Raw genomic sequence first — 57,671 nt, forward strand, 5'->3', positions numbered from 1 at the left:
CAGACATCAGACATCAGACATCAGACATCAGACATCAGACATCAGACATCAGACATCAGACATCAGACATCAGACATCAGACATCAGACATCAGACATCAGCAATGAAAAATCAGCAATTAACAACATCCCCTTATCTTTTATACTCCGATGGTAACGGAAATATTTTTGAAGATACCAGTCTGTATGCGGTCGGTCGCAGCGGATGGGATGCCCTGCCAGTACCAGTAGAAGACTGGATCGAATTGCCGGATGGCGGCTCGCTTTATGAATTGCCCGAACGGATGGGGATCGGTATTGATGTTATTACCGGCGAACTGCGGCTTTGCGATAAAGGCTGGGCGGTAGCGGCCTTTATACCTCCGGCTCACACCGGTTTTTATATTGCGGCCTACGAAACCAAACCTGGCGCCCCCACCCTGCCACTGTTCTGTTATACGGCAGTAGCCTGGCAAAACGAAAAATTTTATGTGCCTGCGGTTCGTATTGAGCAGGATATCCGCCAGGAATGCGCCGGTTTTGATGCAAGCAAAGTCAAATCGGGCGTAGACTATCTTACAAAGGCCTATCCGCACAACCGCCTGGTAAACCATCTGGCCAATAATTGCGCCCTTACCTACCACTGCCCGGCTGCAAGAAATTATTTCATCGGCCGCTGGGAATGCCCGGTACCCGCCTCGCCCGCCTGTAATGCCAACTGCGTGGGATGCATTTCGCTGCAGCCGGATGAGGAAACGATCGTTTCTACCCAGGACCGCCTGCAATTCAAACCAACGGTGGAAGAAATTGTGGAATTTACGGTGCCGCACCTGGAAACCGCGCCCTACCCCCTCATCAGCTTTGGACAGGGCTGCGAGGGCGAGCCCCTCCTGATGTGGGAGACACTGGAAAAGGCCATCATCGAAATACGTAAGCATACCTCAAAGGGCAGCATCAATATTAATACCAACGGATCAAAACCGGATGCCGTGAAACGCCTGTGCGAAGCCGGCCTGAATTCCATCCGCGTAAGTACCAACAGCGCCCGCAGTGAGATCTATATGCCGTACTACCGCCCCAACAATTACCAGTTTGAAGATATTGTGGAAAGTTTGAAAGTAGTCAACAGTTTCGGTGGCTGGACTTCGATCAACTATTTTGTTTTTCCCGGAATGACCGACAGCATTGCCGAATACGAAGCATTGCGAAAACTGATCCGGGAAACCGATTTGAAGATGATCCAATGGCGCAACTTCAATATTGACCCGGACTGGTACCTGGGAAAGATAGGGGTGAGCGAGACCGGTGAGTTCATGGGTGTGAAACAACTGATGGACCTGATCCGTGAAGAATTCCCACATTTAAAGTATGGATACTACAATCCGCCGATGGAACGGATCCATGGAAAATACGAAGTGGATTTTGCACATTACTAAGTTTTCTGCCATGGAGCCGGTTCGCCACAAAGGCTCTAAGCCACTAAGTAACACGAAGATTTCTTAACGATCAGCCTGCAACGCCATTCTTGGTGCGTCTTCGCGCCTTCCTGTCTTCGTGGTTCTTTTCCGCCACAAAGGCACCAAGAGGCACTAAGATCATACCTTCCTTCGTGTTTCTTTGAGTCTTCCTGTCTTCGTGGTTCTTATTGGCAATTAGCACACGAAGTATTCCTACATATAAACATCCTGGTGCTTTACCAACCAGGGCACACCAATGGTTGCAAATACACCGGAGATGATCACCATTCCCAACAGCAGGTGCTGAAACTGGGTGGTTACCACCGGGTCGGGTGAGCGATGAACCTGCAGGGTGCCGTAAATGCAAAGCACCGTAAACAAGGTCGATAATACAATATAGATCCGGTCGCCCTTGGGGAAGAGCCGGTCGATGGCCGCAAAGGCAATGCCCGCCAGGGGTAATGCAAAAAGAGTTGCAAAAATAATCGTTGATACATTGATCAGCTCATGGAGCGGAAAGTCCGTCTTTTGCCGGAAAAATACATCAAATACCAGGTTAAAAACAGTTGCGATGTAGCCCGCAAATAAACCGGCCATCAGCGGTTTATAGATATGGTTATCATATTTTTTTGTTTCCATTTTACAAAAGTATGATATAAATCACATTTTTTAGAAACAAAAACAATGGTTAAGAAATAAGGAAAGATGAAAATAGCGTATACACCGGAACACAACCTTGAAACCTTTAACCTTGAAACCTTGAGACATGAAATGTGAAACGTGAAGCGCTAAAACAGCTGCTCCAGCTTTTTTTCATTTAGGAGCGCGATATTTTTACCACTGGTACTGATGAGCTTTGCCGTCTCCAGCTCACCCATCATCCGGGAAATCGTTTCATAAGTAGTTCCCACGTAGGAGGCCATATCCTGCCGGGTAAGTTTAATGTCGATAAAGCCCAGTTCGTTAACGCCAAAGGCTTTTTTAAGCATCAGGATCGCCTCTGCGATGCGCCCCCTCACTTCCATATGCGCCATATTACGTACCCGCCGCTCCGTAGCCTCCAGTTCATTGGCATAAAAATCCATCAGGGCATAAGTGAGCCGGGGGTTTACTTCCAGCGTAGCTTCAAAGAACCGGATATTAAGATACATCAGCGTTGTGTCTTCCAATGCAGTGGCCGATACAGGGTACACTTTTTCTTTCCCAAGCCCCCGGTACCCGAGCATATCGCCTTCTTTTGCAAACCGGATGATCAGTTCCTTTTCGCTGCCCCAGCGCTGGTGAATCTTCACCTTGCCTGCATCTATAAAAAAAACACCCCGCACCATTTCCTCTTCCAAAAAAACAGGCTGTCCTTTTTTGACAACCCGCAGCTCCTTGCTGGCATCAACCGCTGTTTGCCATTCGGGAATGCAGTAACGGTAAAGAATATTGCTCCCGGCTTTTTCTGCCTGTTTTCTTTTCATAACGTCCAAAAATAAAAAATACCATCAAAAAAAAGGCCGCACCGGCAGAAAGCCTTCCTTTTTTGCTTAAAATCATGATATAAATCATACTTTTGCGCCTTCTTTTGATATCAACATACTATGAGCATTCCTATTTCTACTTCACTGCAATCCACACTGGAATCCGAGCACATGGAACGCAGGCCTTCAACAAGAAAGAACCGGCTGGTATTTATTTCCCTGCTGGCCGTGGGTATTGGCATGGTGATCAGCCTGGTTGCCAAGCTATTGGTATACCTGATAAACCTGGTTACCAACCTCTCCTTCTACGGCAGTTTTTCATTGGCCCATACAGCTCCCCAGGGCAATCATTTAGGTGTTTTTGTAATCATCATACCCGTAATCGGCGGCATCATTGTGGGATTGATGGCCCTGTTTGGCTCCCGGGCCATCAGGGGGCATGGTATCCCCGAAGCGATGGAGCAGATCCTGACCAACAACAGCAAAATAAAACCGACCATTACTTATTTAAAACCCCTGTCTTCCGCCGTTGCTATTGGCACCGGCGGTCCTTTTGGGGCAGAAGGACCCATCATTGCCACGGGCGGTGCTTTGGGATCCACCCTGGGGCAGCTGTTGAAGATTTCGCACCAGGAGCGTAAGGTATTGCTGGCTGCAGGGGCAACCGCGGGCATGTCCGCCATCTTCGGAAGTCCTATCGCCGCTATCTTCCTGGCTATCGAACTCCTGCTGTTCGAATTTTCAGCTGCAGCTATCTTCCCCGTAGCGCTTGCCTGTATAACAGGTGCGGCAGGTCATCATTTCCTGTTTGGCGGCGGTCCTGTTTTTGCCATTGATCAGCTCATTGGAACGCCTTCAAACACGGCCCTGTTTCTTTACAGCATTGAGGGAGTCCTGGTCGGACTGCTTTCCGTAGCAGTAACCAAGCTGGTTTACTGGATGGAGGCGCTTTTTGAACGCCTGCCCATTCATTGGATGTGGTGGCCCGCTATTGGCGGGTTAGCGGTGGGTATTATTGGCTACTTTCACCCCAATACGCTGGGCGTTGGTTATGATAATATAACCAATGTGCTTTCCGGAAGCCTTTCTTTAAAAGTGATTGCATTGCTTTTTGTATTTAAATTCCTGTCCTGGGCCATCGCTTTATCCAGCGGCACATCCGGCGGAACCCTGGCCCCCCTGCTTACCATTGGTGGAGCAGCAGGGGCGCTTGCCGGCATGGCCATGCAGCTCCTTTTTCCCCAGCTGGATATTTCGGTTTCCCTGGCTGCACTGATCGGCATGTCCGCCATGTTCGCAGGCGCTTCCCGGGCACTGCTCACCTCTATCCTTTTTGCGCTGGAAACCACCGGTCAGGTCAATGCCCTGCTGGCCTTGCTGGCAGCCTGTTCCATCGCTTACTTCATTTCACTCTACCTGATGGAACATACCATTATGACGGAGAAGATCGCGCGCCGTGGCGTAAAAACGCCGGTGACCTACACCCCGGATGTGCTGGAACAATACCATGTAAAAGATGTTATGAACCACGATGCGCTCCTGATCAGCGATGACAACCCGGTTGCAGACGTCAAAAGCTGGCTGGATCAGCACCAGGACGATCATGCCAACTACTTTATTGTAACAGGCACTGATGATACCTTAAGGGGCGTTATCAGCTCCTCCAGCCTGCGGAGCGAACATCATGCACCGGACAAACAGATCGGCACGCTGATCAAGCGAAAATCGGCCTGGGTGCGTGTTAATGACCCACTTAAAACTGCGGTGGAGATCATGCTCCAGTTTGATATGGACCTGCTTCCGGTGGTTGATCAAAACCAGGTAGTGGTAGGAACGGTTAACTATAAAAATATTATGACGGCCTATAAGCATAACCGCAATGCCAGTGAAGACAAACAGGTGCACATTTCCTTAAAAAGACAAACCTTAAAGCTGCTGATAAAAGGAAACCGGCTTATTTACAGGAACCAGCACCGGCAAAACAGCGGAAACCAATAAACCTTGTCCCTGTGCTAAAAAGGGCATCTTTAGCATAAATGTCATAAACAAAAGTTGTCTGTGGCATAAAGTTTGACCAGGGATCTATTACATAAAACAAACAATATCATCATGCCCCGCCGTTTGCTCAGTGCCGCCCATTTGTGTTTTGTACTTGTGTTTCTTACCGGCTCCTGCGCCTCCGTCAAAAAAAAACAGTATTCCGGCGAAACCGGCTTCAGCAGCGGAAGCTTTTTGAAACAGATCAACGCCATAAGGGCAAGAGGCTGCAATTGCGGCGGCCGTAAATACCCGGCAGCACCTGGGGTAATCTGGAATAACCAGCTGGAGCATGCCGCAACAGCGCATAGCAGTTACATGCAGCGTAGCGGCCAGCTCAGCCATCGCGGGCGCAATGGAATGACGCCCGAAAAAAGAGTAGCGGCCTCCGGCTATCGCTGGGGTTTTGTTGCCGAGAATATTGCCCTGGGGCAACGCAGCATCAGTGAAGTGATTCAAAGTTGGCTGCAAAGTCCCCAACATTGCAGAAATATTATGAGCCAAAGTGCAACCGGGATTGGCGCTGCCCGCTCCGGAAATTACTGGACCCTGATACTGGCGGCACCAGCGTACAGGTAAACAAAAAGGGGCAGCAAAGAATTACCACCCCAACATAGGTAGCCCTTTAGTATTTTTATCGCGCGCTCTAATGCGCTGAAAAGATGCAAATGCATTCCAAATACACAATATCCTAAGTGATCATTATCTGGCAACAAGATACCGCACCTGCCCGGCGGCAAGATTGATTTTTATCATACAAGTTCCTGTCTGTAGTCAGTTGATGTACCTGGCGCTGTATATTTCCGGCTCCCTCATCTCAACAACAAAGCCTCATCCTGCGGCTGCAGGATGAGGCTTTACCTATTTTTTTTAACGACCCGGAAACCTTAAACCAATTCGGCCCTTCTTTTACCTTTAACACGGGCGGCGCTGTCGCGCTCTGTTTCACAGCATCTTTCAAACCGCGTAGCCGTCCACACGTGATCCAGTTCCACATTATCCATCCCGGCATAACCCTTATCGGTAAGTTGGCACCAGCTCCGGTCCCTGTTCAGATCAGTAACGATCTTAGAAGTTGATTTTGGATGCGCCACCCAAAATTTCGTATTCTCTTTAAGGGAAGGCATCACCTCGTTCAAAATACCATTCAGCTGGTTTTCATTCACAGCAAACACCAGCGCAAAATCAAGTTTTCTTGACCTCAACAGGGGCGTCATGTTTTTGGCAAACGATAATTTACTGAATTGTTTTTCTATGGATGAAGGGAGTCCTTGGATTAAGAGATTTTTTTCTTCTGCGTACTGTAATTTTTCGAACACTGTTTGAATCATAAGAACTTGAAGGGGTTTATTAAAAAATCTGACTTAAATACTCAATTAGCAAACAAGATCCATCAATTAAAATGCAAAAGTACGAAAAATTAAGGTTTCGCACAAGCTTTTATAATAAATGCTCCTGCTTAATTAAAAGCAAGAGCATTACATATTAAATATTTATTTAAATTTATTTCCCTATCGGCTTGTAGTAACTCATCGCCTGCGGCATAAATTTTTGCAGCTGCTCAATTCTCCTTTCGGGACCGGGGTGGGTGCTCAGAAATTCCGGTGGCCGGCTACCCTGTGCCTGGGCCTGCATCCGCTGCCATAGCCCGATTGCTTCCTGGGGATTATACCCTGCCATAGCAGCCCATATCATACCATAATGATCGGCTTCCAGTTCCTGCTTGCGGGAAAACGCCAGGATGCCTACCTGTGACCCCAGGCCTACGGCAGTTCCAAATACCTGCCGCATACCGGCGGATGATTTGTTAGCCATAAACGCATCCAGTATATTGGCGCCATACTGGGCGGCCACCGTCTGACTCATGCGCTCGTTGGTATGCCCAAACAAGGCGTGGCTAACCTCATGCCCCATTACATTGGCCAATGCTGCTTCGTTTTGCGTAATCGGTAGCAGGCCGGTATATACCACAATTTTACCACCCGGCATACACCAGGCATTGGCCTCATTGCTTTGTACCAGCCGGGTTTCCCATTTGTATCCATCCAGATCCTTGGTTAAATTGTTCTGTTTGTAAAACGCCGTAACGGCATTAACGATCCGCTGCCCTACCCGGTTCACCATCTCCGCATCCCGGTTATTGGAAGTAGTAACTACTTTATTGGAAGAGAGAAAGGTTTGATATTCCGTTACAGCCATTTGCTGCAGTTCTGATTCCGGCAGTAATTTCATCTGACTGCGGCCGGTGATCGCATTGGTAGAACACCCGGCCCCGGTTGCCACAGCAACGAGAAAGATGAATAAGTTTTTAATCATAGTTAAGGATTTTAATTTGCAAATAAACAATCTTTGTACCAAAATCTGACGGAGATCCCAGGCAATTAGTTTTCAGCACCATTGCATTTAGTTTTGGCACCCGGTATTGAGCCACTGGCATTTAGCCGGAGCGGACTGCTACGGCCTTTTACCGGCCGCGTTGCTTCCTCCGGTCCCGGTTCTTAAAAATCGGCACTTTGTTTTCTGCACCTTTAAAGATGCGTCCGATATTTTTTTGATGCGTCAGGATCACCAGCAGGGCCACTGCAACCGCAAAGACCCTGTAAAAGTGGTTATCAACGTTAAAAATAACCAATATAAAAATCGGGAAGGCGAGGCTGGCGAGTATCGAACTCAGCGATACAAACCGCGTCAGGTAAAGCACCAGCAGAAAAATACCCGAGCAGGCCAGGGCCGTCCAGGGGCTTATGCCAATCACCAGCCCAAAAAGGGTAGCCACCCCTTTTCCACCTCTGAAATTAGCCCAAACGGGGAAAATATGACCCAGCACAGCTGCGATCCCGAAGATCAGCTGGATATTTAAAAATGCAATATCGTTATCTGCAAACTGCGGAAGGAACAATGCAAGCTTTACAGCAAGGAATCCTTTGAGCGAATCGCAAACCATCACAAAAGAACCCCAACGCGGGCCCAATACCCTGAAGGTATTAGTGGCTCCGGCATTGCCGCTGCCATAATCCCTAATATCAATACCAAAAAAACCTTTACTTACCCAAACAGCTGTAGGAATACTTCCCAAACAATACGCCATTAAAAAGAGGAGTACATAATTCATGTATATTGGACTAAGTGAACTACAAAAATAGCGATAATAAACTAACCGGCGCTCAATAATTATTTAACATTATTACAACATTTTAAACAGAGAACCTCATACATAACCAACTGTTTTTTAGCGTCTTACCAACGAAATGGAGACCAGCAGCTACCGCCCGGCCTACAATTTCGGCCTCATCTGCAGCTAACAGGCCGCTCAACAGGAGTACTCCGCCGGGGGTAAGTTGCGCCTTTAAGAGGGGGATGGTTTCCATCAAAACATTTTTATTGATATTGGCAAGGATTACGTCATAAATGCCGTTTTGTACCGCGCTGTCGGATTGCTGCACGGTAACCCGGGAACAGCCGTTAACCGCTATGTTTTCATTCGTGTTCAGAATGCTCCATTCGTCAAGATCGGTAGCCAATACCTGACGGGCACCCAGTTTTTCGGCAAGAATAGCCAAAATGCCGGTACCGGTGCCAAAATCAAAAACCTGTTTACCGGAAAAATCAACCTGCCGCATCTGCTGCATCATCATCCAGGTGGTGGCATGATGACCGGTACCAAAGCTCATCTTGGGGTTGATGAGGATCTCATGCTCCACATTCGTAAAATGCGGATGAAAAGATGCCCGGACGGCTACAAAATCCTCTACCACCACCGGGTCAAAATTGGATTCCCATAAGGCATTCCAGTTCTGCGGTTCCAGGTCCTGTATGGTGTATCCGATGTTCCACGGCCGGCATATCGCATCCAGTTCTTCAACGGCAATCCTGTTTCCACTGAAGAAGGCTTTTAATAAATGATGGCCCTCTTCAAATCCATCGGCCCGGTCTGCCAAAAGGGCCATGATCGTTTCGGCGGCGGCTTCGTCTACATTTTCAAACACCACCTCTGTATATTTTTCGTTGATCTGCATACTGATTTATTTTTAAGCGGAATGCTCCTGTTCCTTTACCACGCGGCGAATGTACAAACTATTAAAAAATGTTTTACCACCAGAAACAGTTTAAAAATGAGCTCGCAAAATATAGTAATAATCATTATTTCCGGCAGATCCCCGCGAATTGGGCAGAAATACCAATTTTAAATCTGCACCCCTTTGTGAAGGCTGCGGGAACTGTATCCTGACAAATCTTTTTTTAAACAGGCACTAAATCTTAATATAATATTTACTTTTAAATTATATTAGCAAAAAGAAGATGTCGGGTCAACCCAATCAATTAAAACGATCGCTCAACGCCACCATGCTCTGGGGGCTTGGTGTTGGCTATGTAATATCAGGAATGTACTTTGGCTGGAACCTGGGCCTTGAAAAAGGGGGCACCCTGGGCATGGGGCTGGCCACCATTTTCATAACCCTGATGTATGTTACTTTTACCTTCAGTTATACGGAGCTGGCCTGTGCCATCCCGCGGGCCGGCGGTGCTTTTGATTATGCAGAACGTACCCTGGGAAAAGACTGGGCTTTCTTTGCCGGAATGGCGCAAAACATCGAATTTATTTTTGCCCCACCTGCCATCGCTTTTGCTATCGGCGCCTATTTCAACCTCTTCTTTCCGCAGCTTTCTATCCTGTCTATTGCCATAACCGCTTATATCTTTTTTACAGCGCTTAATATTTCGGGTGTAAAGGCGGCCGCAACCTTTGAGCTGATCATCACCATCCTGGCTGTGGGAGAGCTTTTATTATTTTCGGGCATAACGCTTCCTCATTTTCAGGTGGAACATCTTTATAAAAATAACCTGCCCAATGGATGGCAGGGTATTTTTGCGAGTATCCCCTTTGCTATCTGGTTCTTTTTGGGCATTGAAGGAGTGGCCAATGTAGCCGAGGAAACAAAGAATCCGCAAAAGACTATTTTTAAGGGTTTTGGTTCTGCCATTCTTACGCTGGTGCTGCTATGCATCCTCACCTTCATCAGTTCTGTAGGCGTTGCCGGCTGGGAAGCGGTTGTATATACAAAAGAAGGCGCCGCCTCTGATTCTCCGCTACCCCTCGCTCTTTCGCATATTGTAGCCGGCAATGATTTTTTATACCACATGCTGATCACCGTTGGCCTGTTTGGACTTGTAGCTTCGTTTCACGGAATCATTTTAGCCGCCGGCCGTTCCACTTTTGAGTTTGGCAGGGCCCGCTTTGCCCCCGGATGGCTGGGGCATGTCAACCGCAGGTTTCAAACGCCCTCCACGGCCCTCCTGGCCAATATGGTTATCGGGATTATTGCGCTGCTCACGGGCAAAACCAGCGAGATCATTATCCTTTCTGTCTTTGGTGCACTTACATTGTATATTATTTCGATGATCGCGTTGATCCGGTTGCGCCGCCGGGAGCCGGATCTGCACCGCCCGTTTAAAGCGCCGTTATTCCCGTTGTTTCCGGTGGTAGCGCTTGTGCTTGCAATGATCTCCTTTATAGCAATAACCATTTACAATTTCAACCTGGCAATGCTTTATACCGGCATCCTGCTAACAGGATATATTCTTTTCCGCATTTTCTACAAGCCATCAGCATGACAATAAAAGAAATACTGCAATACGTAAAAAACCATACATCCGGTAAAGTAAAAATTGCCTACGTGGATATCGATGGTATTTTACGCGGTAAATACATCTCCTCAAAAAAATTCCTGAATATCGCAGAAAAAGACACTTCATTCTGCGATGTGATCTTTGGCTGGGACGCCGCTGATGTGGCGTACGACAACGGCAACTATACCGGTTGGCAAACCGGCTACCCCGATGCACCCGCAAGGATTGACCTCAGCACGTTTCGGAAAATTCCCTGGGAAAACGATCTTCCCTTTTTCCTCGGCGAGATCATCAGCAGCAAGGGAGCGCCGGCAGCGGTATGTCCGCGCCAACTGTTAAAAAAAGTGTGCCATGATGCAGAGCAGATGGGATACCACCCGGTTGCGGCACAGGAATTTGAGTGGTATAATTTTTCCGAAACGCCGCAAAGCGCTGCCGATAAAGGATTCCGGAACCTTACGCCGCTTACGCCGGGAATGTTTGGGTATTCGGTTTTGAGAAGCGCTCTGAAAAACAGCTTCTTTACCGATCTTTTTGAAGATCTCCGTCGGTTTGACATTCCCCTGGAAGGCATTCATACAGAAACCGGCCCCGGCACCTACGAAGCGGCTATTGAATATGCCGGCCTGATTACGGCGGCCGACCGGGCCACGCTCTTTAAAACGGCGGTAAAAGAAATTGCGTACCGGCATGGGATCATGGCAACCTTTATGGCAAAAATCGATGAAACCCTCCCCGGTTGCGGCGGGCATGTGCACCAGAGCCTGCTGGACAAAACCCGTAAAAAGAATGTGTTCTTTGACGCAAAAGACAAACAGCAGATCAGCCCAATATTCCGGCAGTACATCGCCGGCCAGCTGCATTGCCTGCCTTTTATACTCCCGATGTTTGCACCCACTGTTAACAGCTATAAACGGCTGGTAGAGGGAGCCTGGGCGCCCACCACGCTTACCTGGGGTATTGACAACCGTACTGTAGCCCTGCGGGTGCTGCAGCAAAGCGCCACCGCCTGCAGACTGGAAACAAGGGTGATTGGGGCCGATGTAAACCCCTACCTGGCCATGGCTGCGGCCATTGCCTCGGGCCTGTACGGGATCCGGCACAAACTCAAACTGACCCAGCCCGCACAAACGGGCAATGGGTATCTCGAAACCGCTTATGGCGTGCTGCCGCGTACCCTGGAACAGGCCACGGCTGCTATGAAAAACGCGCCCCTGGCCCGCGAGCTATTTGGCGAAGCCTTTACCCGGCATTTTACCGACACCCGCGAATGGGAATGGAAACAACACTTAAAAACGGTGACTGACTGGGAAATGAGACGATATTTTGAGATAATATAAGGAGGCTGTGAAGAGTTTGAGGCCCTTGCTAAAAAAATTATTGCGAGGTGCCCGTAGTACCGGTTTTCAATACAAAAATATAACACGAATCAGATTACAATACCATGGCATTTGACAAAATTTACCAATACAATTTCCCCACCACCATCCGCTTTGGCGCGGGAGCCAGTAACGAGTTGGGCGACTATTTAAAGAAGAATGGGCTTAAAAACCCGCTGATCGTAACGGACCCGGTGATTGCGCAGCTGGATTTTTTCAGGAAGATCACAGAAGCACTCCGGGCCGGGGAAATCTCCGTGGAAGTTTTTTATGATATCCACAAAAACCCCGTAAAATCGGATGTGTACAAGGGAACGGATGCGTATGATGCCACACAACGGGACGCCATCGTCGGCATTGGAGGTGGCGCCGCACTGGATGTGGCCCGTGCCATCGTGCTGCGGGTACAGCACCGCGAAGACCTGTTTAAGTACGATGATCTTATTGGCGGAGATGTATATGTAACCAATGATGTGCCGCATTTCATTACCATTCCCACCACGGCCGGTACCGGCAGCGAAGTAGGACGCAGCGCCATCATCGCTGATGATGAAACCCATCAAAAGAAAATACTGTTTTCACCAAAGCTTTTGGCCAAAGTGGTGTTTGCCGATCCGTTACTCACGATGGACATTCCGCCCGCCATTACCGCCGCCACCGGTATGGATGCCCTTACTCATAATCTGGAAGCCTACCTGGTAAACATGGAGCATCCTATGTGCGATGGTATTGCCTTGCAGGGCATTTCGCTGATCAGCGGGTCTATAACAACGGCAGTTAAAAACCCGGATCTGGAATCAAGGAGTAAGATGCTGATTGCCTCCCTGATGGGCGCGGTGGCTTTTCAAAAAGGACTGGGTGTGGTGCACTCACTGGCACACCCCCTGTCTTCTTTGCTGGATACGCACCATGGCCTGGCCAATGCCGTAAACCTGCCCTATGGCATGCGGTTTAACATTGAGGGGCAGGAGCCGAAATTTAAAAAAATTGCAGCAGCTTTAGACCTGGCGGGAACAGATGGCAGGGATGTAGTGGACTACCTGTTTGAGCTCAATACGGCCATAAACATTCCGCATAAGTTATCAGCAATCGGTGTTAAGGAAGAACACATAGAGACGCTAACTGATCTTGCTCTTGCAGACTTTGCACATCCTAATAACCCCAAACCTGTATCCAGGGAAAACTTCAAACAATTGTACCTCGAAGCATTGTAAACAGATGAAGATTGGATTAACATATACCGGATCGGAGCTCAAACATGCCAATTATGCCAACTGGCTCAAAGGTGATGATACCATTGAGGTAGTGACCCTTTCTGCAGAGCTGGACAACCTGGATGCTGCAGCCGTCTGCGATGGCATTGTACTATCCGGTGGTGTTGATATTGCACCCGGATATTACTCCGCTAAGGCCGGTTATCCCAATGCCCCGGATCATTTTCAGGAAGAACGGGATGCATTTGAAACGGCAGTTTTCCGGCAGGCGCAGGATCAAAACATACCTGTATTGGGCATTTGCCGGGGTATGCAGCTGATCAACTGTATTTATGGCGGCACCCTGGCACAGGACCTGGGTTCAAAGAATGAAGTACATAAAGTGGCAGACAACCTGGACAAAGTGCATGGCATCCGCATTAAAGCAGGCAGCATCCTGCATGAAGCGCTCAGAGCCGAACAAAGCGCCGTAAACAGCGCTCATCACCAGGCTATCGGCAACCTGGGACAGGGTTTACAGATCACCGCCACAGCACCGGATGGTGTTGCCGAAGCCATAGAACGCATGGAAACATCCGGTCATGCTTTCCTCCTCTGTGTACAGTGGCACCCGGAACGAATGTATCATTTCGGACTGGAACAAACGCCGCCTTCAAACGGCATACGAAAAAAGTTTTTGGAAGCTATACAAAGCAAATAATACATGGACGTAATTAACCCCGCCACGGAAGAGCGGATCGCAACGCTTACAGAAGACAACGCACAAACCCTGCAGGAAAAATGGCAGCGGTTGAAAATGGCCCAGCCCGCCTGGCAGGCGCGCGCCCTGGCAGACCGGATTACGGTGGTAAAAAGATTCAGTGAACTGCTGGAAGCCCATAGTGACACGCTTGCGCAGATACTGACCAGCGAAGTAGGAAAGCCCCTCACCCAGTCGGCCAACGAGATCCGGGGCGCCATTGCACGCATCAGCTGGCTGACGGCAAATGCGGCAAAATACCTGGGTGATGAGCTCATGAACGAAACAGCCGATATGGAAGAGCGGATCGTATATGAGCCCCTGGGCGTGATCGCCAATATCTCTGCCTGGAATTATCCTTACCTGGTGGGTGTTAACGTTTTTGTACCCGCCCTGCTGGCAGGCAATGCCGTTTTATATAAACCCTCGGAATATGCTTCGCTTACAGGACTGGAAATAGAACGGCTGTGGAAAGAAGCCGGACTCAATGCCGATTTGTTTCAGACAGCCATTGGACCCGGCAGTGTGGGCGCCGCCATTTTAGACATGCCCTTCGACGGTTATTATTTTACCGGCAGTTATAAGACCGGTCACTTTATTTATAATAAAGTGGCGGCAAAGATGGTACCCTGCCAGTGCGAACTGGGCGGCAAGGATCCATTGTATGTAGCAGACGACGTGACAGATGTTGCTGCTGTAGCAGCTGCCACCGCAGACGGCGCGTTTTATAACAACGGACAGAGCTGCTGCTCCGTTGAACGCATTTATGTACATGAAAACAAATACGACGCCTATGTGGATGCGTTTGTAAAGGAACTGCGCTCCTGGAAAACCGGCGCCCCAACAGAGGAAGGCGTCTATTTTGGTCCGCTCACCCGTAAAGATCAGATCCAACTGCTGGAAGACCAGATCTCCGACGCCGTTCAGAAAGGGGCACAGGTGCGTACCGGTGGTAAAAAGGCGGATGGCCGGGGATATTATTTTCAGCCTACCGTTCTTACCCATGTCACCGGCGATATGCGCGTAATGCGGGAAGAATCCTTTGGCCCGGTTATCGGCATCATGAAGGTAAAGGATGATGCAGCCGCTATTGCACAGATGAAGGATACAGAATATGGACTTACCGCAGCGGTATACAGCAGTAATCCGGAACGCGCCACCGCCATTCTGCAACAGGTAGATGCCGGAACGGGGTATTGGAATTGTTGCGACCGTGTAAGTGCTGCATTGCCCTGGAGCGGCCGAAAACATTCGGGGTTTGGCGCCACGCTGTCCCATTCGGGATTAAGAGCTTTTACCAGGCCAAAAGCGTATCATTTAAAGAAGCCGTAACAGATACCGGTGCCTGCCGGGGGCTGACGCCAAAAGTCCATAGAAGACTGTTGTTATGTTGGCCACATCGCGAACAGTTATCGTTTATGAATTTCAGCAAGCCGTTTATGAAACCAATTTATTTTAGAGGTATAGGTCTGCTCCGATAGCCGATCCTTTTGAGCTTTAATGATGGAAAGTCCCCGGTTATAACAATCTGCTGCTTTTTTGAGATCTCCGGTGCTTTCCAGCATTTCGCCCATACTGTCATACAGGTTTGCATTATCCGGGTAAAGTAAAACGGCCCATTCCAAAAGCCGGATGGCTTCCTCTTTTTTGCCGGCTGAAAAAATATTATAAGCGATGGTATTAAGTTCTCCAATGCCCGGGAGCGGCGCTTTTGTTTTTAATTTCTGTTGCTCAAAATACGCTTTTACATACGCAACAAGATCTCCGGAGCTGTCGGCTTTAAGAAAAGGCTGATACTTTTCATACGGCAGGTTCATAAAATCATTTATAAATACCAGGCCCTTAAAAACGCCCTCCATCGGTGTCGTTGAATGACTGTTATTATTCAGTCCGTCTACTTTGTAATTAAAGTTGGGGATGCGTTGTTGCTTTAGCAGTTCACCCATTTTAATCGTACTTTTTTTAAATTTCTCTTCGGTTTCATCCCCATTGCCATATCCAATATATAAAAACCGGTCAGCAAGCCTGTCCTTTTGGGCCGCTTCTTTATATAGCGAAAAGATCGCTTCATTGTCAAAAACATAATTGGAACTGATGCAAATTCCGGCGTTAAAGATTTTGGGGTATTGAAGCATGGCATACGTAACAAAGGTGCCGCCCAGGGAATGTCCGATACCTATTGTAAATCCATTTGTACGGTATTTTTTTTCAATTAAGGGCTTAATCTCCTTTTCGATGCTGAGTGCCAGTGTATCGGCTCCACCCGCTTTTAAATAATTTTGACGGCCCGGAGTTGTATTTACATGTTTGGGTAAAAACTCGAAATGCCGGTTCTTTGTTTCAATACCCACCAAAATAACCGGATCAAAATAAAAGTTAGCATACCCCGGGAAGAACGCAAGTGTTGCCTTTGTAAAGTCATACAGGGCAGATGATTGCGCATCAATGGAATATTCAATGTCTTTGTGAATATTGAGCGCCTGGCAGGTATTGGGAAAAGCATAATACTCCGCATTAAAATCCGGTGAATCCGATTTTACGAAGTAATAATACTCAATGAATGTTTTTAAGCGTTCTTCCCGGGGATAGAAAGTTTCAATTTCCATGGCTCTAAATTACACCGGACAGCGATATTGGTATCGCCCCTTCTTATCTCTTATTATTTTTGCTGCCACCTCATTTTTCCGGGGCTATAACAACCTGCTGATTGCATAGATCAGCAAACCCACAAGTCCCCCTACCAATGTACCGTTGATGCGGATGAACTGGAGGTCCTTTCCCACTTCCAGCTCCAGTTTATTGCTCAGTTCCTTTCCTTCCCAGTTGCCCACTGTATTGCTGATCAGGACGCCGGCCTGCTTTGTGTTGCGCAGAACATAAGAGTAGGCGTTATAACGGACCCAGCGGTCGATCTTCGCACGCATTTCGGCATCCTGTTGAAGGTTGGCTGCCAGTTCTTCCACTGATTTTATAAAATACCGGCGCAATGCAGAATCCTCTGCAGAAAGATCCTGCAGCAATTGCAACCGCAGCCGCTCCCATATAGTTTCCGCATATTGCTCCAACTTTTGATGCGTAAGCAGATCCCTCTTCAATGCTTCCAGGTCGCGCTGCCACTGGGGGCTTGTTTTTAATACCCCGGTAAATACCAGCAGCTGCCTGTTAAAATCCTTCCGGATCCGGTGCTGCGGGTCCTTTTCGATCTCCTGCAAATAGGTGGCAATACCCACAGTAAGCTTTGTTGCAATATAATTGTTCACAAATCCCGGTATCAGGAAATGGCTTTGTTCCTTTACCCGTTGCTTCACCAGTGCTTCGTTTTCGACCACATAGTTGCGCACCTTCCCCAATACAAAGTTCAGTACCCGTTCATGATCGCCCCGCTCCACAATCAATTCCAGACCATTTGCCACTACCTCATTTAACCGTACTCCATCCAGGAGCTCACCGGCCTTGCGGGCAATAAACCCGGTAATCATCGGGGTATCCGAAGTTTCGATCATGCGCTTTAGTAACCGGGAAGCCTCCATTACCAGCAGCCGCACATTCTGCGGCTTTATGAGCCATGCAGCAGCAAGTGTACTCAATTCGAGCCGGTTGATATAAGGCCGCAACGTTTTCGCATTCAGAAAGTTGGTCACCACAAAACTGCCGAGGTTATCGCCGATGCTTTTCTTGCTGTTCTCGATCAGGTTGGTATGTGGGATGGGCAATCCCATGGGATGATGAAACAGGGCCGTTACGGCAAACCAATCGGCCAGGGCGCCCACCATGGCGGCCTCTGCAAAAGCTTTTACATAACCGATCCATACATCTGTCCGGGTCTTTAACAGGTATACACAACCCAGAAACACCAGCGTCATCAGTAAGAATAAACCGGTGGCCAGGGCCTTGTGTTTTCTCAGTTGTGCGGCTTTTACCGCTTCTGCCGATCGTATTTCATTATTCATTGTTGAAGCGTTGAGAATCGGGATTTGAGAAGTGAGATGAGAAATTCTGGATTCTTGATTCTGGATCCTCGATTCTCGATACCCGATTCCCGAAAGTATAAAAAATTATGCCGTTTAAATGTGATCCCTCGTTTGCGAATGCTAATTTTGCCCGTCTATGAATTACAAGAAAGAGGCCAGAAATACATTACTGCTCGCATTCCCCATTATTCTTGGCGAAATTGCGCAGATCTCTTTGCACCTGGTAGATACCGCAATGATCGGAGCGCTGGGATATAAGGAGCTGGCCGCCGCTGCGCTGGTACTCAATGTGATCAATATCCCTTTTGTATTAGGGATCGGCGTTACCATTTCTGTGGCTCAGATGGTTTCGCTGGCCCACGGGAAATACGATCGTCAGCTGATCTCACATTATCTCTACAACGGGTTTATTCTCTGTACGCTTGCTGCTATCGTAATTGCGGCGGCTATTATTGCAGGTACCGAAGTACTGTATCACCTGGACCAGGATCCGGAGGTAGTGGCCTATGCTGCCCCGCTGATGCGGGTTATGGGCCTCTCCATTATACCCATGATCCTGTTTATGACCCTGAAGCAATTTGCAGACGGGCTGCAGTATACCAAAACAGCTATGGTGTTATCCATAGCCGCCATACCGCTGAATGCGCTCCTCAACTGGGTATTCATCTACGGGCATTGGGGCGTTCCTGAATTTGGATTGATCGGCGCCGGTTATGCCACGCTTATTACGCGTACGGCTATTTTTGTTGCCCTGACCGTAGTGATCCTGAACCACCGCGTGTTCAGGCCCTATATTGCCGTTGCAAAGAACCAGTGGAAACTGAATGGCCCTACGTTCCGGCAACTGTTGAAGATTGGGATCCCCAGCAGTCTCCAGATCGGGATGGAAGCGGGTGCCTTTGCCGTTTCCGGCATTCTGATGGGTACGATCCATGCCACTACACAAGCGGCACACCAGATTGCATTGAGCTGCGCTTCGTTTACGTTTATGGTATCGATGGGCCTTTCGCAGGCTGGTTCCATCCGTGTAAGTACCGCCTTTGGGGCAAAGGATCTGAAACGCATTTCCGTGATCGGCAAAAGCACCATTATGCTGGCGCTGATCTATGGGTCTTTCTGCTGCCTGCTGTTTATGCTGCTGCGTAACCAGCTCCCGCACCTGTTTAACAGTAATACGGAAGTACTGTCCCTTGCCGCTACCTTCCTGTTGCTGGCGGCCGTTTTCCAGATCTCTGATTCCATCCAGGCCATTAGCGCCGGCTTACTGCGGGGCATCAAAGACGTAAACGTGCCCACCATTTTTATTGCAATCGCTTATTGGGTATTGGGCATTCCAATCGGATGCCTGCTGGCCTTTCATTTTAATATGGGTGGCGTAGGCATCTGGCTGGGATTGATCGTAGGCCTTACCGTTTCGGCATTGTTTTTAACACTGCGCTTTTTGAAAAAGGTGAAAGAACGGGTGGGTGCTCCGGAAAGGATATAGCCACAAAGCATCAATCATCATCATCGTCTGCTTCCTTTTTCTTTTCCGGGAATTTTAAGAACGCGGCCCGTACCGGAGAAGGCGCCGGGGTTCCTTTGATGCCCATCCAGAGGATATCATTAAACACCAGGTCCGGAACGGCATCTTCCTTAGACCAGTCGAACTGTTCGCTCCAGACGGCCAGTTTTCCCTGTGCAGGATTGCGTTCCAGCAGGTTAATATTTGCCGGCAGATGATCGAATGCAGTGAGATCGGGAGTGGCTGTAAAACAACGCCACAGGGGTGTTGCAGCCGCATCATATTGCGTCATGGGTGGCATCCCCAGGATCAGCTCAATGGTTCGCAGCATGCCGGAAGTGGAATACATGGTATGATCTACCGACCGCCGTTTTACATAGGGGCTGATCACATAGGCCGTGCTCCGGTGCGCGTCCACATGATCCGGCCCGTTTTGGGCATCGTCCTCCAGGATGAAGATGGCACACTCCTTCCAGATGGGGCTTTTACTGATATAATCCACAAACATTCCCACGGCCAGATCATTGTCTGCCACATGTGCAAAAGGTGTTTTGCGGCCGGCACGCATTCCTTCGGTATGATCATTACCAAAACGAATTGTTGTTAACCGGGGCAGCGCATTTGCCGCCACCAATGAATCAAAGTCCTGCTTCCATTGCCTGAAACGGGTGGTATCGGCCACACTCAGGTCGTAGCCCGTATATCCACGGGCAAAATGTCCCTTAAGCACATCCAGCTTTGCTTTTCCATTATCTACAAATTCTCCGTAGGTACGGAACGACACCTTGTTTCGCGCCGCATGATCCCAGATAAATCCATCCCGGTTGTTGGCAATCTTACGCTCTCCTTCCCCGCCGTAAGTACCGCCACGGCCGCCATAGCTGGAGGGCCAGGTCTTTTCAAGATAATCGGTGGCATAGGCGCCCATGCTCCAGTTATGCCCGTCCGCACTTACTTCCGCATCTACATAAAAATTATCGAGCAATACAAAGTCGTTTACGATCTTGTGTTGATTGGGTGTGATCTTTTCACCAAACAGACAGAGACTGCTGTCGCCGTTCCCCCGGGTAATATCTCCCAGTACCTGGTCATACGTGCGGTTTTCCTTGATTACGTAAAAAACATGTTTGATGGGGGAAGGCGCGCCTACCTTCATGGGTACGGGGTTTCCCGCTTCTCCCTGGGCTGTAAGTTCCTTATCTTTTGAATACGGCGTATTCTGGTAAACTGCATGTGAGTATACCGCCAGCTGTGCCGGTTCAGGCGTATTGACAAAGCTTAAAGTACCACGAAACAACCCGGCAATATATTGTACCCTGGCCGGGCGACTGCTATCGCCGGCATGCCGCAATACCACTTCTTTTTTATTCACCGGGTTGGGGCCGTATGGATTGGCCATTGACGACATTCCCTTACCATTGGTAACAAGGATCTGTTTTCCCAGTACTTTTACATTGGTGGGATACCAGCCTACCGGGATGAATCCTTTGGAAACCGATTTTGAAGGAACCGATACATCGAAAACGGCCAGGCAGTTATTATCGGCATTGGCCACATACAGGGTCTTTTCATCAGTTGAAAGCGCCACCCCGTTGCTGGTAGAGCCGCTGGGTGCATTGGGATAAAGTGCGGCATTTAATGTTTCGATCACTTTATTGGTTCCAGTATGGATCACCGACACAGAATTATCATTGGCGTTGGCCACGTATAACAATCTGCCGCTTTTGCTGATGCAAATTTCGTTGGGATGGTTGCCCGTGGCGATGGTGGCGGTGATCTTTTGTGCGACTACATCCCATACCAGTAATTTCCGGTCGCCCCAAACGCTGATATATAATTTTTTCCGGTCGGGCGATAGTTTACAGGTATAGGCTTCTGATCCAAGACCGGTTTTACTTTTCACCTTTCTTGTAGCCAGGTCAAATATGTACAGACTGCTGTCTTCCCTGGTAACCACAAAAAGCTGGTTACTGGTTTTATCATCCACATCCAGCCCCGCCGTGCCAATACGGTTGGGCCATTTTTTGCCCAGGACAAAAGAATCTTTTAAAGCCAGGCGGTTGTTTTGTATTTCATATCGCTTTACAATATTATCATGACCGCCGGATGCATACAGGTACCGGTCATTGCTACTAAAAGCCAGTCCGTACCAGGATTTTGCGATCACGATGCTATCTACTCTTTTCTTTGCCACCAGGTCGATCAGGTCAATTGTTTGTGTGCTCTGACCATTATTCGTAACTGCTGCCAAACGCCGGTTATGGCCAATCACCAGGTTCAGCGGAAGATCGCCCAGGGGTACCTGCGTGCCGGCGGGCGTCAGCGACCAGCCATTGGGGAGCAGGATCTTCTTTTCTTGCACCCCGGGTTGGCAAAAACCGGGAACCATCATAACAGCCAATGCTATTACAGCAATAAAGCGGGATACTGGATTCATATTACAAAATAATCGTTTTTATTTTTAAAGGCCGCTATCAACGATGATAAATAAGGGAAAGTTAATATAGGGGAATTTGAAGATTTGAAAATGTGGAAATGTGAAAATGTGAAAATGGATATGCCTTAACAGTTCCGGGTTCTTTCCTCCGTTGGAGATTCTACATCAAGTATCAGCCCTTCTCACAGCCATCAGTTTTCGGTTATCCGTGTATCCGGTCAACGACTGAGCGCAGGCAACCGTCAATGAGCAATAGTTAATAGTCAATAAATATACGAGTATGAAACCGGATCTGACATGGAACATTGAACCTTAACATGGAACAAAATCCCCCTCGCCCCTCCAGTCTCCCAGCTCCCCAAAAACGTCCACACTGAGGCAGGCGTCTAACTTTCAGCCTATATTATCAAGTATCAAACGGAACTTAACCTGGAACATTAAACTTTAAACCTCGAACCTGCCCTTAACCTGACAAAATGACCTTCCTCCCCGCGATGGTATTGCATTTGATGTATAAAGAAAAAATTTCAACGAACTATGATACAAGAAAAAGGTTCCATTTCCATTCATACGGAGAATATTTTTCCGATTATTAAGAAATTCCTCTACTCCGACCACGAAATTTTTCTTCGGGAATTGGTTTCCAACGCTGTAGATGCTATTCAAAAGGCCAAACGCCTGGCATCCCTGGGCCAGTTCAACGGAGAGATCGGCGAGCCGCTGGTAGCCGTTAAGCTGGACAAAGAAGCAAAAACCATCACCATTTCCGATAACGGGATCGGGATGACCGCCGAAGAGATCAAAAAATACATCAACCAGATCGCTTTCTCCGGTGCGGAGGAGTTTATGGAAAAATTCAAAGAAGCAAAGGACGCCTCGGAAATCATTGGTCGTTTCGGGCTTGGATTTTACTCAGCCTTTATGGTAGCCGACCGTGTGGAGATCCAGACCCTGAGTTTTCAGCCGGGCGCGGAGCCGGCCAAATGGACCTGCGATGGCAGCACCGAATTTGAGATCAGCGAGGGCAACCGCACCACCAGGGGTACCGATGTGATCCTTTACGTAAACGATGAAAACCTGGATTTCCTGGAAGAGCACCGCATCGAAAGTATCCTGAACAAATATGCAAAATTCCTCCCTGTTCCGGTTCAGTTTGGTACCAGAACAGAAAGCGAACCCGATGGCGAAGACGAAGAAGGCAAACCCAAATATAAAAACGTTGAGGTACCCAATATTATCAATACCGGTGTACCCATCTGGACAAAGGCCCCCAGCGAACTGAAGGACGAGGATTACCTGAATTTTTACCGGGAACTGTACCCGATGAGCGAAGATCCCCTGTTCTGGATTCACCTGAATGTGGATTACCCCTTCCACCTGACCGGGGTACTGTATTTTCCCAAGATCAAAAACGATATTGAGCTGCAGCGCAATAAGATCAAACTGTACAGCCGCCAGGTATTTATCACCGATGAAGTAAAGGATATTGTTCCGGAATTCCTGATGCTGCTGCATGGCGTAATCGACTCACCGGATATCCCGCTGAATGTATCCCGCTCCTTCCTGCAATCGGACGGTAATGTAAAAAAGATCAATACCTATATCACCAAAAAAGTGGCCGATAAACTGGCCGAGCTGTTTAAAACCGACCGCGCCGGCTACGAAACCAAATGGAGTGATATCGGCGTGTTTGTAAAATATGGCGCCATCAGCGAGCCCAAGTTCTGGGAGCGCGCCAAAGACTTTGTATTGCTGGGTAACACAAAGAAAGAATACTATACCCTGGGCGAATATAAAGACAAGGTAACCCCTGCCCAAAAAGATAAAGACGACAACCTGGTATACCTCTATACACCAAATGCAGAAAAACAGGATGGCTATATCCAGGCTGCCAATAAAAAAGGCTATGATGTATTGCTGATGGATAGCCCGCTCGACAATCATTTTATCAGCCACCTGGAGCGCGACCTGGAAAAAACCCAGATCAAACGGGTGGATGCAGACGTTCTTGAAAAACTGATCGATAAAGGAGAAACCATCTCCAGCAATTTATCGGAAGAGCAGACCAAAGAGATCAAAGAAGTTTTTGAAAAAGCCATTACGAAACCAGGTATGGAGGTAAATGTAGAAACCCTTTCTGCGGAAGCCATGCCGGTTACCGTTACCATGGATGAGTTTATGCGCCGCATGAAGGATATGGCGGCCATGGGCGGTGGTATGAGTTTTTATGGCGCTATGCCGGATAAATACAAGGTGGCCGTTAATGCCAACCATCCGCTGGCTACAAAGATTCTGGCAGAGAGCAATGCAGATGCCCGGCAGGCACTGGCAAGGCAGGCATTTGACCTGGCATTGCTGGCCCAGGGCATGCTGACCGGCGCCGATCTGACTTCTTTTGTGGAAAGAAGTGTGAAGATGATTTAAAAAATCAGGATATTGACCTATAAAGAGGTTGTATCAAAAGTCTCCATTTTGTCGTGCGAACTTGTTTCGGCATCTAAAGATCACTGTTCGTCAATAGATGCTGAAACAAGAATAGATCCCGGATCAGGCCCGGGATGACATCTTCAGAACGACATCATGCTGCAAAGCGACTTTTGAGACAGCCTTTTTTATTTTATTGCCATAACACGGGATATGGAACGGCCCAAAGATTTTTACCAAAAGCAACGACATCCTTACCACCATACAACACAATTCCTGCCGAAAATTGTTTCTTAGTCAGATCAGCCAGTACTTTGATACCCTTAAAATCATCTGCATCAACGGAAGCCGTTTTTTTTACTTCAATGGCAACAACTTCCCCATCAGGCCGCTCCAGCACAAAATCCACCTCCTTACCATCACTTGTTCTAAAATGGAGTAGCTTCACAATTTTTCCAGAAAAGCTGATCAGCTTTAATAATTCTGTAGCAACATAATTTTCCAGTACCCGACCAAATAATTCCGGTCGGTTGGTAGCCAGGTCATCTATATCCCAGTCAAGCATGTAACAAAGCATCTGGCTGTCGATCAAAAATCCCTTTGATGATTTTACAAGTCGTTTACCAACATTTCTGTGCCAGGGTTCTATATCAAAATTCAGGAACATCATCTTGAAAATATTGCGGTAAAATTTTGTTGTAACCATATTTAACCCGATCTCACGGGCAATATCAGAATCATTTATAAGACTGGCCGATCTTGTAGCCAATACCCGAAGCAGATGGGGCAACACTGATATTTTTTCAAGATCAGCAATCAGCCTTACATCTCTTTGCAGCATTGTGGATATATATCCCTCAAACCAGATATTGCGTTCTGCTGAATTTCTATTACGAAGCTCCGGGAAGGAGCCACTCCTGATTGCGTCTGTTATGGTAAGCCCCCGATCGGTTATATTAGCAAAATCCTTTTTCAAAATCCTCTCAAGTCCGTCCCCCTTGCCTTTCGTTGCTTCCGCTGTGCAATAAGGATATAAAGTAAGCACGGACATGCGCCCCACCAACGAGTCTGCCAGTTTAGGCAATGCGAGAATATTAGCCGATCCCGTAAGCAAAAAACGGCCATTTGCCTGCGACTTATTGTTGATACGCAGTTCGTCTACCGCGAATTTTAAAGCACGGAATACCTCCGGCACCATCTGTACCTCGTCAATTACCAAATGGGACTTATGGCTGGTAAGAAAATGATCAGGGTTGGCCGCCGCTGCCGCCATTTGAGTCGGGTTATCGAACGATAAATAAGTAGCCGGTGTGCCCTTTATTCCAATTTTATCCAAATTGCTACGTACAAGAGTGGATTTACCTACCTGCCTGGCCCCATTTATAAAAACAACCGGGCTTACCGTTAATGCTTTTAGCATTCCGGAAGTGGCAAAGCGGGGTATTATCCTGTTATCCATTTTGCAAATTTAAAGATTGCCTTTAAAATATCCAAAGATTACCTTTAAATTTGCAAAACTTCCGGTTCATTATTTATCAGGCAGGACGCTGGTGTGGCAGGCTTTTGATCCCGTAAAGAGCACCATTCCCCGAAGACTCAATGCTACTTTATCGTAACCTTGTCTACCAGCTTTCCGGAGGGGTCAAAAACACTAAAGCTGGCTTCAGTCGCAGTTATTTTCGCCTTGATAATATTATTATTTGAGTTTACAATAAGAGGAAATTTCATGGATGCCGATGCCTGTTCGATCCGGTGCCGGTGCTCATGTCCACTCAGCATTATCTGGATGCCAGCCTCGTTGAGAACAGGCACCCATTTCTTTTTGATCTCCTGACTGCCGTGCCAGCCATCCGCGGGAGGTACATGACAAATCGCAATTTTATACTTTGCATTCCTGAAAGCATCTGTCTTTACAACATTACGCAGCCATTCCGTTTGCTCATCCCGGTATGCATCCATATCCGTAATGCCGCTATACTCAATGTCCGAATCGGGCTTATCTTCGCCACCGTCCAACACAATAAAACAGGCATCCCCTTTTGTGAAGCTATAATAGAGTTGCCCATTGGGCCCCGGAAAATATTTGGGAAACTCCGCCGCAAAAGGGCCTCGGGTTTCATGATTTCCCCGCGCATAGTACATCGGAACCTCACTCGCAAACAACAGCGTGGCGGTATCCATAAACCCCTTAAACACCTGTTCCTCGCTCATAGAACTGCTAACCATATCCCCGTTGAAAACAACAAAGCCAACGGTCGAACGCTAAAATGATGGAATCAACAATGTACGCAAATATAACAGGATTGATGGATGTTACCCCACCAGTTGCAACAGTAGTTTTTTTACAATTCCTTCTGTTGTGCCGGCCACGCCCGGGTGTACTTTGGAGCACTGGATTACCGTACTTCGGGTAGCCGTCAGCCACCGGAATCGCGATGCTGCATCCAGCCGCGCAATACCGGACGCTGAGCTTTTATCCCCGGCCACGATTGCCTGGAACGCCTGCAGGTTTTCCGCGATTGCTTCGAGGTCTGTTTCGGGATCAAGGCAACGCAATTTTTCGCGGTTCAGGAAAACAGATGCTTCAAGAAAGCGTGTCTTCTTACAAAAAACGACCACTCCCACATTGATGAATTCTTCCCGTTCCACCCGGGGCACTACGCGGATCACCGCATACTCATATACCAGCAGCTCTTGCATCCAGTGCCATTTTTAAAAAAATTGAAGAATTGTTTAACCGCCAGGTGAGGAATTGCAGGTACACTTCACGCGCTGCCTCCGCATCTCCCAGCACTTCCTCATACATCAGCCATTCCATCGGAATCAGATTCACAATTTTGTGCAGCAACTGATCCGTCAGTATCGTTTTACAGAACACATCTGCTTCTTCCAGCATGGAAGCGTTCTTTAATAAGACGTGATCCTTTATCAACGGAAAACCGCTTTTCATTTGTACCGGCCAGCTTTCCCAGTTGTGGTGAAAGTAAAGACAAGCGCCATGATCAATCAGCCAAAGCTCCTTGTGCCAAAGCAGCATATTTGTATTTCTTACGGTACGGTCCATATTGGTAAGAAAGGCATCCAGCCATACGATCTTAGAAGCCAGGAGCGGGTCAACATCCGTAACCGCCGGGTCAAAAGTAACCGACCCGCCCAGGTAATGTAAGGCCAGGTTCCATCCCTTGCTGGCTTTCAGCAGGTCCTGTATTTCCTCGTCTCCCTCCGTACGGCCAAAGGCTTCATCGAGGTGGGCAAATACCAGCTCCGGCACTTTCAGCTGCAACAGGCGGGCTACTTCGCCGCCGATAAATTCGGCCACCAGCGCTTTTACGCCCTGCCCGGCGCCTCTGAATTTAAGGGCATATAAAAAGCCGTCATCGGCCTCCGCTATCGCAGGAAGCGAGCCCCCCTCTCTCAGGGGAGTTACATACCGGGTAACATTCACCGAACGGATCTCAGGCATATTCACATCAAATTTGGATCAAATGTAGGCAATAGTGATTGGCAACTGCATTTATTTTCAGTACTCATTTGCAATAAAATACTTACCCCGATTGTTGCACCAGCGCTTTCTCCTGCGTTATCATACTGTGTCCTTGATAAATTTGGGATAAAATATGCTCATTTGTTCCTGCAAGCCAGCACAAATATGTTTGAAACAACGTATAATCTTAAACACTTACACATTTATGAAAAAAGAAACGCTGTTTGTTATTGCTATCGCTTTCTGCGCCCTTCTATCCTGCAACAAAAAAAGCAACGCTACAAAAGAAACGCTCACCAAGGATGATGTACCTACCCAGTACCAGGGAATCATGCAGCCCGGATCCCTGCAACTTAAAAATGATTCCGTAACCATGGCGCTGTACCCGTCTGCCCCAATGTACTACCTGGATCTGCGGCTGAAAGGCAGCAGCGGGTATTACGCCTTATTAAAACAGGCTACGCAAAAAAACATCCCGGTGCGCATCTGGGTTTTTAAAGAAGATAAAAGCCCTATAGAAGTAGCTAAAGTGGAGCCTGTGTCTGATGAGGAATTACTTCAATGGAAGAAAGCTGAAAGTCCCCGGGAGCAGTAGCCATGTATAATGTAGGTGTGTGATATACGTCTGCGGATTGTTTCCTGTATTGCGATGAATGAACCTCCTTTTTAATCATTTCGAATCGGATTAAGGAATGCCTCCCTCACAAAAAGTGAAAAAGAATTTTATGCTATGTCCTTTGCCCTTGGCATCTTTGCCGCCATTGCTGTACAAAAGAATACGAGAGACAGTAGACCGGTCGCGGATGAATATAAAAACAACCACCCGGGAACAATCCCGGATACGTTAGAATAACCATCCTGCAGCACTGAGCGCTTAGTTCCGGGCAAGGCCTGTCCATCATCTGATATCCCCGTTACCGCTGTATTCCTCATTCAATCTTTTACACTTTCATCAGAATATTCCGATGTTGTCCGGGGACGTTCTCCGAAAAGAAAAAGGGCGTAACCTGGTTACGCCCTTTTTCCTGTCTGCTATAAAAACTATTTTTAGAAAAACACACCCAAACGAAGCGCCCAGCGGTTCAGGGCCACCTTGTCATCGTTCCAGTCTTTGTTTTTAGTAATATCCGTAAACCCATTCTCAAATCCAACCCCAAAATACAGGTCCGTTTTTTCTGCAAGGCGGTATTCGCCGCCTGCTCCCAAAAGCAATCCCATATTTACTTTGTTGGTTTTTTTCATAATGTTCACATTGTCTTCCGACTTGGCGCCGGAAGTATAATCTAACCGGGAACCAATAAGCGCCCCCATATAGGTACCAAACTGTCCCCACCACCGGAAACCATTCTGATCATTTGTTTTCAGCTTTACACTCAACGGAATTTGCAGGTATTGCAATTTCAGTTTATACTCCTGGTTGTCGCTTCCGGAATACAACCCTTTTGCAGCGTCTTTGATCAGGATAGAGGAAGATGCATGCGCTACCTCCAGCCCGGTGGCAAAAGCGCCGCGGGTATCGGAGAACTGTACATCGGCCATCAAACCATAGTTCACACCAAAACCAGAACTGCCTTTTTCAAGACCGTTTTCCAGGGGGCGCAATGTATTCACAAATACAGGATCAACCTTAAATCCCAAACGCACCGGCCGGCCGTAAAAACTTCTTTGTGCAAACAAAGACATTCCGGTTAGCAGGCAGACCATTGTTAGCAATAATGATTTTTTCATTTTTAAAAATTTGCGCAAAGGTAGGCATTTTGCTTTTATAATATATTCACTTCCGGGTGCAGCTCCACGCCGTATTTTTTGAAAACAGTATCAATCACCAGGTTGCAAACGCTCAGGATCTCGCTTCCCGTTGCCTTGCCATAGTTCACCAGTACCAGGGCCTGCTTTTCGTGCACGCCCGCATCCCCGCTCCGGTAGCCCTTCAGGCCGGCGTGCTCAATAAGCCAGCCGGCGGCCAGCTTCATCGTGCCATTTTCATTTTCGTAGGCTACCAGGTCCGGGAACGCTTTTTTCAGCGATTCATATTTTGCAGGATCAACAGAAGGGTTTTTAAAAAAACTGCCGGCATTGCCAATCACAGCCGGATCCGGCAATTTCGAGGACCGGATATGGATCACCGCACGGGCAATCGCCTGTATCGACAATTCGGTAACATGCTGCCGCTCCAGCTCCTGTCGTATGGCTCCATATTCAATATGAAATACCGGCTTTTTCCGAAGGCGGTAGGTAACATCGGTAATTACAAACTGGTCTTTGTACACATGCTTAAATACACTTTCCCGGTAACCAAAAGCACAATCTTCATTTGTAAAAGTTTTTGTATAGCCCTCATACCGGTGAACTGCTGTAAGTGCATGAAACACTTCCCGGATCTCTACACCATAGGCCCCGATGTTCTGCATGGGCGATGCGCCTACACAACCGGGGATCAGTGCCAGGTTTTCTACACCGGCATACTGGTGCTCCAGGCAATGCAGCACAAACCGGTGCCATATTTCTCCCGCACACACTTTCACATAAATAAAATCCTCATCTGTTTCCAGCACTTCATACCCCCGCAACTCATTTTTAATTACCAGCCCGTTGTAGTTTTCCTTTAGTAAAATATTACTGCCGCCCCCGATTACGAGGCTGGGCACTTTTGCTTTCCCGGCCCAATCAAGCGCCTCCTCCAATTCAGTAACAGAAGTAACACTGGTAAAATACCGGGCTGCGGCTTCAATACCAAAACTGTTATAAGGTTTTAACGAAATATGATCCAGAATTTCCATAGCTTTAAAGTATTGCAAAATAACATTATTCTTTTCTATGGGGAAAAAAACCGCGGCGATCATTGGCTCCGGGGGCCTTATTGGAGCGCACTTGCTTCAATCTTTACTGGAGGATCCTGAATACGGCACGGTAAGAACGCTGGTGCGGTGGCCGGCCGGATCCGTGCACGCCAGGCAGGAAGAAAAGCTGGTCGACTTCAGCGATGCAGAATCCATCCTTTTAGCGCTTGTTGATGTAGCGGTGGTATTTTGCGCTATTGGCACCACACTTAAAAAAGTTAGTGGCGACCGCAAGCGATACTGGCAGATCGACCACGACATTCCCCTGCGGGTTTGCCGGATGGCGCTCGAATCCGGCTGCCGGGAAATGGTGTTGGTTTCCGCTATTGGAGCCAACAGCAACAGCAGTAACTTTTATTTACAGCTAAAGGGAAAGACGGAGGAAGACCTGGTTGCCACAGGAATGCCCACGCTCCATATTATGCAGCCAAGCCTTTTAATAGGGCCGAGAAAAGAAAAACGGCGCATGGAAGCCATCAGCCAGCGGATTATGAAACCCGCATCCGCCCTGCTTTCAGGCTCCTGGCTAAAATACAGGGCCATAGATGCCAGCGATGTTGCCAATGCCATGATTGAGGTGGTACGCAGCAGCCGAACAGGCGTTTTCCGTTATACCTGGAAGGAAATGATGCACTTTTCGGATCAGTATACTTCGGACCCCGGGAACAACGGGGAGCAAATTTAAAAAACTGCGCTTTTTTTTGTAAATTACTGTATGAATTGGGATATACAAACCTTTTCAGCTGCCGCTCTGGGTATTGCGCTGGCCGCCTGCTGCGGCTTCAGGGTTTTTGTACCGATGCTGGTGGCCGGCTTTGCGGGACGGTTTGAGCTTTTCCACTTTTCGGAAAGCTTTGTATGGCTTTCTTCCACGCCGGCCCTGGTTGCGCTTGGTATTGCTACTGTTTTTGAAATTGCGGGGTACTATATTCCTTTTATTGATAATATCCTGGATACCATTGCTGCGCCCCTTGCTGCCATTGCCGGCACATTGCTGGCCACCTCGGTAATCCCTATCGAAAACGACTGGATGAAGTGGATCGTTGGCATTGTTGCGGGCGGCGGCGGCGCAGGATTGATTGCCTCCGGTACCGGGCTGCTGCGCTTATTGAGCAGCAAAACAACCCTTGGGGCAGGGAATAATGTGGTGGCCACCGGCGAAAACGCCGCTGCGGTCGGAGGCTCGGTACTGAGCTTCCTGGCCCCCATCATCATGGCCTTATCATTTATCCTGTTCTTTATCTGGATCATTAAAAAAATGATTCGCAAACTAAGGGGCAAGTCTTCAGCGGCCCGGGGACATTGACAGTGCTGAACCATCGTCCGAATGAATGATATCATAATCCCGGGCCTTCACTCTTTATCAACCCGGAGTATTATTATTTTTCCATCCATAGTGGTTACCGCTATTTTGCGGTCGCTGATGAACCGGAGATCATGTACCAGGCAGTTGGCCACTTTATGCACCCATTTGGTGGCGCCTGTCTTCCGGTCAAAAGCGGCAATTACGCCTTTATCGCTGAAGGCATAAACGCGGCCCTTGCGTTCGATTATTTTTGAGGGGTTCAATTCATAATTAAATACATTATCCGTTTTCCATACAATAACAGCGCTGTCGGCCTTTGTATCCACGCCTACCAGGTGCCCCTGCATGGTTTTGGCAAATACGATTTTTTTATCAGCAGAAAGCCCCATCGATTCCCTTACCGAATGTTCGGTCCAGCGATGTTTCCATATCAGTTTGCCCGAGCCCGCGTCCAGCGCCGTCATATACCGGTCTGGCGCTACTATAAAAATGCGGCCAAATGCTTCCACCGGCAAACAGGATGCGGGTGAAAGCATGCGATTGCTATAACCGTCATGAAAAACCCATTCGGCTTGCCCGGTTTTACTATTGAGGGCATACAGCTCATTGCCCCAGCTACCAAAAACCAGTTTGTTCCTTGTATAGAGCGGTGTTGCTTTTACAAAGTTTTTTACACCGTCATACTCCCATATTATTTTACCATCTGATAACCGCAACGCCCTGAATTTCCCCTCGGAAGAGCCAACAAAAACAATTCCTTTGTTGATGACCGGCGTGGCTACAATGGACCGGGTGGTGGCTGTTGACCAAAGCAGGGCGCCATTATCAGCATCCAGGCAATAAATAGTGCCATCCGTTGAAGGAATGACCAGGCGATTCTTCGCTATGGCGGGCGCCGCATAAATCTTTCCTCCCGTTGCAAACCGCCATATTACCCGGTTAGCGTCAGGGTCGAAGGCCAGGATCCTACCGCGACTATCCGGCGTAATGATCCGGTTCTTATACAATACAAAACCGTTGCCGATGTCCGAAGAGTCCTGGTAACGCCAGGTTTCCTTTACCTGCGGATAGCGCTGGTTGATGGCGTACGAAGGCCGGGGCCAGCTGCGGGTGTCTGCATCCAGGTGATGATCTTTTAAGACGACAGAAGTCCACTCTTTTTTTGTTTCCACGCCCGGTTTGCGTTCCTGGTAAACAGCGCGGCCGTTGCCGATAGTGATTATATTGTAGCCGCCCACACTGTCTCTTGCCCTTAGGTTGGAGCGCCCCATTACCCCGGGGATGCCTTCAAAATCATAGCGGTGGTTCTGGTGCCCATGACCGCACATATACAATTGAATATTGTGTTTTTTTAACCGGTCTGCAACCTCGTACCAGTTATTAAGTGATGAATCGAGCGGGTAATGATCCACAAATACTATCGGTGCCCTTGCCGGAATGGTAGCCAGTACCGAATCCAGCCATACAATATTTTCGTACGGCACCTGTCCCGGGCTCATTTTCATATTGGGTCCGCAATTGGCACCCAAAAAATGAACGCCTTCATAATTAAAAGCGAACACCTCGTTACCAAATATGCGGTTAAAGGTATTGGTTCCGCTTTCAGACCAGTTATCATCATGATTGCCGGGTATAATGTACCAGGGTTTGTTCAGGGAGTCGAGAATCTGTTTTGCCAGTTTTATTTCCGCATCCGCTCCAAACTCGGTGATATCACCCGAAACGATTACAAAGCGGATAGCCGGGTTACTATTAATATCCCTTACGGTTCTCCGCAGGTCATCATCAGCATCGTGGGAGCCAATATGCAGGTCTGATATCTGTGCAAACTGAAAGGCGGATTGGGCTACAGCCAGTTTTACAAAAAAGCAGCAAAGGGCAATACAAAAAATTCGTTTCATTGTGGAGGCGAGGGGAGTCGAACCCCTGTCCAAACATATCCTCCAAAGGCCTTCTACATGCTTATTCCTTATATTAGTTGTCGGCGCAGCACCGGAAAAGGACAAACCAATGGAACGCTTAGCTGTATGAGTCTTTTGCTACCGGCACAGCCTATTGCAGCAGCATCCTGTTTTTGTTTGATGAGTCGGCGGCGGAGCATGGTAACAGAACAACCGGCTCAACGCGGCCCTAATGACTACTTAATCACTGATTAGGCAGCCATGGCATACTGAGTATTGCCATTTAGAGTTTGAGTATTCAGATTAACGGGCTAATTACACAACGCCCGGCATGCTTCTACCTTCAAAGATCTACGCTGTCAAAACCAAACGCCCCCTTTACAGCCGTCAGCTATCAGGCTCCGGCCTTCTGCTTTCAAATCCCGGTTTCCGGGAAACAAAAATCAGCATACGAAGATACGGATTATACTTCAGAAGGGATGAATTAGTGCGCTTTTATAACTTGTAAATTCACTTTTTGCCCTTGTTCCGTATGAAACCTTCCCGCTACTATTCATCCGGAGCAGGGAACCAGGCTTACCTGAAGAGCCTGAAAATATCCAGTCCCAGTGCGTAAGCCATCAATCCCAATAACAATACCATCCCTGCCATCTGCGCGTACTCCATAAATTTATCGCCCGGCTTCCGCCCGGTAATCATTTCATAAAGTGTAAACAGGGCATGACCGCCGTCAAGCGCCGGTATGGGCAATACATTCATAAAGGCCAGGATAATGGAAAACAACCCCGTCATGGTCCAGAACCGCTCCCAGTCCCAGGTACCCCCAAATGTTTTACCTATGCTGATAACGCTGCCCAGATTGTCGCTTACTTTGTGTTCCTTTGATGTAAACAGCAGCTTTATCCCCTCCACGTACTCTATCAGTTTATTGACGCCATATTTAATACCCGCAGGTATGGCTTCAAAAAAACTATAGTGGATCATTTCAAGACCAATGATCTCTCCCGGATTCCTGGGAACAAATTTCGTTGCAGTGTTTTCATCCGTCTTTACCACTACATTTACGGTATCTTTTCCCCGGAGGGCATGCAGTGTAATATCCTGGTTCTTTAAATTCTTTTTTGCGGCAATATACTGATCAAAATACTGAAAGTACTGGTTGTTCAGGCCAATAATTGTATCTCCTTTCTCCAGTTTCCCACTCACATATTTCACTTCTTTATCCTCGGCAATAATTACGGGAAACCGGGCCGTAAACAACTGGGCCGACTTAGCCCTGGTCAGTTTGCTTAAAAACCCTGATGGCAACACGATCGTTGTATCGCTCCCCTCCCTTTTAACACCCAGTTCGATCTGCTTATCGCTGAAGAACATCCCTTTTCTCAGGTCATCCAGGTACACCACTTTTTTGCCGTTCACCGAACGGATCATGTCTCCATCTTTTAACCCCACGGATTTTGCCAGGGAATCCACTGCGATCCCGTACCGGAGATTTTGCATCGGCGTTTTCTCCTCGCCCCATACAAAAAGGATCATGGCAAAAATAAAGAGTGCCAATACAAAGTTAATGATCACCCCGGCCAGCATGATAATGAGGCGCTGCCAGGCGGGCTTTGAGCGAAACTCCCAGGGCTGGGCGGGTTGTTTCATGGCTTCCTTATCCATGCTTTCATCAATCATCCCGCTGATTTTTACGTACCCTCCCAAGGGTACCCAGCCGATACCGTATTCGGTTTCGCCTATTTTCTTCTTCCACAGGGAAAACCAGGGGTTAAAGAACAGGTAGAATTTTTCAACGCGGCAGCCAAACCATTTAGCGGTAATAAAGTGCCCAAACTCGTGTAAAGCAATCAGGATGGAAAAAGACAAAATAAACTGGCCTACATTTGCGCCAAGGGCCGACCAATTAAACGCTAATAAAATCATGTATTTTTAATATATAATTTCTAATGTTCGCAAAGATAACAGTGAATGGTGAATGGACAATAGGCCATAAAGTTCCTGTTACAATTTAATAATATCTGCGGCAAGGGTTCTCGCTTCGGCATCGCTTTCGAAATAATCGGCCAGTGAAGGCTGCTGTATAAAGGTCACCTGCTCCATTATCTTCTCAATAACATCGGTCATTTCGAGGAACCCGATGCGGTTCCTTAGAAAAGCGTATACCGCAATTTCATTGGCGGCATTCATAACGCAGGGAAGGTTGCCGCCTTTTTCGAGCGCCTCCATAGCCAACGCCAGGTTGCGGAAGGTTTTGAGATCCGGTTCTTCAAACGTAAAGGTATTCATCCGCTTAAAGTCAAATCGGGGGTGGTCATTCAGGATCCGCGATGGAAATCCCAGCGCATACTGGATGGGCAGCCGCATATCGGGCAAACCGATCTGGGCTTTGACGCTGCCGTCTTCAAACTGCACCATGCTGTGAATGGCGCTTTGCGGATGAATGAGTACATCGATCTGGTCCGGCTTTAGATTGAACAGCCATTTGGCTTCGATCATTTCCAACCCCTTGTTCATCAGGGTAGCGGAATCAATCGATATTTTGGCGCCCATTTCCCAATTGGGATGCTGCAGGGCATGCTCTCTCTTAACGTTGACCAGGTAATTGGGTTTGCGCCCTATAAAGGGCCCGCCGGAAGCCGTCAGGTATACTTTTTCGATTTTATTGCGGGTTTCTCCAATCAGGCACTGAAAAATAGCGGAGTGCTCTGAATCTACCGGTATAATGGGCACGCGGTGTTCTACGGCCATTTGCATGACAATATCTCCGGCTACCACCAGGGTTTCTTTGTTTGCAAGGGCAATGGCCTTTCCATTTTCAATGGCTTTAATAGTGGGTTTAAAACCGGCAAAGCCTACAATAGCGGCCAGCATGAGGTCATACACATCCATACCCGCTACTTCCTCCAGGGCGTCTTCACCGGCAAATACCTTAATATCCGTTTTTGCGAGTGCCTCTTTTACGGCACCATACCTGTTTTCATCCCCGATTACGACAATATTCGGGTTATATGCCAGCGCCTGTTCAACCAGCAGCTGGTCATTTGAAAAGGCCGTTAATACTTCTACAGAAAATAGATCGGGGTTCTTTTCGATCACGTCCAATGCCTGCTTGCCGATAGAACCGGTTGAGCCAAAAATGGCGATTCGTTTTATCATGAGTTCGTCTCCCATTTACTTTTGTAGTGTACCTGTCTTAAAAGGGGCTAAGATAGGGGCTGTTTCAGGAATAAAAAAATGCTTAACTCCGTATCCACCGGGTAAGGCTTTCTGCGATTTTCCGGTCATTGCTCAGGCGGGGTACTTTGTTTTGTCCGCCCAGCTTCCCAACCGATCGCATATAGTCGATAAACCCATTCTTTTTCATAGGGGTGATGATCAGCCGTTGCAGGATATTACCGGAAATGAGATCGTCATAATACGCATTCTTTTCCCGGAGGTACTGATCTACCTTCTGCGAAAAGTCATGCATATCTTCCGGTTCATTTTCAAATTCGATAAACCATTGGTGGTACGATTTGCCGGCATCCGCGCTCACGTAGGGCGCTACTGTAAACTCCGTAATGTGTACATTTGCTTCTTTGGCGGCTTTTAAAAGACTGTATTCCACTTCTTCGCCGATTACATGCTCTCCAAATGCCGAGATAAAATGTTTGGTGCGCCCCGTTACCACCAGGCGATAAGGATCCACGGATACGAATTTTACCATATCGCCGATATCATAGCCCCACAAACCCGCATTATTATTAATGATCAGCGCATAATTCACGCCTGTTTCCACTTCTCCAAGGGATAGCCGCCGGGGATTTTCCTTACCGATTTCATCTGCCGGGATGAACTCAAAAAAGATCCCGCTATCGGTGTTTAGCAACAGCCCGGGTTCCGTTTGGGTATCCTGGAAGGCAAAAAAACCTTCGGATGCCGGGAAGGTTTCAATACCATCCACTTTTCGTCCGATGCTTTGAAGCAATTTTGCCTGGTAGGGTTCAAAGTTAACCCCGCCATATACCATTACGGAAAAATGCGGAAACAACTCTCCCACCGGTTTGCCGGATCGCCGGATGAGTTCATCAAAATACATCTGCATCCATGGCGGTATGCCGCTGATAAGCGTCATATTCTCCCGGATGGTTTCGTCTACAATTTTCCCCAGTTTGGTTTCCCAGTCTTCAATACAATTGGTTTCGTATTCCGGGAGCTGGTTTTTTCGCAGGTAACGGGGTATATGATGGTTTACGATGCCGCTTAGCCGCCCTGTGGGGATGCCCCCCACCCTTTCCAATACCGGAGAGCCACTTAAAAAAATCAGTTTTCCATCGGCAAAAGCGGTGTTACCGGTTTCGGCCATATAACATAATAAGGCGTTGCGGGCGCCATTTATATGGTTATGGATCGACTCTTTAGAAATGGGAATATACTTGGTACCGCTTACCGTTCCGGAGGTTTTTGCAAAATACAGCGGCTGCCCCCGCCATAACACATTGTGTTTTCCGGCCTTTATTTCTTCAATATAGGGCTTTAAATCTTCGTAGTTCCGCACCGGAACAGACTGCTTAAATTGCTTATAATCATTTATTTCCGAAAAACGATGTTCTTTTCCAAACTGGGTAATCCGCGCCGTTTTGACCAGGTATTTCAGTATATTTTCCTGGTCCTCAACCGCCGTTTGCATTCCTTTTTTAATATTTTTGGATACAATGGAAGCAAAGGGCTTAGCCAGGAATGATTTGAATTTCATTGCATTGATCTGTTTTTTCTACACTTCCGGGAAACCGGAACTACAAATATAACGCTTGTTATGGGAGAAGGAATATATATTTAAAGGATCTGTTTGCGAAATTAAAAAATCTCCTTACCTTTGCCGTCCTAATTTTTAGACAATGATAGCAATTATTAAGGTGGCCGGTCAACAATTTAAAGTTGAAAAAGATCAAACCCTGTTTGTGCCACATCTCGAAGGCAAATCTGGTGATGCTGTAACCCTTGAGGTTTTGTTGGCGCACGTTGATGGTCAGTTATCTGTTGGAGGCAGCGTTGCCACAAAGGTAAATGCAGAAATTGTAGACCACGTAAAAGGGGATACAGTGATCGCTTACAAAACAAAAAGAAGAAAGGGCTTTCATAAAAAGAAAGGCCACCGTACGGCTTATACAAAAATCAAAGTAACCAATATCGCTTAATTAAAGTTGGCAAGCTGAAAGGTTAACCGGTTGACATGAAACAACCCGGTAACTTTTAACTTTAAACTTTTAAACTAATAAAAAATGGCACATAAGAAAGGAGAAGGTAGCGTTAAAAACGGCCGTGACTCAGAAAGCAAACGCCTTGGAGTAAAAATCTTTGGAGGTCAGCCTGCTATTGCCGGTAATGTTATCATTCGTCAGCGTGGCACTGTTTATCATCCTGGCAAGAACGTAGGTGTTGGAAAAGACTTTACGCTGTTTGCGTTGTCTGATGGCGTTGTTGAGTTCAGAAAAGGAAGAAAGAACCGGACCTTCGTTTCGGTAGCTGAAGCACAGGCCTGATGCTCTTTGCTGTAACTGAATAAATTGTGGAAAAAAAAATTGACGGCATTAAATAATTGTATAACTTTACCGTCGATAATCCATTATTTACTAATCATTAAATTCAAAAAAAATGGCAGTTAAGAAAGCAGCAGCAAAAAAAGCGGCTCCCAAAAAAGCAGCAGCTAAAAAAGCAGCAGCTCCTAAAAAAGCAGCGGCTCCTAAAAAGGCAGCAGCAAAAAAAGCGGCTCCTAAAAAAGCAGCAGCTAAGAAAGCAGCTCCTAAAAAAGCAGCAGCAAAAAAAGCGGCTCCTAAAAAAGCAGCAGCTAAGAAAGCAGCTCCTAAAAAAGCAGCAGCTAAGAAAAAATAAGAATCCTTTTTTAAAAGAATTCAAAAGCCTTCCGTCCGGAAGGCTTTTTTTATTGCCCCCTCTTTGCTACTTTGCAGCTATGAACAACAGTACCATTGCAGATCATTTCGGATTGCTTGCGAAATTAATGGACATTCATGGCGAGAATCCCTTTAAATCCCGCACTTATTCGATAGCAGCTTTCCACATTGAACGGCTGGAGGAGCAACTAACCGCAATGGATCGCAGTACCTATGCCGGTATTAAAGGATTGGGCGCATCGGTGGCCTCCAAGATTATTGAACTGATCGACACCGGAAAAATGAAGGCATTGGATGATATCGTTGCCGAAACCCCGGCAGGAATTACGGAAATGCTGCAATTAAAAGGCATTGGCCCCAAAAAGATCCACATCATCTGGAAAGAAATGGGCATCATTTCCGTAGGAGAGCTGGAATATGCCTGTATAGAAAACCGGCTGACCCGTTATAAAGGATTTGGAGCAAAAACCCAGGTCAAGATCCTGGAATCGATCCATTTTTATAATCAAAATAAGGGGCATTTTCTTTACGCACAGGTACAGGAAATCTATCCATCGATCCTGGCTTATCTTGAAAAAATTTTTGGAACAGGGAAAGTATGGAATACCGGAAATTATTACCGGCAGCTGTCGACCCTGTATGAGCTGGAATTTATTATTGCAGAAAAGCTGGATACCATACGGCAAAAATTTCAAACGGCTTACCCTCCGGAGCTGCTGGAAGAAACAGATAGCAGCGTGCTTTATAAGCTGAACAACGGGCTGCGCTTACGGATTTATGCAGTGCAGGAAAAGATTCCGCAATTGTTGTTCAACACCTCCTCTTCTGCTGAATTTTCGGATGCCTTCCGCGAACGTTTCTACCCCCAAAACTTTGAAGCAATGGCCTTTGACAGCGAAGCGGATATTTTTGAAAAAGCCAACCTGCCCTATATCCCCGCCTGCTTGCGGGAATCTGTTTCCATAATTGGCCGCGCCGAAAAAAATGAACTGCCCCCGCTGATCCAGGTAAGCGATATCCGGGGCATTGTGCATAATCATAGCAACTGGTCCGATGGCCTATATACGATTGAGGAAATGGCCAGGGCGCTTATTGACAAAAAAATAGAATACCTGGTTATTTCTGATCACTCAAAGTCGGCTGCCTATGCCAACGGGCTTACCGAGGAACGGATTGTACAACAACACCAGCAGATTGAGTTGCTCAATAAAAAGCTGGCACCTTTTAAAATCTATAAAAGTATTGAGTGCGATATCCTCGGCGATGGCAGCCTCGACTATAGCAACGAGGTATTGGCAACCTTTGACCTCGTGATTTCATCGGTACACAGCAACCTCTATATGAACGAGACCAAAGCGATGGAGCGCCTGATGAAGGCGATCGAAAATCCTTATACCACCATTCTCGGCCACCTTACCGGACGGTTGCTGCTCAGCCGCAACGGGTACCCCATCGATCATAAAACGATCATTAATGCCTGTGTGGCGCATAACGTGGTAATCGAAATCAATGCCAACCCCCATCGCCTCGACCTGGATTGGAGCTGGATCGACTATGCCATCAATAAGGGAGCACTATTGTCTATTAACCCCGATGCGCATACCATTGAAGGGTTTGATGACATTCGTTTTGGCGTACTTTCTGCACAAAAGGGCGGCCTTACCGCGGCCCGTAACCTCAGCAGTTTTACGCTGGAGCAGTTTGATGCCTTTGTCGGCGCAAGAAAAGCGGCTACACTTCGCAAGGGATGAATTCGTAATTTTTACACCAGATCGTGTTAATTTGAAAATGTGGAAATGTGATTCGGGTAGTGGCGGAGTTTTCGTATTAATTTGAAGATTTGAAAATGTGTGAATGTGTGAATGAGATCCGGGGATTGACGGTATTTTCGTATCTCAACAGGTTTGTCGAAATCAGAAATCAGAAATTTCAGTGTTTCGGTAGCTCAACAGCCTCAACTGCATCTGTCATCACAAGCGGAAACCGCACATAAAACGTAGTTCCCACACCCAGCTCCGTTTCAAACCAGATGGTTCCATTTGCTTTTTCAACAATGCTCTTGCACATAGCCAGTCCCAGGCCAGTTCCAGAGCTTTTGGTGGTAAAATTGGGTGTAAATATTTTGCCGCGCATCGCTTCGCTGATGCCGGTTCCGTTGTCGGCTATGCTAATGGTAACCGCTTCATTATCGGGTATTTCCTTTACCCTGATGACACCCTGCGCATCCTTATCGCAGGCATCAATGGCATTCACCAGCAAATTGGTAAACAACCGGTTCATCTGCGTTTTGTCCGCCTTAACCCTTACGGCACCTCCAGTCATCTGCCAGTGCAATATAACATCGGGGTTTTTGCTGTAAATGCTTTCCAGCGGCTGCAGCACTTCACGTAAATCAAAGATCATTTCGTTTACATGGTTGATATTGGCAAACTGGGAAAAATCTGCCGCAATCTTGGAAAGATAGTCGATCTGCTCTACCAGTGTTTTTGCCACACTGGAAGTAAGCTGCTGTACATTGGAACTATTGCCTGCAATGGCCTTTTGAAGATATTGTAAACTCAGCTTCATGGGTGTAAGCGGGTTCTTGATTTCATGAGCCACCTGCCGCGCCATTTCACGCCAGGCTTCTTCCCGTTCCGATTTTGCAAGCCTGTCTGCACTTTCCTGCAATTGAGACACCATTTTATTATACTCCTTTACCAGCTGCCCGATCTCATCATTCCGCTCCCAAAGGATCTCCTCGTTGACCCTCGAAAGGCTCACCTCTTTCATCTTATTGCTGATTACGGTAAAGGAGCCCGTAATCCGGTTCGTAATCAGCAGTGCAAGCAATCCCGTTAAAAGAAAAATAAATGCATACAGGTTGATCAGCGTTATCAAAAAGTTGGAAATCTCCTGGTTGAGCTCCTGCTGTGAAGTAAAATAGGGAATGCTCAGGTACGCATAGGGTGCCACACTTTTTGCCCCTACCGGGGCATAAATGGTGTTGTAGGAAAGCTCCGAAACCTTTTCCTTCTGTATGTATTGGGCCCGTCGCAACCGTAACAAACTATAGAAGGCGCGGGGCGACATCTGTGTGCTCAGCACCCCCCTGCTGTAAACATCGGCCTGGCTGGTAGCCCTTAGTTCCCCCGTAAAATCGTAAACATTTACATCCAGGCCATGAATATCCGAAACCCGTTTTACAACGGCATTGAATGCATTGGCCTGGAAAAGATCTTCATTAAAACGGCCACTATCCAATACAGTCCTTAGGCTATCGTGAAAATTAATTTCATTCAGCATAATATTCATCGTGCGGCCAAGACGGTCATTATTAGACTCTTCAAAACGATTGACAAAGAACGAAATGGTAGCCGCCCCTACCACTACAAAGGCCAGCACATTGATGAGGATAAAGGTACCGTGGATCTGGCTGCGAATCGTAGGAAAAAAAGCGGAGTTGCCAAAGAGTCGCTTATTCATAAAAGCTCCCAGCACAATCATCAATACATTGATGAGCGCCACCAGGAATAAAAAAGCACAAAAAATATAGGAAAACAAGGTAGTGGCTTCCAGGAACATTTCCCTTTTCCGGACCATGATGATCACCTTGGAGGCACCGGCCCGGTACCAGACCTCGCTATACCCTCCCCGTTCCCGTACATCTACCTTTTTTTGAGGAAACTGGCTTTTTGTAAGCGTAGTAGTAAAAGGATATTTTTTTGAAGCAGACGAAGAGGTAAGCTGGCTGTTATGATAGATGGCGTACTGGTATACGGCGGAATTGGAAACCTCGCCCTGCCTGAATTGCTTAAACAGTTCGGGCTTAATATTGGCAACAGCAAAACGCCGGGGGTTGGATACAATGTACACACTACCGATGAGCCGGCCGTTTTCAGCATTCTTAATAATCCGCCGCGTGATATAGGCAAAATTATCAAACTCCTCTGATTCGTAAAAATACATATCCGGGAGAGATGTGGGGCGCGACCTGTTTGCAATCGTTGTATTCAGCGACGCCACCGTTTGCGGAAACTGGTTGTACAACGGGTTGTCCAGGCTGTCAAAAACATACAGGTTGGTTACATAATTATTCAGGTAGCCAATATAATTGCGCTGCCGCATACTGTCTCTTAAATAAGCATTCTGCTCCTCATCATACAAGCGGTGAAAATTATTCCTGAAATAATTACTATCCATGTATTTATTGGCGATACTGATGAGCCGCTCGCTGGCAGGATCCGTTTGCGTGGCCAGCTTTTGACAATAGAGGGTACGCAGGCTCAGCTCCGCTTTGGTGACCTCGTTCAGCATGAGCAAACAGAGGCTTATGGAAAAAATAAAGATCCATAACACCGTTCCGGAAACGCTGAATTTTACAAACCGGTTAATGGCTGCTTCTTTTGTAAAAATAAAGGTATAGGCCAACAGCCATATCAGAACCGGCAGGCAAAAACTCACATCTCCGCCGTTTACGAAACCGGTGATAAATGCCAGCCCCAGCACGGCGGTCCAAAGGTACACCTGCCATACATGGGTTTTGAATACCTCAAAAATGTATTTATAAAGAATCCTGCTGAGATAATAAAACCCGAGGCAAAGACAAGCCAGTATCAGAAAGCCTACAATCGTAAATACACTGAGGCTTTCGATATTGGTAACATCGAATGAGATCTTCGACCTGGCTATAATATTTTTTATCACATCTGCAATACTAAAGGTGGCAGTGATCAGTATCACCAGAAAACCGGCGCCGGCTATCCGCAGCACTTTCCTGCTGTATTTATCTGCCTTGAAGGGTCTGGTTGCAACACGGTTCCAGACAAATACACAGATCCAGCAAAAAAGAAGGCTGTTAATCAACAAATCGCCAAAACTGGGCAATAATGGTCCCGAGCTGTACAGATCCGGATCAAATAACCGGAACCCTGAAAGGTTCCAGGCGCTGCTCATACAGTACACCCCTATGCGGAATGCCAGTAAACAAGCCAGCAATAACCAGATCTGAAGTTTGTAATTGGATGCAGCAAAACGTTTTGCCAGCAGCAGGTAACCGGCCAGGAAGATTAAAAATAATCCACCGATCTTCAATACAACGGAACCCACAGAATCCTGCGCCGGCTTTACGGTAGACATATCTGTACGAACTCCGGTGCCCATTGCAGCATCCATCTTACGGGCAAATTTCACTTCCGGTTTCCGTTTCAAATAAAATACCGGCGCTCCCGTTGTGCCCCTGATGGCATGTTTGGTGGGGATGGTACCAATATCCATTATCGGGTCCATCGCCTTATCAAATGGGTAGGAGTCCCGCAGGTAGTCTGTTTCCACAAAAAAGGAAGACTTCATCAGGATCAGGCAAATGGCCGTAAAATCCGGGTGACCCGGCACCGGCTTCCTGATGGAATAATAATACCCATTGGCCAGTTTAATGCCCTGCTCATCCTGGTCGCTGTACAAAAGCTCATCAGAAGGAATAACGATGCCCGTATTCCAAAACCGCAGGAACGATTTATCCTGAGCGTTTTTGTATAAATAGAAATAGAACCGGCTGTCCGGAATTGCGGACAGGTCTTTCAGTGTTTCTTTCGACTGTGTAAGGCGGTCCATTAGGCTCGTCCTTGCCAGGATTTGATCAAACGCCTCCACACGTGTTTTGATCTCTCTTTCAAAAAGCCGGGTTTGTGCATCCAGGGAGGTATTTTTCAGATAGTTGGAGTTCAGCAGGAATGCGCCCGCAAAAAGCACGAGGGCTGCCGACAAAAGCAGCAGCTCCCATAGGTATTTATTCCTGCTGCGAGGCCTCATAGGATTACTGCTCTGATTTTACCTGGTTCCATAATATGTCCATTTGCTCCAATGTGAGTGCAGCAAGCTGGTTGCCATCCGCCGCCGCCAGCTGCTCCATCCTGGAAAAACGATGGATGAATTTTTTATTGGTACGTTCCAATGCAGCTTCCGCATCTATATTCAAAAACCGTGCATAGTTGATGAGCGAGAACAATAAATCGCCAAGCTCCTCTTCCATTTTGGCCGCTTCGCCGGTTTCAACCGCTTCGCTAAGCTCTGCAGTTTCCTCCGTTACCTTTTCCCATACCTGCGGGGCGGTTTCCCACTCAAACCCAACCTGTTTGGCTTTTTCCTGCAACCGCATTGCTTTTACCACCGCCGGCAAGGACCCTGGCACACCGCTCAGTACCGACGTTTTTCCTTCCTTCAGCTTCAGCTGTTCCCAGTTTTTTTTAACATCCGCTTCGGAACGGACTTCCCGCAACCCGCTGATGGCTGTATCCGGCGGATAAATATGCGGATGTCTTTTGATCAGCTTTTCCGTAATCCCCGTTAATACGTCTGTAATACGAAAACGGTTTTGCTCCTGTGCAATTTTCGAGTAAAAGACAATATGCAGCAGCAGATCGCCCAGCTCTTCCTTTATCCCCGCCCAATCTTCCCCAAGAATGGCATCTCCCAGCTCATAGGTTTCCTCAATGGTCATCTGGCGCAGTGTATGAATGGTTTGCTTGCGATCCCACGGGCATTTTTCCCGCAGCTCATCCATTACCTGTACCAGCCTGTTAAACGCTTCCTGGCTCATTGTGATTTTTTCTATTATTTCGTCTTGGTATCGGTTTCTGAAAAAAAACGATCCATAAACAACAATTGATACCGGATGGCATTTTGCCAGTATGCACTGTTATGCGCCCCCGGCCGCGTAATATAGTCATGTGGAATATTGCGAAGCAGCAGCGCCTGGTGCAGTTCCTCGTTTACCTTATAAAAGAAGTCTTCCGTTCCGCAATCAATAATGATCCGCAATGTTTGCGGCTCAATAAGGTGCAGCATATTAATGACGGTGTTCTTCTCCCAGCGTTCCGGATACTGCGCATACCGGCCCAGTCGCTTTGCCATATCCCAGTTGTTGGGAAATGGCCGGATGTCTACCCCGCCGCTCATACTCCCGGCAGCACCAAAAATATCCGGGTGCCTGATGGCAAGGTACAAAGCCCCATGACCGCCCATACTCAACCCGGCAATACCCCGGCCCTTTGATGTGGGAATAGTAGCATAATTCTTATCTACCCATGACACCAGTTCCCCGGCTACAAAGGTTTCATATTTAAAGGAGGGGTCAACAGGGCTGTCCCAATACCAGCTTCCGTAGCCGCCATCCGGGCAAACCAGGATCATCTGATACCGGTCTGCTCCCTCCAGCGCGCCTTTGACACCCGCCCAGTAGGCATAACTGCCGCTATAGCCATGCAGCAGGTATACCACCGGATAGTTTCTTGTTTTGGCATATCCATCGGGCAGGATAACGGCTGTTTTTATATTTTTTTTCATCGCTGCGCTGTAAACTTCCAATGTATCAACTTTGGCTGCCAACACATGCAAGTTTACCAGCATCAATATCCCGATCGCAAAGAATGGCCTCAATTTCGTTATTATATTCCTAAACATACGGACGAATTTATACAAAAAAAGGGAGCTGATCCGAAAGGGGGTATAACATTTTCGTATTCCCTTTTAATTTTTGCCCGCCTGAAGCTGCAGCACAACGCTGATCCGGTAGGTAATCGATCATACTTGCAATAAAGGTGCAGCGCACCGGTAATGATTGGTGTTTGTACAGGCCCGATGTACAAAGTCACCCTGGCGCTGCGGCCAAGGATCGTTTCGTATGCTCATAGTTATGAGGGTTAACGGCGCACTGCGCCTGATTGCCGTCAAACCCGGTTCCGCAATATTTAAACGGCCGCAATATGGGTCATGAACGGTCCATAATCAACAGCGTGTCAACATTGTTTCCATAAACAAAAGCAAACCTTTTAAAAGCGTTTCTGATTTGCCAGGGCCTCCTTTACACCCGGGTAGTCCGTAATCAGCGCCAGCTCATACCCCTGCCGGCTTTTCAGTTTCCGGATAAATTCATGTAGCCGGAGCGAATCGGCCGAAGACCGCCACATCTGATCATGTGCCAGAATTACAAGGTTATCGGGCTTAAGCGTTTTATTGGAGGCAAACAAATGATCTACCTGAGCCATCAGCTGATCCGGGGTTTGTATGGGCTGTGCATTTTTGTGATTAAACTGCCACTCCAGGTCCCAGCCGATCAGGACATAGCCGCCCTTTTTTTGAAGGGAGTCAATCACCGGCTTATTTTTTAAAAGATCGGTACGGGAGGTGCTGTCGATGCGCCAGGTATTCCGGCCCGGAGTGCGGGCTATCGGCTCCTTCAGCATCATCATCGCCTGGGCGCGATTAAAATCGGAAATAATCGAGTCGGTGTTCTTATAAAACCCCGTGAAATGGTTTCTCCAGGCATGGGAATAGCTGTGATTGAATAACTCAATACCCGGGAAGGTCTGCAATTCCTGCCACATCAGCTTCTGTTCGGTGCTGGCCCTGGTATGTTGCCCGATTAAAAACATAGTGGCGGGCACTTTTTCCTCTTTCAGGATCGTTAACAGATTACGGGTACCCAGGTTAGGGCCATCGTCAAACGTCATAAAGATCCGTTTCTTTTTGGGCTGCTCGCTTTCCCTTTGCGGATCCTTTAAGTTGATCTCCACCGAATCCGGGATATCCAAATCCGCGCCCAGTTTTTTTCCCCTGGATTTGGATCCATTACAGGATAAAAGCAGCAGAAATACCGGCAGCCCTAATAAGCAGCTCCATTTTCTCATTAAAGCGGGGAGCCTGTTACCGCCAGGCTCGTCCATTAATTGTTTCATATACTTTATCTAAAAAACCGTAAAACAGGGGAGCCAGCAGATAGGTTCGGCCATAAAACAAAGACCACCGGGGGATGGGCAGACTTTTCAGATGTGCATTCCATGTTATTTTACAATTCGATTGTAAAACTAATCAATAGCAGCAGGATTACAAAATTATCTTATGACACCCTGTTTTTGCAACAGGGCCATTTGGGCCAGGAGCTCCAGCATACCCCCCTGGGGTACCAGGTTCAGCGATGTTTCTTCCTTTCCGATCAGGCCTTGTGTTGTTTTATGCGCAATAGCATGATCAATGGCTCCGCGAAACGCTTCGAGGTAGCGCCGATCGCCGTCAACACGCCAAAGATGTACAAAGCCCCGCAGCAGTACGGCATTGAACCAGAAATTATCGTTTAACTTCTGGTTTCGCAAAAAATAGTTGTCTGCGGCTGCGGCCATGGCCTGTGCAGCAGCCAGGTAGGCAGAATCGCGGGTTATTTCATAAAAAAGCACATTGGCCTCCAACATCGTTCCGGTATTGTAGGAGTATACCCGTTTATCGATCCGGTGGCTTTTCACATTCAGATTGTCATAGTACAGCCCTTCCGGCGTACGAAGCCAGCGGTTTACCCATTGATACACGCCGGCTGCTGTTCTCAGATAAGCGCTGTCGCCGGTGGCTTTGTATAATTCGAGCGCCAACACAATGCCCGGCCCGTTGCTGCAGGTATTCTTGGTATTTTGATGCCCTTCCTGCCAGTAGAGTCCGCCTCCTGAAGCGGTATCGGAGCCGGTCATCATAAACCGGTAAATCTCCTGCCCTGCCTTCAGCCAGTGTGGCGCTTTTGTTAGTTCATACTGATGCATCACCGTAATCCCGATCCATTGATTGTCATCATAAAAACGATCTCCTCCACCCAGCTCCGGGGGATAGGAAGCATAGCCTGCTGCCGGCGCCCGTTTATCATAATACTTCCGGATAATCTCAAAAGTATGTTCAAAATCCCGGGTGTTTTTTTCCAGCACTGCGCCCACCTGGTAGGCTTCAAATAGTGCGCAAAGGGGCCAGAGATAGGATGCCTTCCGGTCGCCGGGCCGGGCGGGCGCCTGCTCCATATAGTAATTTGCACCCGGCTGGTAATAGTTTTTTTTAATCTGCTCTTTGAGCAGCCTATATTCCTGCGCATAGCCCGTCTGCTGAGCTGCCGCAGCATTTGCTGTTAAAAGCAAGACAAAAAGAGCCCATGCAGGGATGTTGGTGCGTATCGATTTCAATTTATTTTTCATTTGTTGATCCTGAGCACAATTCGGTAAGAACGCCATGTGTAGACTTTGGGTGCAAAAATGCAATCTGCATTCCTTCTGCGCCGGGCCGCGGCTTCGTATCGATAGGAACAATATTTTTATCCTGTACTGATTGCAGCGCCTCTTCAACATTGCCAACAGCAAATGCAATATGGTGTACCCCCTCGCCTTTTTTTTCGATAAAACGGGCAATAGGGCCATCAGCGTCCATGGATTCGAGGAGCTCAATTTTTGTATCCCCGATTTTAAAAAAGGCCGTTCGCACCTGCTGATCGGCCACTTCTTCTATGCGGTAACATTTCAGCCCAAACACCTGCTCCCAATAGCGGATGCTTTCCTCAAGATTCCGGACGGCCAGGCCAATATGTTCGATATGCGATGGCTTCATTACTTGCTGTTTTTATTGAATAAGGAGTTCTTTTTTTGCAAAGGTATTGGCACTGAAATAACCCAGGGCTCCGCCCCTGATATTGCTTACCGGGTTACCGGGTGATGCGCTTTGGCTTTGCCCCAGCGCACTCTGGGATAAACTATACCAGAAATTATACGTATCGGTATTAATGCATTGCATCTCTACACGAAGATTATCACCGCGTTTCAGATCAGAAGTGCTGTCGCCGGAAAACATAAGAAGCTCGTATACGACATTACGCCCATTAATCAGTTTGTCGTTGGTCACAAAAATGGTATTTTCTTTTTCTCCATCTACCAGCTGTATAAAGCGGTAGGCGTTTCCCATCCCGGGCGGGTCTTTAAATGCTGCGGTAGCAATCAGCTGTTGCCGGCCTACAAGCTGCCGGCTGGTGATGTACAGGGAATCGAACGCGACTTTTTGCGGCATCGTGGAACGGGCGGTAAAAACCCCGGAGTCTATCCGCACATGCAGATCATAGGTTTTGCCCGGCTTCCCCGATGCGTTTGCCCGGTAAAGCCCGTTGCCCTTATGCTGCAACACCACAGGGGTTCTGCCTTCTTCGGTAATGGTTACAACCGCATCGTCTACCCCTTTAAACAGGTTATGGTCCAACACATCAAGCGTTTGTGATACAATAACGCTGTACGCATTTTCGGTATCCGAAACGGTGCCCTCAATAACATATTTTTTACCAACGCCATCGATAGACACATTGATCACCTTTTGGCAGCCTGTTGCCGCCATCAGGAGAAAAAGCAGCCAACAATAATGAAGGGGGCATCTTTTTTTCATTTCGGCTCAAAATTTAAAGTGCCAGGAAATAGACGGTACAAACCGGAACAGGGAGGTTTGCATCACTTCCGTCACATCGGGATTATCTTCATTTTGCTGAAAGCTGATCAGATAAGCATTCTCACGACCATAGGCATTAAATAAACTGAATGCCAGCTCTGACGATCTGTTTTTATTCCGGGTTTTTAATTGCCGGGTGGCTCCCAGATCAAGCCGGTGATAGGCGGGCATCCGGTAAGCATTCCGTTTGGTATAATAAAACACAATTTGCTTATCCACCACATATTTGCCACTGGGAAACGTAACGGCATCGCCGGTATAGTATACCCAGTTGGCAGAAAGATTCCATTTTTTGTTCAGCTGGTAATTTGCCACAATGGCCACATCGTGTGTACGGTCCTGGCGGGCATTGTACCATTCGCCATCGTTGATACCGGTTATTTTTCTTTCGGTTTTTGAAAGGGTGTAGCCCACCCACCCGGTAAACCGGCCCCGTTTCTTTTTCAGCAGCAGCTCCAGACCATAGGCCCTGCCGATGCCGGACAATAACTGAGTTTCGATGGCATCGTTGGTGTACACATCGGCCCCTGTGCGGTAATCGATCTGGTTTTGGAATGATTTATAATAGGTTTCGGCTGTCAGCTCATACCGGCCGCCGGAAAGATTCTTGTACCAGCCTACAGAATAAATATCCACGATCTCCGGTTTGATACTATTGGTGCTGGCAATCCATTTGTCGGTTGGAAAATTGGCAGCCGAATTGGCAATCAAATGCAGGTTTTGCGTATTGCGAACATAGGACGCTTTTAAAGACGTGCTATTATTCAGGATGAAGCTGGCAGCCAGCCGCGGCTCCAGGTTCCAGTAGTTTTTTACCAGGGCGCCTTTGGGATACCGCAGGGTATCGGTAACGTCTCCGGCGGCGTTCACCTCGTAAAAATCGCCGGGGCCAAAAATAGCAAAAGAGGACAGGCGCAGCCCAAAGGTCAGGTTTAACCATTCCGCAGCCTTCCAGGTATCGGTTGCAAAAAGCGCGGTTTCCCAGGAGTATCGATCCTGCAGGTACAGGTTGTTATAGCTGGTTTTGCCGGAGCTGGTTATTTCTCCCGGTGTAATGGTATGATAGATCGAATTGAACCCCATACGCAGGGAATGATTGCTGCCCGCATACCACTGCACTTCTTCTTTCAGATTCAGATCCCTTATCTGGGAAAAAATATTGAGGTCATTATTAGAGTTGTTGATGGCGATATTGTAATTAAAATCGCTGTAAACAAAGGAGGTATTGGAAAAGAGCCGGTCATTAAAAATATGGTTCCACCGCAATGTACCGGTTTTATTCCCCCAGTTCATCCCAAATTGTTTTTCCAGCCTCAGCACATCACGCCCAAAATAACCCGACATATATAATCGGTCCTTTTTACCCAGGGTGTAATTCATTTTGGCGTTTACATCGTAAAAGAAGAGTCGGGTATTTTTGTTGGAAGAGTCGCCCAATACCGGCAGGAACAGGTCTGCATAAGTGCGCCGGCCCGAAACGAGGAAGGAGGACTTGTTTTCCTGGATGGGGCCCTCTACATTGAGCTTTGCCGAAATCAGCCCCACCCCGCCGCTCACTACATAGTGCTGATTATTCCCTTCGTTCATTTTTACATCCAGTACAGAGGAGAGTCTTCCGCCATACTGTGCGGGCATCCCACCTTTGTAAACGGTTACATCTTTTACAATATCTGAATTGAAGGTAGAGAAAAAGCCCATCAGATGCGAGGCGTTGTACACATTGGCTTCATCCAAAAGGATCAGGTTTTGATCGGTAGAGCCGCCTCTTACATAAAAGCCGCTGTTGCCGTCACCGGCAGACTTTATTCCCGGCAGCAGCTGGATCGCCTTCAGGATATCCCTTTCACCCAGAAGCATAGGAATGGTGTTAACCTCTTTCATCGTCAAACGTTCCACGCCCATCTGTGTGCCCCGGATGGTACGCCCCCGGGCATTGGCCGTAACCCGAACACTGTCCAGGTCGGTTACCAGCTCCCTCAACGCCATAGGCTGTACTTTGTTGCCGGTTAGCCGGATAGTTTCCGTTGCCGGTTCAAAGCCGACCGCGGAATACGTAATGCGATATTCTCCAACCGGGAGTGTTAATGAATAAAATCCATATTCATTTGAAACGGTGCCGGCTTCGCTGCCTTGTACCTCCACGCTGGCACTGATCAGTGTTTCTCCACTGATCGCTGCTTTTATTGTACCGCTAAGGGTAACCTTTTCCTGTGCCAAAGCGCCGAGCGTGAGGAAGACCATTATAAAAAAAATGCCTGTCTTCTTTATCATAAATGCTGTCGTAAAGGACCTCCAATTCAACAAAAATAGCGGAACTTATGAAAAGATGGTTACCGACCAGGATCTTACAAAATGCCGGCCGGGCTCCAGTGCATGAATCCCTTCTTTTTTTGAGAGATCGCCGTCTGCGCCAACGCCATCTGCAATACCGCACCAGGGCTCAATACAAACAAAATTGGCGCCTGGCGTAGCCCATAGGCCCAGGTAGGGAAAGCCCTGCCAGGAAAAATCAAAACCCATTTTCGTCCGGTCAGAGCGCAGCGCCAGCTTCCTGGATTTCAATTCTTTAAAAACCACGGCGTCTTTTGCAAACAACCCTTTATTTAAACGCAAAACCGGAGTATTATTCAGGAAGGGTACGGGAGCTGAGGCCAGCAGGCCTCCTTCTTCAATGGGCCACCTTCCGGCATCTTCTTTCTCTTCAAATTCAAGATAATATTCTGCATAGGCATCTCCTTTAAACAGCGGCAGCTTAAACGCCGGGTGTCCGCCGATGGAGAACCACATTTTTTGGGCGCCGGTGTTGCAGACATCATAGGTCACTGTCAGCATTTTTCCATCGAGCCGGTATTTTAACTTCAGATCAAATTCAAAGGGATAAACATCCAGGGTTTCCGCAGTTTGTTTCAGTAAAAAAACAAGCTCATCGGCCAGCCGGCCAACCGGCAAAAAATTCATTTCGCGGGCAAAACCATGGCGGTTGAGCTGATAGCTATGGCCTTCATACTGGTAGGTATTATCTTTTAACGCTCCTACGATCGGAAAAAGCACCGGCGAATGCTTACCCCATATTTCGGGGTCGCCGCTCCACATATATTCCTGCCCTGTGGTTTTATCTACAAGACTTTGCAGTTCTGCTCCTTTTTCTGAAACCGCAATCTTCAATACGCTGTTTTCGATCTGGTATATTTTAGCCATAAAACTCCTGGTTTGAACATTAAACGGGAAATAGACCGTTTTAGTATTCCGTTTTGCAATAAATTCCTGTTTTTCAATGCCGGACAATGGTCAAAAAACAGGGTATCTATTCCCGGATGTCCCAGTTAAAAGGAGCATTAAAACTTTTTTTCCCCTGGCCATAGGGCGGCACATTTTCTACAGGCACGATGGACTGGTATTTTTTTGATACTTCGAGCAGCTCCTTTACCTTGCCGGGGTAGCGCGCGCCCAGGTCTTCCTTTTCGGCGGGATCTCTATCAAGGGCAAAAAGCAGCGGAGCTCCTGCAATGGACGGATCTCCCGCTCCGGGTACTACCAGCTTCCACTGGTCACGGATCAGCGTACCGTGCCCGAGGTAGAAGTCCCGTTTCAGTTTTTTCTTTCCGGTAAGATTTTTTAAAACCGAGATGCCATCGTAGGGCTGCGGAGGGGGTGCTTTTATACCGGCGATCTCGCGGAGAGTAGGCGCTATATCTATATACCCCATTACCTGTTCGGAGGTCCAGCCGCCCTTAAAACCGGCGGGCCAGCGGATCACGGCGGGCACCCTTACTCCCCCTTCCCATTCCTGAAATTTAAAGCCCCGCAGCGGCAGGTTGCGGCCGCCTTCCCTGGGAGCAGCGCCATTATCGCTTTGAAAAAGGACCAGGGTATTTTGATCCATACCGGCGGTCTTCAGCGCCTCCATAATGCGCCCGATGCCCGCGTCCATGGCGGTCACCATCGCAGCATAGGTTTGCCTGCGGGTATTTCCCCTCCCCCTGGTGCCTTCACTGCCCGGCGGCTCTTTTCCAAAAGCCGGTTTTGAGGGATCAAAACCATACGCTATCAAATCCTTTTCTTTTGCCTGCAGCGGGCCATGGGGCGCATTATAGGCCACATATAAGAAGAAGGGGCCCTGTTCTTTAAAGTGATGGATACAACGAACGGCTTCTTTGGTGATGAGGTCCGTTGTATAACCGGTATCGCGTACACTTTCCCAGCCGTTATGCCAATCAGCTTGTCCCTCCCGTATATGAGTAAAATAATCGATGGCTCCGTTGTAATGACCGTAAAAGTGGGTAAAACCCCGGCGCAGCGGAAGGTATTTCCGCTTTGAATGTCCCAGGTGCCATTTGCCGATGGCGGCCCGGTTCTTATACCCTGCCTGCTCCAGCATCCGGGGAAGAAATTCCGCAGCGGTATCTACACCAAAATCCAGCCAGGGCGCAATCACATTTTCACGCAACCCATACCGCTCCGGCAGCCGGCCGGTCATTAGCCCGGCACGGGTGGGCGAGCAGATGGGACTTACATAATAACGGTTCAGCACAATGCCTTCCTGTGCCAGCTGATCGATATGCGGCGTGCGGATCTCGCTGCCATGAAAACCCACATCGCCCCAGCCCATATCATCTGCAACGATGATGACAATATTTGGAGGCGGGGCCTGCCCCCGCGCCCATGATGGCAGCAGGCAGCAAAGGAACAGCATACAGGCACCATAACCGGCCTTTGGAATCTTTATCATTTTGCCTTCTTTTTAACGGCAGTATCCGGCACTTCTGCATCTACCGCTTTGAGCCATTGATCCAGTTTCTTTTTAAGCGCATCGCGCTTTTCCGGCATCAGGGCGGCTATGTCGGTTTGCTCCGACGGATCTTTTTTCAGATCATATAATTCGATACGGTTGGCTTTATAAAAATACAATAATTTATAATCGCCGTCCCGCACGGCACTGCACATGCGGTTTACCCAGCGACCGGTCTCGGAGGGATAGTGCCAGAAAAAGGGTTCGCGCTCTGCCATTGCTTTTCCCTGCAGCAGCGGCAGGATGCTTTTACCGTCAAGCAGGCCGCCTTTACGTTCTTTTGTTTGCGCCAGCTCCAGGAAGGTGGGATAAAAATCCGTAGCCATTACCCGGGTATCAATAGTAGTGTGTGATCGTATTGCGGCAGGCCAACGTGCAATAAGGTTTTCGCGGATACCACCTTCATATAGCCAGGATTTACCGGCACGGAGCGCGCCGTTGTTGCCCAAATGCCATACGCCTCCATTGTCGGAGAAAAAGATCACCAAGGTATTTTTGTCGATTCCTGCTTCTTTGAGCGTTTGCATGATATTGCCTACTCCGGCATCTATCCGTTCGATCATTGCAGCAAGATACGGGTTGTCCAGATGATCGGCTTCGTGGCGTTCATTCTGCGGGCCATATAAGGCTTCGGCTTTTCCTTCTCCGTATTTTGCATCAAACTTTTTTTTATACTTTTTCACCAATGCTTCCGGTGCATCCAGTTTGGTATGCACACTGTAAAAGGTAAGATACAGGAAGAAGGGATTTTTTTTATTGCGCATGATAAACCGGGATGCTTCATCGCATTGGCGGTCGGTAAGGTATTCGCCTTCGGCGCCCTTATCAAAACTGCTGATTTTATCATAAGGGTAAAAATAATCGCCGTCTGCAATGTATTTTGTTTCGGAGCCGATCACCTCATCGAAACCATGCTGCTGCGGGTTGCCCTTCGGGTTGCCGAACCGGGTATCCAGGTGCCATTTGCCAATGATACCGGTATGATATCCTGCTGCAGACAGGGCCCGGTTAACGGTAAAAGAGGTTGCAGGATCCAGGTAACGGTCGGCATTATTATCCAGAAAATCGGTAATCCGTACGCGGGCCGGGTATTGCCCGGTCATGATGCCTGCGCGGGAAGGCGAGCAGATGGGCGCTGCCGAATAAGCCTGGGTAAACCTTGCGCCTTCGCCGGCCAGCCGGTCCAGGTTGGGTGTTTCATTAAACTTATTACCATAGCATCCAAGCTCCGCCGACCCCAGGTCATCGGCCATTATAAAAATAATATTCGGACGCTGCCGGGCTGTTGCCGTCATTGTCCACAGGCTTGCGGCAATCAAAAGGATCGATCTTGTTTTTTTCATTTGTTTATGTTCGGGGTTTATTTTACCAGGAGTGTTTATTTCCGGTCAAAAGGCACATCCAGCGCCGCGCCGGGGTCGTCCTGCTGCCGCATCCATTGCTCCAGTTTAGCGCGGTAAGCAGCTATTTGTGTTGCATATTTTTTATCACCGGCTAAATTGTGCAGTTCATAAGGATCCTTCTCCAGGTCATAAAACTCAACCGGCGGCCGGCGTATATTCCGTTCTACCCGTATTTTGTCCTCCGGCGATTTTTCTGCTTTTTCTTTCCAGCTTACCCAGTAGGTATTTTTGGGATTCATCATGTACTTGATATGATAGTTTTTACCAGGCATCAGGTTCAGCAGTAGTTTGTACTTACTGCCTCTTACGCTGCGGATGGGGTAAGGCGGCCCTTCGGGGAAATTATTGTGGATACCATAGGCCACATCCCTGGCCTGCTGCTTTTTTCCCTGCAACACGCCCAAAAAACTCCGGCCATCCAGGTTGGTCACCGGTTGCCCGCCTGCTATATCAATAAAAGTAGGCGTTATGTCTTCGTATTGCACAATGGCATTAGTAACGGTTTGGGGCTTTACCACACCGGGCCAGCGAACAATCATGGAGCTTTTTTGC

48 protein-coding genes, 1 other RNA gene and 1 pseudogene (1 of these 50 running past the window's edge) are annotated in these 57,671 nt (G+C 47.8%); 18 read left to right on the forward strand and 32 right to left on the reverse strand.

Translation table 11 applies throughout. The features are described 5' to 3' along the window. Positions 1–103: 103 nt before the first annotated feature. Positions 104–1,414, forward strand: a complete 1,311-nt coding sequence (locus GGU45_RS17640) for a radical SAM family protein (RefSeq protein WP_435226967.1) — start codon at positions 104–106, stop codon at positions 1,412–1,414. Between the two features lie 234 nt (positions 1,415–1,648). On the opposite strand, the gene GGU45_RS17645 is transcribed toward GGU45_RS17640, so the two are convergent. Both GGU45_RS17645 and GGU45_RS17650 read right to left on the reverse strand, forming a co-directional pair. After that, on the reverse strand, positions 1,649–2,074 hold the full coding sequence (locus GGU45_RS17645) for a DUF6069 family protein (protein WP_435226968.1): 426 nt from the start codon (positions 2,072–2,074) through the stop codon (positions 1,649–1,651). Between the two features lie 149 nt (positions 2,075–2,223). After that, positions 2,224–2,901, reverse strand: coding sequence for a Crp/Fnr family transcriptional regulator (locus GGU45_RS17650; RefSeq protein WP_435226969.1), 678 nt, complete (start codon positions 2,899–2,901; stop codon positions 2,224–2,226). A gap of 120 nt (positions 2,902–3,021) precedes the next feature. On the opposite strand from GGU45_RS17650, the gene GGU45_RS17655 reads away from it, so the two are divergent. Both GGU45_RS17655 and GGU45_RS17660 read left to right on the forward strand, forming a co-directional pair. Beyond that, complete coding sequence (locus GGU45_RS17655) at positions 3,022–4,899, forward strand: chloride channel protein (RefSeq protein WP_435226971.1); 1,878 nt, start codon at positions 3,022–3,024, stop codon at positions 4,897–4,899. 111 nt (positions 4,900–5,010) lie between these two features. Next, positions 5,011–5,517 carry a CAP domain-containing protein gene (locus tag GGU45_RS17660; RefSeq protein WP_435226972.1) on the forward strand — a complete coding sequence of 169 codons (507 nt, stop codon included), beginning with the start codon at positions 5,011–5,013 and terminating at the stop codon, positions 5,515–5,517. 308 nt (positions 5,518–5,825) lie between these two features. On the opposite strand, the gene GGU45_RS17665 is transcribed toward GGU45_RS17660, so the two are convergent. From GGU45_RS17665 to prmA, 4 genes are all read right to left on the reverse strand, one after another. Next, complete coding sequence (locus tag GGU45_RS17665; protein ID WP_435226974.1) at positions 5,826–6,143, reverse strand: hypothetical protein; 318 nt, start codon at positions 6,141–6,143, stop codon at positions 5,826–5,828. 298 nt (positions 6,144–6,441) lie between these two features. Next, a complete protein-coding gene (locus GGU45_RS17670) occupies positions 6,442–7,254 on the reverse strand; it encodes a M48 family metallopeptidase (RefSeq protein WP_435226976.1) in 813 nt (270 codons plus the stop codon). 148 nt (positions 7,255–7,402) lie between these two features. After that, complete coding sequence (plsY, locus tag GGU45_RS17675; protein WP_435226978.1) at positions 7,403–8,050, reverse strand: glycerol-3-phosphate 1-O-acyltransferase PlsY; 648 nt, start codon at positions 8,048–8,050, stop codon at positions 7,403–7,405. 82 nt (positions 8,051–8,132) lie between these two features. Beyond that, complete coding sequence (prmA, locus tag GGU45_RS17680) at positions 8,133–8,954, reverse strand: 50S ribosomal protein L11 methyltransferase (RefSeq protein ID WP_435226980.1); 822 nt, start codon at positions 8,952–8,954, stop codon at positions 8,133–8,135. Positions 8,955–9,237: 283 nt separating this feature from the next. On the opposite strand from prmA, the gene eat reads away from it, so the two are divergent. The 5 genes from eat (at position 9,238) to GGU45_RS17705 (ending at position 15,230) form a co-directional block, all read left to right on the forward strand. Further along, complete coding sequence (gene eat, locus GGU45_RS17685; RefSeq protein WP_435226981.1) at positions 9,238–10,551, forward strand: ethanolamine permease; 1,314 nt, start codon at positions 9,238–9,240, stop codon at positions 10,549–10,551. Continuing rightward, on the forward strand, positions 10,548–11,906 hold the full coding sequence (locus GGU45_RS17690) for a glutamine synthetase family protein (protein ID WP_435226983.1): 1,359 nt from the start codon (positions 10,548–10,550) through the stop codon (positions 11,904–11,906). The genes eat and GGU45_RS17690 overlap by 4 nt, the downstream gene beginning before the upstream one ends. A 104-nt stretch (positions 11,907–12,010) precedes the next feature. Further along, positions 12,011–13,159 carry an iron-containing alcohol dehydrogenase gene (locus tag GGU45_RS17695; protein WP_435226985.1) on the forward strand — a complete coding sequence of 383 codons (1,149 nt, stop codon included), beginning with the start codon at positions 12,011–12,013 and terminating at the stop codon, positions 13,157–13,159. A 4-nt stretch (positions 13,160–13,163) separates the two neighbouring features. Continuing rightward, positions 13,164–13,859, forward strand: a complete 696-nt coding sequence (locus tag GGU45_RS17700) for a gamma-glutamyl-gamma-aminobutyrate hydrolase family protein (RefSeq protein WP_435226987.1) — start codon at positions 13,164–13,166, stop codon at positions 13,857–13,859. A 3-nt stretch (positions 13,860–13,862) separates the two neighbouring features. After that, on the forward strand, positions 13,863–15,230 hold the full coding sequence (locus tag GGU45_RS17705) for an aldehyde dehydrogenase family protein (RefSeq protein WP_435226989.1): 1,368 nt from the start codon (positions 13,863–13,865) through the stop codon (positions 15,228–15,230). A 77-nt stretch (positions 15,231–15,307) separates the two neighbouring features. Here GGU45_RS17705 and GGU45_RS17710 read toward each other — a convergent pair whose 3' ends face one another. Together GGU45_RS17710 and GGU45_RS17715 are read right to left on the reverse strand one after the other, a co-directional pair. Beyond that, the gene (locus GGU45_RS17710) at positions 15,308–16,504 is read right to left on the reverse strand and encodes an alpha/beta hydrolase-fold protein (RefSeq protein WP_435226991.1); all 1,197 of its coding nucleotides are present in this window, start codon (positions 16,502–16,504) and stop codon (positions 15,308–15,310) included. Positions 16,505–16,588: 84 nt separating this feature from the next. Continuing rightward, positions 16,589–17,848, reverse strand: coding sequence for a DUF445 domain-containing protein (locus GGU45_RS17715; RefSeq protein WP_435226993.1), 1,260 nt, complete (start codon positions 17,846–17,848; stop codon positions 16,589–16,591). A gap of 157 nt (positions 17,849–18,005) precedes the next feature. Here GGU45_RS17715 and GGU45_RS17720 point away from each other — a divergent pair, with 157 nt between their 5' ends. Next, entirely contained in the window at positions 18,006–19,355 is a 1,350-nt protein-coding gene (locus GGU45_RS17720; RefSeq protein ID WP_435226995.1) for an MATE family efflux transporter, read from the forward strand. Positions 19,356–19,365: 10 nt separating this feature from the next. Here GGU45_RS17720 and GGU45_RS17725 read toward each other — a convergent pair whose 3' ends face one another. Then, positions 19,366–21,810 (reverse strand): alkaline phosphatase family protein, encoded by a 2,445-nt coding sequence (locus GGU45_RS17725; protein ID WP_435226997.1) that lies wholly within the window; start codon positions 21,808–21,810, stop codon positions 19,366–19,368. A 537-nt stretch (positions 21,811–22,347) separates the two neighbouring features. On the opposite strand from GGU45_RS17725, the gene htpG reads away from it, so the two are divergent. Then, positions 22,348–24,234 (forward strand): molecular chaperone HtpG, encoded by a 1,887-nt coding sequence (htpG, locus tag GGU45_RS17730; protein WP_435226999.1) that lies wholly within the window; start codon positions 22,348–22,350, stop codon positions 24,232–24,234. A gap of 193 nt (positions 24,235–24,427) precedes the next feature. Here htpG and GGU45_RS17735 read toward each other — a convergent pair whose 3' ends face one another. From GGU45_RS17735 to GGU45_RS17750, 4 genes and pseudogenes are all read right to left on the reverse strand, one after another. Beyond that, positions 24,428–25,693 (reverse strand): ATP-binding protein, encoded by a 1,266-nt coding sequence (locus GGU45_RS17735; RefSeq protein ID WP_435227001.1) that lies wholly within the window; start codon positions 25,691–25,693, stop codon positions 24,428–24,430. Between the two features lie 143 nt (positions 25,694–25,836). Further along, positions 25,837–26,469, reverse strand: a pseudogene (locus tag GGU45_RS17740) (metallophosphoesterase family protein); the annotation flags it as partial. A gap of 78 nt (positions 26,470–26,547) precedes the next feature. Beyond that, a complete protein-coding gene (locus tag GGU45_RS17745; protein WP_435227002.1) occupies positions 26,548–26,934 on the reverse strand; it encodes a DUF3037 domain-containing protein in 387 nt (128 codons plus the stop codon). After that, positions 26,912–27,697 carry a HipA family kinase gene (locus GGU45_RS17750; protein WP_435227003.1) on the reverse strand — a complete coding sequence of 262 codons (786 nt, stop codon included), beginning with the start codon at positions 27,695–27,697 and terminating at the stop codon, positions 26,912–26,914. Before GGU45_RS17750 ends, GGU45_RS17745 begins: the two co-directional genes overlap by 23 nt. A 226-nt stretch (positions 27,698–27,923) precedes the next feature. On the opposite strand from GGU45_RS17750, the gene GGU45_RS17755 reads away from it, so the two are divergent. Together GGU45_RS17755 and GGU45_RS17760 are read left to right on the forward strand one after the other, a co-directional pair. Then, entirely contained in the window at positions 27,924–28,313 is a 390-nt protein-coding gene (locus GGU45_RS17755; protein ID WP_435227005.1) for a hypothetical protein, read from the forward strand. Between the two features lie 84 nt (positions 28,314–28,397). Beyond that, entirely contained in the window at positions 28,398–28,571 is a 174-nt protein-coding gene (locus GGU45_RS17760; RefSeq protein ID WP_435227135.1) for a YiaA/YiaB family inner membrane protein, read from the forward strand. A gap of 194 nt (positions 28,572–28,765) precedes the next feature. On the opposite strand, the gene GGU45_RS17765 is transcribed toward GGU45_RS17760, so the two are convergent. Both GGU45_RS17765 and murB read right to left on the reverse strand, forming a co-directional pair. After that, complete coding sequence (locus GGU45_RS17765) at positions 28,766–29,446, reverse strand: porin family protein (RefSeq protein WP_435227007.1); 681 nt, start codon at positions 29,444–29,446, stop codon at positions 28,766–28,768. 35 nt (positions 29,447–29,481) lie between these two features. After that, complete coding sequence (murB, locus tag GGU45_RS17770; protein ID WP_435227009.1) at positions 29,482–30,498, reverse strand: UDP-N-acetylmuramate dehydrogenase; 1,017 nt, start codon at positions 30,496–30,498, stop codon at positions 29,482–29,484. 37 nt (positions 30,499–30,535) lie between these two features. Between murB and GGU45_RS17775 the strand changes: the two genes are divergently transcribed. Both GGU45_RS17775 and GGU45_RS17780 read left to right on the forward strand, forming a co-directional pair. Beyond that, a complete protein-coding gene (locus GGU45_RS17775) occupies positions 30,536–31,243 on the forward strand; it encodes an NAD(P)H-binding protein (RefSeq protein WP_435227011.1) in 708 nt (235 codons plus the stop codon). 30 nt (positions 31,244–31,273) lie between these two features. After that, positions 31,274–31,864 carry a DUF4126 domain-containing protein gene (locus GGU45_RS17780; protein WP_435227013.1) on the forward strand — a complete coding sequence of 197 codons (591 nt, stop codon included), beginning with the start codon at positions 31,274–31,276 and terminating at the stop codon, positions 31,862–31,864. A 47-nt stretch (positions 31,865–31,911) separates the two neighbouring features. Here GGU45_RS17780 and GGU45_RS17785 read toward each other — a convergent pair whose 3' ends face one another. The 5 genes from GGU45_RS17785 to GGU45_RS17805 all read right to left on the reverse strand — a co-directional run bounded on the left by GGU45_RS17785 (position 31,912) and on the right by GGU45_RS17805 (position 38,503). Then, the gene (locus tag GGU45_RS17785; RefSeq protein WP_435227015.1) at positions 31,912–33,765 is read right to left on the reverse strand and encodes an outer membrane protein assembly factor BamB family protein; all 1,854 of its coding nucleotides are present in this window, start codon (positions 33,763–33,765) and stop codon (positions 31,912–31,914) included. Beyond that, positions 33,765–34,142, reverse strand: a transfer-messenger RNA (tmRNA) gene (gene ssrA, locus GGU45_RS17790). Before ssrA ends, GGU45_RS17785 begins: the two co-directional genes overlap by 1 nt. A gap of 199 nt (positions 34,143–34,341) precedes the next feature. Continuing rightward, on the reverse strand, positions 34,342–35,691 hold the full coding sequence (gene rseP / locus GGU45_RS17795) for an RIP metalloprotease RseP (protein WP_435227017.1): 1,350 nt from the start codon (positions 35,689–35,691) through the stop codon (positions 34,342–34,344). A gap of 78 nt (positions 35,692–35,769) precedes the next feature. Next, positions 35,770–36,924 (reverse strand): 1-deoxy-D-xylulose-5-phosphate reductoisomerase, encoded by a 1,155-nt coding sequence (locus tag GGU45_RS17800; RefSeq protein WP_435227019.1) that lies wholly within the window; start codon positions 36,922–36,924, stop codon positions 35,770–35,772. An 82-nt stretch (positions 36,925–37,006) separates the two neighbouring features. Further along, on the reverse strand, positions 37,007–38,503 hold the full coding sequence (locus GGU45_RS17805; RefSeq protein WP_435227021.1) for a GH3 auxin-responsive promoter family protein: 1,497 nt from the start codon (positions 38,501–38,503) through the stop codon (positions 37,007–37,009). Between the two features lie 142 nt (positions 38,504–38,645). Between GGU45_RS17805 and rplU the strand changes: the two genes are divergently transcribed. The 4 genes from rplU to GGU45_RS17825 all read left to right on the forward strand — a co-directional run bounded on the left by rplU (position 38,646) and on the right by GGU45_RS17825 (position 41,410). Further along, positions 38,646–38,945 carry a 50S ribosomal protein L21 gene (gene rplU / locus GGU45_RS17810; protein ID WP_435227023.1) on the forward strand — a complete coding sequence of 100 codons (300 nt, stop codon included), beginning with the start codon at positions 38,646–38,648 and terminating at the stop codon, positions 38,943–38,945. An 84-nt stretch (positions 38,946–39,029) separates the two neighbouring features. Beyond that, positions 39,030–39,290 carry a 50S ribosomal protein L27 gene (gene rpmA / locus GGU45_RS17815; RefSeq protein WP_435227024.1) on the forward strand — a complete coding sequence of 87 codons (261 nt, stop codon included), beginning with the start codon at positions 39,030–39,032 and terminating at the stop codon, positions 39,288–39,290. A gap of 112 nt (positions 39,291–39,402) precedes the next feature. After that, the gene (locus tag GGU45_RS17820; RefSeq protein ID WP_435227025.1) at positions 39,403–39,639 is read left to right on the forward strand and encodes a hypothetical protein; all 237 of its coding nucleotides are present in this window, start codon (positions 39,403–39,405) and stop codon (positions 39,637–39,639) included. Between the two features lie 79 nt (positions 39,640–39,718). After that, entirely contained in the window at positions 39,719–41,410 is a 1,692-nt protein-coding gene (locus tag GGU45_RS17825; RefSeq protein WP_435227027.1) for a helix-hairpin-helix domain-containing protein, read from the forward strand. A 178-nt stretch (positions 41,411–41,588) separates the two neighbouring features. Here GGU45_RS17825 and GGU45_RS17830 read toward each other — a convergent pair whose 3' ends face one another. The 12 genes from GGU45_RS17830 to GGU45_RS17885 form a co-directional block, all read right to left on the reverse strand. Beyond that, entirely contained in the window at positions 41,589–45,449 is a 3,861-nt protein-coding gene (locus tag GGU45_RS17830) for a sensor histidine kinase (RefSeq protein ID WP_435227029.1), read from the reverse strand. A gap of 4 nt (positions 45,450–45,453) precedes the next feature. Beyond that, positions 45,454–46,236 (reverse strand): nucleoside triphosphate pyrophosphohydrolase, encoded by a 783-nt coding sequence (gene mazG, locus GGU45_RS17835; protein ID WP_435227030.1) that lies wholly within the window; start codon positions 46,234–46,236, stop codon positions 45,454–45,456. A gap of 14 nt (positions 46,237–46,250) precedes the next feature. Continuing rightward, positions 46,251–46,982, reverse strand: coding sequence for an alpha/beta hydrolase (locus tag GGU45_RS17840; protein ID WP_435227031.1), 732 nt, complete (start codon positions 46,980–46,982; stop codon positions 46,251–46,253). A 485-nt stretch (positions 46,983–47,467) separates the two neighbouring features. Next, positions 47,468–48,373, reverse strand: a complete 906-nt coding sequence (locus tag GGU45_RS17845; protein WP_435227033.1) for a polysaccharide deacetylase family protein — start codon at positions 48,371–48,373, stop codon at positions 47,468–47,470. Positions 48,374–48,529: 156 nt separating this feature from the next. Then, a complete protein-coding gene (locus GGU45_RS17850) occupies positions 48,530–49,642 on the reverse strand; it encodes a glycoside hydrolase family 76 protein (protein WP_435227034.1) in 1,113 nt (370 codons plus the stop codon). Continuing rightward, entirely contained in the window at positions 49,632–50,048 is a 417-nt protein-coding gene (mce, locus tag GGU45_RS17855; protein WP_435227036.1) for a methylmalonyl-CoA epimerase, read from the reverse strand. Before mce ends, GGU45_RS17850 begins: the two co-directional genes overlap by 11 nt. Before the next feature lie 12 nt (positions 50,049–50,060). Then, on the reverse strand, positions 50,061–50,867 hold the full coding sequence (locus GGU45_RS17860; protein ID WP_435227037.1) for a DUF4249 domain-containing protein: 807 nt from the start codon (positions 50,865–50,867) through the stop codon (positions 50,061–50,063). Positions 50,868–50,873: 6 nt separating this feature from the next. Beyond that, positions 50,874–53,198, reverse strand: a complete 2,325-nt coding sequence (locus GGU45_RS17865; RefSeq protein WP_435227038.1) for a TonB-dependent receptor — start codon at positions 53,196–53,198, stop codon at positions 50,874–50,876. Between the two features lie 45 nt (positions 53,199–53,243). After that, positions 53,244–54,125, reverse strand: a complete 882-nt coding sequence (locus tag GGU45_RS17870) for an aldose 1-epimerase family protein (protein ID WP_435227039.1) — start codon at positions 54,123–54,125, stop codon at positions 53,244–53,246. Between the two features lie 106 nt (positions 54,126–54,231). After that, positions 54,232–55,656 (reverse strand): arylsulfatase B, encoded by a 1,425-nt coding sequence (locus GGU45_RS17875; protein ID WP_435227041.1) that lies wholly within the window; start codon positions 55,654–55,656, stop codon positions 54,232–54,234. Beyond that, positions 55,653–57,059, reverse strand: coding sequence for a sulfatase (locus GGU45_RS17880; protein ID WP_435227043.1), 1,407 nt, complete (start codon positions 57,057–57,059; stop codon positions 55,653–55,655). The genes GGU45_RS17875 and GGU45_RS17880 overlap by 4 nt, the downstream gene beginning before the upstream one ends. Positions 57,060–57,094: 35 nt before the next feature. After that, positions 57,095–57,671 carry the end of a sulfatase family protein gene (locus GGU45_RS17885; RefSeq protein ID WP_435227045.1) on the reverse strand. 794 nt of this gene lie beyond the right edge of the window, so the window shows 577 of its 1,371 coding nt (coding positions 795–1,371); the start codon falls outside the window, past its right edge — the gene reads right to left on this strand; it ends in the stop codon at positions 57,095–57,097.

Source organism: Niabella hirudinis, from assembly GCF_051201075.1.
Taxonomy (GTDB): Bacteria; Bacteroidota; Bacteroidia; order Chitinophagales; family Chitinophagaceae; genus Niabella; species Niabella hirudinis.

Bases quoted from the DNA above. Each gene is read 5' to 3' on its own strand.
- GGU45_RS17640 (WP_435226967.1), top strand. From the start codon at position 104: ATGAAAAATCAGCAATTAACAACATCCCCTTATCTTTTATACTCCGAT.
- GGU45_RS17645 (WP_435226968.1), bottom strand. From the start codon at position 2,074: ATGGAAACAAAAAAATATGATAACCATATCTATAAACCGCTGATGGCC.
- GGU45_RS17650 (WP_435226969.1), bottom strand. From the start codon at position 2,901: ATGAAAAGAAAACAGGCAGAAAAAGCCGGGAGCAATATTCTTTACCGT.
- GGU45_RS17655 (WP_435226971.1), top strand. From the start codon at position 3,022: ATGAGCATTCCTATTTCTACTTCACTGCAATCCACACTGGAATCCGAG.
- GGU45_RS17660 (WP_435226972.1), top strand. From the start codon at position 5,011: ATGCCCCGCCGTTTGCTCAGTGCCGCCCATTTGTGTTTTGTACTTGTG.
- GGU45_RS17670 (WP_435226976.1), bottom strand. From the start codon at position 7,254: ATGATTAAAAACTTATTCATCTTTCTCGTTGCTGTGGCAACCGGGGCC.
- plsY (WP_435226978.1), bottom strand. From the start codon at position 8,050: ATGAATTATGTACTCCTCTTTTTAATGGCGTATTGTTTGGGAAGTATT.
- prmA (WP_435226980.1), bottom strand. From the start codon at position 8,954: ATGCAGATCAACGAAAAATATACAGAGGTGGTGTTTGAAAATGTAGAC.
- eat (WP_435226981.1), top strand. From the start codon at position 9,238: ATGTCGGGTCAACCCAATCAATTAAAACGATCGCTCAACGCCACCATG.
- GGU45_RS17690 (WP_435226983.1), top strand. From the start codon at position 10,548: ATGACAATAAAAGAAATACTGCAATACGTAAAAAACCATACATCCGGT.
- GGU45_RS17695 (WP_435226985.1), top strand. From the start codon at position 12,011: ATGGCATTTGACAAAATTTACCAATACAATTTCCCCACCACCATCCGC.
- GGU45_RS17700 (WP_435226987.1), top strand. From the start codon at position 13,164: ATGAAGATTGGATTAACATATACCGGATCGGAGCTCAAACATGCCAAT.
- GGU45_RS17705 (WP_435226989.1), top strand. From the start codon at position 13,863: ATGGACGTAATTAACCCCGCCACGGAAGAGCGGATCGCAACGCTTACA.
- GGU45_RS17710 (WP_435226991.1), bottom strand. From the start codon at position 16,504: ATGGAAATTGAAACTTTCTATCCCCGGGAAGAACGCTTAAAAACATTC.
- GGU45_RS17715 (WP_435226993.1), bottom strand. From the start codon at position 17,848: ATGAATAATGAAATACGATCGGCAGAAGCGGTAAAAGCCGCACAACTG.
- GGU45_RS17720 (WP_435226995.1), top strand. From the start codon at position 18,006: ATGAATTACAAGAAAGAGGCCAGAAATACATTACTGCTCGCATTCCCC.
- GGU45_RS17725 (WP_435226997.1), bottom strand. From the start codon at position 21,810: ATGAATCCAGTATCCCGCTTTATTGCTGTAATAGCATTGGCTGTTATG.
- htpG (WP_435226999.1), top strand. From the start codon at position 22,348: ATGATACAAGAAAAAGGTTCCATTTCCATTCATACGGAGAATATTTTT.
- GGU45_RS17735 (WP_435227001.1), bottom strand. From the start codon at position 25,693: ATGGATAACAGGATAATACCCCGCTTTGCCACTTCCGGAATGCTAAAA.
- GGU45_RS17745 (WP_435227002.1), bottom strand. From the start codon at position 26,934: ATGCAAGAGCTGCTGGTATATGAGTATGCGGTGATCCGCGTAGTGCCC.
- GGU45_RS17750 (WP_435227003.1), bottom strand. From the start codon at position 27,697: ATGCCTGAGATCCGTTCGGTGAATGTTACCCGGTATGTAACTCCCCTG.
- GGU45_RS17755 (WP_435227005.1), top strand. From the start codon at position 27,924: ATGAAAAAAGAAACGCTGTTTGTTATTGCTATCGCTTTCTGCGCCCTT.
- GGU45_RS17765 (WP_435227007.1), bottom strand. From the start codon at position 29,446: ATGAAAAAATCATTATTGCTAACAATGGTCTGCCTGCTAACCGGAATG.
- murB (WP_435227009.1), bottom strand. From the start codon at position 30,498: ATGGAAATTCTGGATCATATTTCGTTAAAACCTTATAACAGTTTTGGT.
- GGU45_RS17775 (WP_435227011.1), top strand. From the start codon at position 30,536: ATGGGGAAAAAAACCGCGGCGATCATTGGCTCCGGGGGCCTTATTGGA.
- GGU45_RS17780 (WP_435227013.1), top strand. From the start codon at position 31,274: ATGAATTGGGATATACAAACCTTTTCAGCTGCCGCTCTGGGTATTGCG.
- GGU45_RS17785 (WP_435227015.1), bottom strand. From the start codon at position 33,765: ATGAAACGAATTTTTTGTATTGCCCTTTGCTGCTTTTTTGTAAAACTG.
- rseP (WP_435227017.1), bottom strand. From the start codon at position 35,691: ATGATTTTATTAGCGTTTAATTGGTCGGCCCTTGGCGCAAATGTAGGC.
- GGU45_RS17800 (WP_435227019.1), bottom strand. From the start codon at position 36,924: ATGATAAAACGAATCGCCATTTTTGGCTCAACCGGTTCTATCGGCAAG.
- GGU45_RS17805 (WP_435227021.1), bottom strand. From the start codon at position 38,503: ATGAAATTCAAATCATTCCTGGCTAAGCCCTTTGCTTCCATTGTATCC.
- rplU (WP_435227023.1), top strand. From the start codon at position 38,646: ATGATAGCAATTATTAAGGTGGCCGGTCAACAATTTAAAGTTGAAAAA.
- rpmA (WP_435227024.1), top strand. From the start codon at position 39,030: ATGGCACATAAGAAAGGAGAAGGTAGCGTTAAAAACGGCCGTGACTCA.
- GGU45_RS17820 (WP_435227025.1), top strand. From the start codon at position 39,403: ATGGCAGTTAAGAAAGCAGCAGCAAAAAAAGCGGCTCCCAAAAAAGCA.
- GGU45_RS17825 (WP_435227027.1), top strand. From the start codon at position 39,719: ATGAACAACAGTACCATTGCAGATCATTTCGGATTGCTTGCGAAATTA.
- GGU45_RS17830 (WP_435227029.1), bottom strand. From the start codon at position 45,449: ATGAGGCCTCGCAGCAGGAATAAATACCTATGGGAGCTGCTGCTTTTG.
- mazG (WP_435227030.1), bottom strand. From the start codon at position 46,236: ATGAGCCAGGAAGCGTTTAACAGGCTGGTACAGGTAATGGATGAGCTG.
- GGU45_RS17840 (WP_435227031.1), bottom strand. From the start codon at position 46,982: ATGAAAAAAAATATAAAAACAGCCGTTATCCTGCCCGATGGATATGCC.
- GGU45_RS17845 (WP_435227033.1), bottom strand. From the start codon at position 48,373: ATGAAACAATTAATGGACGAGCCTGGCGGTAACAGGCTCCCCGCTTTA.
- GGU45_RS17850 (WP_435227034.1), bottom strand. From the start codon at position 49,642: ATGAAAAATAAATTGAAATCGATACGCACCAACATCCCTGCATGGGCT.
- mce (WP_435227036.1), bottom strand. From the start codon at position 50,048: ATGAAGCCATCGCATATCGAACATATTGGCCTGGCCGTCCGGAATCTT.
- GGU45_RS17860 (WP_435227037.1), bottom strand. From the start codon at position 50,867: ATGAAAAAAAGATGCCCCCTTCATTATTGTTGGCTGCTTTTTCTCCTG.
- GGU45_RS17865 (WP_435227038.1), bottom strand. From the start codon at position 53,198: ATGATAAAGAAGACAGGCATTTTTTTTATAATGGTCTTCCTCACGCTC.
- GGU45_RS17870 (WP_435227039.1), bottom strand. From the start codon at position 54,125: ATGGCTAAAATATACCAGATCGAAAACAGCGTATTGAAGATTGCGGTT.
- GGU45_RS17875 (WP_435227041.1), bottom strand. From the start codon at position 55,656: ATGATAAAGATTCCAAAGGCCGGTTATGGTGCCTGTATGCTGTTCCTT.
- GGU45_RS17880 (WP_435227043.1), bottom strand. From the start codon at position 57,059: ATGAAAAAAACAAGATCGATCCTTTTGATTGCCGCAAGCCTGTGGACA.